Annotated in this window: 53 protein-coding genes, 1 other RNA gene and 2 pseudogenes (1 of these 56 running past the window's edge); 38 read left to right on the plus strand and 18 right to left on the minus strand. The window is 50.0% G+C overall.

All coding sequences use genetic code 11. From position 1 onward, the window contains the following. Positions 1–289 precede the first annotated feature (289 nt). Positions 290–772: a hypothetical protein gene (locus BLP64_RS03265; protein WP_092591727.1), complete on the plus strand. Its 483-nt coding sequence runs from the start codon at positions 290–292 to the stop codon at positions 770–772. 379 nt (positions 773–1,151) lie between these two features. Here BLP64_RS03265 and tnpB read toward each other — a convergent pair whose 3' ends face one another. From tnpB to BLP64_RS03290, 5 genes and pseudogenes are all read right to left on the minus strand, one after another. Beyond that, positions 1,152–1,439, minus strand: a complete 288-nt coding sequence (gene tnpB, locus BLP64_RS03270) for an IS66 family insertion sequence element accessory protein TnpB (RefSeq protein ID WP_143001064.1) — start codon at positions 1,437–1,439, stop codon at positions 1,152–1,154. Between the two features lie 118 nt (positions 1,440–1,557). Then, positions 1,558–1,845, minus strand: a pseudogene (locus BLP64_RS10995) (transposase); the annotation flags it as partial. A gap of 69 nt (positions 1,846–1,914) precedes the next feature. After that, positions 1,915–2,778: a hypothetical protein gene (locus tag BLP64_RS03280; protein ID WP_143001065.1), complete on the minus strand. Its 864-nt coding sequence runs from the start codon at positions 2,776–2,778 to the stop codon at positions 1,915–1,917. 118 nt (positions 2,779–2,896) lie between these two features. After that, the gene (locus BLP64_RS11000; protein ID WP_199286036.1) at positions 2,897–3,043 is read right to left on the minus strand and encodes an RHS repeat-associated core domain-containing protein; all 147 of its coding nucleotides are present in this window, start codon (positions 3,041–3,043) and stop codon (positions 2,897–2,899) included. 108 nt (positions 3,044–3,151) lie between these two features. Next, positions 3,152–3,619, minus strand: coding sequence for a hypothetical protein (locus BLP64_RS03290; protein ID WP_092591731.1), 468 nt, complete (start codon positions 3,617–3,619; stop codon positions 3,152–3,154). A 59-nt stretch (positions 3,620–3,678) separates the two neighbouring features. On the opposite strand from BLP64_RS03290, the gene BLP64_RS10775 reads away from it, so the two are divergent. From BLP64_RS10775 to BLP64_RS03315, 6 genes are all read left to right on the plus strand, one after another. Then, positions 3,679–3,975 (plus strand): hypothetical protein, encoded by a 297-nt coding sequence (locus BLP64_RS10775; protein WP_176754900.1) that lies wholly within the window; start codon positions 3,679–3,681, stop codon positions 3,973–3,975. A 214-nt stretch (positions 3,976–4,189) separates the two neighbouring features. After that, positions 4,190–4,780, plus strand: a complete 591-nt coding sequence (gene petA / locus BLP64_RS03295) for a ubiquinol-cytochrome c reductase iron-sulfur subunit (RefSeq protein ID WP_092591733.1) — start codon at positions 4,190–4,192, stop codon at positions 4,778–4,780. After that, complete coding sequence (locus BLP64_RS03300; protein WP_092591735.1) at positions 4,780–6,042, plus strand: cytochrome b; 1,263 nt, start codon at positions 4,780–4,782, stop codon at positions 6,040–6,042. Before petA ends, BLP64_RS03300 begins: the two co-directional genes overlap by 1 nt. Next, positions 6,042–6,788, plus strand: coding sequence for a cytochrome c1 (locus BLP64_RS03305; protein ID WP_092591737.1), 747 nt, complete (start codon positions 6,042–6,044; stop codon positions 6,786–6,788). Before BLP64_RS03300 ends, BLP64_RS03305 begins: the two co-directional genes overlap by 1 nt. A 16-nt stretch (positions 6,789–6,804) precedes the next feature. After that, entirely contained in the window at positions 6,805–7,434 is a 630-nt protein-coding gene (sspA, locus tag BLP64_RS03310) for a stringent starvation protein SspA (RefSeq protein WP_092591739.1), read from the plus strand. After that, positions 7,431–7,865 carry a ClpXP protease specificity-enhancing factor gene (locus BLP64_RS03315; protein ID WP_267888206.1) on the plus strand — a complete coding sequence of 145 codons (435 nt, stop codon included), beginning with the start codon at positions 7,431–7,433 and terminating at the stop codon, positions 7,863–7,865. The genes sspA and BLP64_RS03315 overlap by 4 nt, the downstream gene beginning before the upstream one ends. A 7-nt stretch (positions 7,866–7,872) precedes the next feature. On the opposite strand, the gene dolP is transcribed toward BLP64_RS03315, so the two are convergent. From dolP to BLP64_RS03335, 4 genes are read right to left on the minus strand one after another with little or no spacing between them, the layout of a single operon-like run. Next, a complete protein-coding gene (dolP, locus tag BLP64_RS03320) occupies positions 7,873–8,460 on the minus strand; it encodes a division/outer membrane stress-associated lipid-binding lipoprotein (protein WP_176754901.1) in 588 nt (195 codons plus the stop codon). Continuing rightward, positions 8,457–9,026, minus strand: a complete 570-nt coding sequence (locus BLP64_RS03325; protein WP_176754902.1) for a D-sedoheptulose-7-phosphate isomerase — start codon at positions 9,024–9,026, stop codon at positions 8,457–8,459. The genes dolP and BLP64_RS03325 overlap by 4 nt, the downstream gene beginning before the upstream one ends. Before the next feature lie 8 nt (positions 9,027–9,034). Continuing rightward, the gene (locus BLP64_RS03330; RefSeq protein ID WP_092591745.1) at positions 9,035–9,385 is read right to left on the minus strand and encodes a YraN family protein; all 351 of its coding nucleotides are present in this window, start codon (positions 9,383–9,385) and stop codon (positions 9,035–9,037) included. 20 nt (positions 9,386–9,405) lie between these two features. After that, entirely contained in the window at positions 9,406–11,250 is a 1,845-nt protein-coding gene (locus tag BLP64_RS03335) for a penicillin-binding protein activator (RefSeq protein WP_092591747.1), read from the minus strand. 94 nt (positions 11,251–11,344) lie between these two features. Here BLP64_RS03335 and rsmI point away from each other — a divergent pair, with 94 nt between their 5' ends. Then, entirely contained in the window at positions 11,345–12,196 is an 852-nt protein-coding gene (gene rsmI, locus BLP64_RS03340; protein WP_092591749.1) for a 16S rRNA (cytidine(1402)-2'-O)-methyltransferase, read from the plus strand. A gap of 10 nt (positions 12,197–12,206) precedes the next feature. After that, an RNA gene (gene rnpB, locus BLP64_RS03345) (RNase P RNA component class A) lies at positions 12,207–12,564 on the plus strand. A 6-nt stretch (positions 12,565–12,570) separates the two neighbouring features. Here the strand turns inward: rnpB and BLP64_RS03350 are convergent. Continuing rightward, positions 12,571–14,814: a putative bifunctional diguanylate cyclase/phosphodiesterase gene (locus BLP64_RS03350; RefSeq protein WP_092591751.1), complete on the minus strand. Its 2,244-nt coding sequence runs from the start codon at positions 14,812–14,814 to the stop codon at positions 12,571–12,573. Between the two features lie 187 nt (positions 14,815–15,001). Here BLP64_RS03350 and mraZ point away from each other — a divergent pair, with 187 nt between their 5' ends. The 16 genes from mraZ to lpxC all read left to right on the plus strand — a co-directional run bounded on the left by mraZ (position 15,002) and on the right by lpxC (position 32,888). Continuing rightward, on the plus strand, positions 15,002–15,460 hold the full coding sequence (gene mraZ / locus BLP64_RS03355; protein ID WP_092591753.1) for a division/cell wall cluster transcriptional repressor MraZ: 459 nt from the start codon (positions 15,002–15,004) through the stop codon (positions 15,458–15,460). After that, positions 15,460–16,404, plus strand: coding sequence for a 16S rRNA (cytosine(1402)-N(4))-methyltransferase RsmH (rsmH, locus tag BLP64_RS03360; RefSeq protein WP_092591755.1), 945 nt, complete (start codon positions 15,460–15,462; stop codon positions 16,402–16,404). The genes mraZ and rsmH overlap by 1 nt, the downstream gene beginning before the upstream one ends. Next, positions 16,401–16,718, plus strand: a complete 318-nt coding sequence (gene ftsL / locus BLP64_RS03365; RefSeq protein ID WP_092591757.1) for a cell division protein FtsL — start codon at positions 16,401–16,403, stop codon at positions 16,716–16,718. Before rsmH ends, ftsL begins: the two co-directional genes overlap by 4 nt. Next, positions 16,709–18,448 carry a peptidoglycan D,D-transpeptidase FtsI family protein gene (locus tag BLP64_RS03370; protein ID WP_092591759.1) on the plus strand — a complete coding sequence of 580 codons (1,740 nt, stop codon included), beginning with the start codon at positions 16,709–16,711 and terminating at the stop codon, positions 18,446–18,448. Before ftsL ends, BLP64_RS03370 begins: the two co-directional genes overlap by 10 nt. A 1-nt stretch (position 18,449) precedes the next feature. Continuing rightward, complete coding sequence (gene murE / locus BLP64_RS03375; RefSeq protein ID WP_233340091.1) at positions 18,450–19,937, plus strand: UDP-N-acetylmuramoyl-L-alanyl-D-glutamate--2,6-diaminopimelate ligase; 1,488 nt, start codon at positions 18,450–18,452, stop codon at positions 19,935–19,937. Then, entirely contained in the window at positions 19,934–21,379 is a 1,446-nt protein-coding gene (locus BLP64_RS03380) for a UDP-N-acetylmuramoyl-tripeptide--D-alanyl-D-alanine ligase (protein WP_092591761.1), read from the plus strand. Before murE ends, BLP64_RS03380 begins: the two co-directional genes overlap by 4 nt. Beyond that, a complete protein-coding gene (gene mraY, locus BLP64_RS03385) occupies positions 21,373–22,455 on the plus strand; it encodes a phospho-N-acetylmuramoyl-pentapeptide-transferase (RefSeq protein ID WP_092591763.1) in 1,083 nt (360 codons plus the stop codon). Before BLP64_RS03380 ends, mraY begins: the two co-directional genes overlap by 7 nt. A gap of 3 nt (positions 22,456–22,458) precedes the next feature. Continuing rightward, the gene (gene murD, locus BLP64_RS03390; protein WP_092591765.1) at positions 22,459–23,823 is read left to right on the plus strand and encodes a UDP-N-acetylmuramoyl-L-alanine--D-glutamate ligase; all 1,365 of its coding nucleotides are present in this window, start codon (positions 22,459–22,461) and stop codon (positions 23,821–23,823) included. Beyond that, a complete protein-coding gene (gene ftsW, locus BLP64_RS03395; RefSeq protein ID WP_092591767.1) occupies positions 23,804–25,087 on the plus strand; it encodes a cell division protein FtsW in 1,284 nt (427 codons plus the stop codon). Before murD ends, ftsW begins: the two co-directional genes overlap by 20 nt. Beyond that, positions 25,084–26,184: an undecaprenyldiphospho-muramoylpentapeptide beta-N-acetylglucosaminyltransferase gene (gene murG, locus BLP64_RS03400; RefSeq protein WP_092591769.1), complete on the plus strand. Its 1,101-nt coding sequence runs from the start codon at positions 25,084–25,086 to the stop codon at positions 26,182–26,184. The genes ftsW and murG overlap by 4 nt, the downstream gene beginning before the upstream one ends. A gap of 2 nt (positions 26,185–26,186) precedes the next feature. Then, a complete protein-coding gene (gene murC, locus BLP64_RS03405) occupies positions 26,187–27,680 on the plus strand; it encodes a UDP-N-acetylmuramate--L-alanine ligase (RefSeq protein WP_092591771.1) in 1,494 nt (497 codons plus the stop codon). After that, positions 27,680–28,600 (plus strand): D-alanine--D-alanine ligase, encoded by a 921-nt coding sequence (locus BLP64_RS03410; protein ID WP_092591773.1) that lies wholly within the window; start codon positions 27,680–27,682, stop codon positions 28,598–28,600. Before murC ends, BLP64_RS03410 begins: the two co-directional genes overlap by 1 nt. Position 28,601: 1 nt before the next feature. Further along, positions 28,602–29,336, plus strand: coding sequence for a cell division protein FtsQ/DivIB (locus BLP64_RS03415; protein WP_233340092.1), 735 nt, complete (start codon positions 28,602–28,604; stop codon positions 29,334–29,336). A 3-nt stretch (positions 29,337–29,339) separates the two neighbouring features. Next, a complete protein-coding gene (ftsA, locus tag BLP64_RS03420; RefSeq protein ID WP_092591775.1) occupies positions 29,340–30,572 on the plus strand; it encodes a cell division protein FtsA in 1,233 nt (410 codons plus the stop codon). A gap of 64 nt (positions 30,573–30,636) precedes the next feature. Further along, the gene (ftsZ, locus tag BLP64_RS03425) at positions 30,637–31,872 is read left to right on the plus strand and encodes a cell division protein FtsZ (protein WP_092591777.1); all 1,236 of its coding nucleotides are present in this window, start codon (positions 30,637–30,639) and stop codon (positions 31,870–31,872) included. Positions 31,873–31,973: 101 nt separating this feature from the next. After that, complete coding sequence (lpxC, locus tag BLP64_RS03430; RefSeq protein WP_092591779.1) at positions 31,974–32,888, plus strand: UDP-3-O-acyl-N-acetylglucosamine deacetylase; 915 nt, start codon at positions 31,974–31,976, stop codon at positions 32,886–32,888. Positions 32,889–32,919: 31 nt separating this feature from the next. On the opposite strand, the gene BLP64_RS03435 is transcribed toward lpxC, so the two are convergent. Further along, on the minus strand, positions 32,920–33,396 hold the full coding sequence (locus BLP64_RS03435; RefSeq protein ID WP_092591781.1) for a DciA family protein: 477 nt from the start codon (positions 33,394–33,396) through the stop codon (positions 32,920–32,922). A 42-nt stretch (positions 33,397–33,438) separates the two neighbouring features. Here BLP64_RS03435 and BLP64_RS03440 point away from each other — a divergent pair, with 42 nt between their 5' ends. The 3 genes from BLP64_RS03440 to mutT are packed head-to-tail and all read left to right on the plus strand — an operon-like array spanning position 33,439 to position 37,520. Next, positions 33,439–34,371: a M23 family metallopeptidase gene (locus BLP64_RS03440; protein ID WP_092591783.1), complete on the plus strand. Its 933-nt coding sequence runs from the start codon at positions 33,439–33,441 to the stop codon at positions 34,369–34,371. Between the two features lie 37 nt (positions 34,372–34,408). After that, complete coding sequence (gene secA, locus BLP64_RS03445; RefSeq protein WP_092591785.1) at positions 34,409–37,111, plus strand: preprotein translocase subunit SecA; 2,703 nt, start codon at positions 34,409–34,411, stop codon at positions 37,109–37,111. Then, a complete protein-coding gene (gene mutT / locus BLP64_RS03450) occupies positions 37,098–37,520 on the plus strand; it encodes an 8-oxo-dGTP diphosphatase MutT (RefSeq protein WP_092591787.1) in 423 nt (140 codons plus the stop codon). The genes secA and mutT overlap by 14 nt, the downstream gene beginning before the upstream one ends. Here mutT and zapD read toward each other — a convergent pair. The 7 genes from zapD to nadC all read right to left on the minus strand — a co-directional run bounded on the left by zapD (position 37,503) and on the right by nadC (position 43,497). Next, positions 37,503–38,267: a cell division protein ZapD gene (zapD, locus tag BLP64_RS03455; RefSeq protein WP_176754903.1), complete on the minus strand. Its 765-nt coding sequence runs from the start codon at positions 38,265–38,267 to the stop codon at positions 37,503–37,505. The genes mutT and zapD overlap by 18 nt on opposite strands. 24 nt (positions 38,268–38,291) lie before the next feature. Then, positions 38,292–38,909, minus strand: a complete 618-nt coding sequence (gene coaE / locus BLP64_RS03460; protein ID WP_092591791.1) for a dephospho-CoA kinase — start codon at positions 38,907–38,909, stop codon at positions 38,292–38,294. Continuing rightward, positions 38,909–39,775 (minus strand): prepilin peptidase, encoded by an 867-nt coding sequence (locus BLP64_RS03465; protein ID WP_092591793.1) that lies wholly within the window; start codon positions 39,773–39,775, stop codon positions 38,909–38,911. The genes coaE and BLP64_RS03465 overlap by 1 nt, the downstream gene beginning before the upstream one ends. Next, the gene (locus BLP64_RS03470; protein WP_092591795.1) at positions 39,776–40,855 is read right to left on the minus strand and encodes a type II secretion system F family protein; all 1,080 of its coding nucleotides are present in this window, start codon (positions 40,853–40,855) and stop codon (positions 39,776–39,778) included. It lies immediately after the preceding gene. After that, positions 40,852–42,036: a GspE/PulE family protein gene (locus BLP64_RS03475; RefSeq protein ID WP_176754904.1), complete on the minus strand. Its 1,185-nt coding sequence runs from the start codon at positions 42,034–42,036 to the stop codon at positions 40,852–40,854. Before BLP64_RS03475 ends, BLP64_RS03470 begins: the two co-directional genes overlap by 4 nt. Positions 42,037–42,049: 13 nt before the next feature. Next, positions 42,050–42,553, minus strand: a complete 504-nt coding sequence (locus tag BLP64_RS10980; protein ID WP_092591799.1) for a pilin — start codon at positions 42,551–42,553, stop codon at positions 42,050–42,052. Between the two features lie 83 nt (positions 42,554–42,636). Continuing rightward, complete coding sequence (nadC, locus tag BLP64_RS03485) at positions 42,637–43,497, minus strand: carboxylating nicotinate-nucleotide diphosphorylase (RefSeq protein WP_092591801.1); 861 nt, start codon at positions 43,495–43,497, stop codon at positions 42,637–42,639. 146 nt (positions 43,498–43,643) lie between these two features. Between nadC and ampD the strand changes: the two genes are divergently transcribed. The 10 genes and pseudogenes from ampD to BLP64_RS03535 form a co-directional block, all read left to right on the plus strand. Then, a complete protein-coding gene (ampD, locus tag BLP64_RS03490) occupies positions 43,644–44,231 on the plus strand; it encodes a 1,6-anhydro-N-acetylmuramyl-L-alanine amidase AmpD (RefSeq protein ID WP_233340093.1) in 588 nt (195 codons plus the stop codon). Further along, a complete protein-coding gene (gene ampE, locus BLP64_RS03495) occupies positions 44,219–45,001 on the plus strand; it encodes a regulatory signaling modulator protein AmpE (RefSeq protein WP_092591803.1) in 783 nt (260 codons plus the stop codon). The genes ampD and ampE overlap by 13 nt, the downstream gene beginning before the upstream one ends. Positions 45,002–45,099: 98 nt before the next feature. Continuing rightward, positions 45,100–45,855 (plus strand): pyruvate dehydrogenase complex transcriptional repressor PdhR, encoded by a 756-nt coding sequence (gene pdhR / locus BLP64_RS03500; protein ID WP_092591805.1) that lies wholly within the window; start codon positions 45,100–45,102, stop codon positions 45,853–45,855. Between the two features lie 10 nt (positions 45,856–45,865). Next, positions 45,866–48,535 (plus strand): pyruvate dehydrogenase (acetyl-transferring), homodimeric type, encoded by a 2,670-nt coding sequence (aceE, locus tag BLP64_RS03505; protein WP_092591806.1) that lies wholly within the window; start codon positions 45,866–45,868, stop codon positions 48,533–48,535. A 6-nt stretch (positions 48,536–48,541) separates the two neighbouring features. Further along, positions 48,542–50,236: pseudogene (gene aceF, locus BLP64_RS03510) on the plus strand (dihydrolipoyllysine-residue acetyltransferase); the annotation flags it as partial. Between the two features lie 69 nt (positions 50,237–50,305). After that, positions 50,306–51,739 (plus strand): dihydrolipoyl dehydrogenase, encoded by a 1,434-nt coding sequence (lpdA, locus tag BLP64_RS03515; protein ID WP_092591810.1) that lies wholly within the window; start codon positions 50,306–50,308, stop codon positions 51,737–51,739. Between the two features lie 186 nt (positions 51,740–51,925). Next, positions 51,926–53,992, plus strand: coding sequence for a M13 family metallopeptidase (locus tag BLP64_RS03520; protein ID WP_092591812.1), 2,067 nt, complete (start codon positions 51,926–51,928; stop codon positions 53,990–53,992). Between the two features lie 82 nt (positions 53,993–54,074). Continuing rightward, the gene (locus tag BLP64_RS03525) at positions 54,075–54,425 is read left to right on the plus strand and encodes a hypothetical protein (RefSeq protein ID WP_092591814.1); all 351 of its coding nucleotides are present in this window, start codon (positions 54,075–54,077) and stop codon (positions 54,423–54,425) included. Between the two features lie 71 nt (positions 54,426–54,496). Next, positions 54,497–55,723, plus strand: a complete 1,227-nt coding sequence (locus BLP64_RS03530) for an efflux RND transporter periplasmic adaptor subunit (protein ID WP_092591816.1) — start codon at positions 54,497–54,499, stop codon at positions 55,721–55,723. Next, on the plus strand, positions 55,704–57,671 hold the 5' portion of the coding sequence (locus BLP64_RS03535) for an efflux RND transporter permease subunit (RefSeq protein ID WP_092591818.1). It continues 1,155 nt past the right edge of the window; 1,968 of the gene's 3,123 nt are visible here — the first part of the coding sequence; the start codon lies at positions 55,704–55,706; its stop codon lies off the right edge, out of view. The genes BLP64_RS03530 and BLP64_RS03535 overlap by 20 nt, the downstream gene beginning before the upstream one ends.

Here is a 57,671-nt window from a genome sequence, read left to right on the forward strand (position 1 = left end):
GAAGTTGAAGACTTTCTTTAGAAGAACCACATCCAGTCACCAGTCCAAGCACCCCTAGTAATAATAAGAAGAGTTTTATTTTGCCCATGGCGCACTTGACCCTGTTGCTGGTTGTGATGGTGTTTGGAATGTAAATCCATTAGCGACACCTGAATTCAATATCGCATTCCCTACAGAAACGGGCAGAATACTGTTGCCGATATTGACACAATCACAGATCTAGAGCAAGAATAAAAGATTAAAAAAGGGGGAGACAAATTTCCCCCTTAAACCAATTAGGTATACCTGCATGTTAAGTAAAAAAAGCACCCTGTTTTTGTACGCTTTACCTTTTATTATTAGTTTACTCTCTTACTTTTTTCAGTTCAGATTCATAAATGAAGTTACTGGAAATAACGGAATAGGGTTGACAGTAACAGGCATCTTATCACTGTATTTTATCGTCATAACGTTACTCGCTTTTAGTTTAAAAGAAGCCGTCATCCCATTACTTTCGTTAGCTATACTAGCGCTGATTTTTTTACCTGTTAGACAAAATATTTCTGTCGTCAGCACTTTAAAATCAGATTCCAAAATCTATTGGATAGAACGCTCGTATTTCACGAGCTTTTTGAGTGTTCATGAAGCCAATAATGAAATTATAATGAAGCCTGAAAGAATCCGTCTAATAGAAAATGTTGTTTACGAGGCTCAGCTTAAAACCATTGAAGGGGAAGTTTACTTAGTCTACAAAGAAAACGAGGATGGCCCTGACATCTCAGAAAAAATCTAAAAATGACTACATTACAGGTTCGAATTCTTGAGACATTGAAATTTAAGTAAGCGTCACATAAACCACACAACCGGCCAAGATAATTGTCGCTGAGATGATTTTGGTGCCACCCAATCACGCGTTTCGGTTTAATCCGATCACAGATTTCGGTCTATCCGAATAGTCCGTGGTGGGTCAGTTTTGTTGACCGTTTTTGTCGGCGTTGATTTGCCAAGGCAGCAATCGGTCGAGGTCATCATCGTTGTTGAGCAGCGGCAGTTGTTAGCCGTCCACCTGCAATGGACCGCAATAGTCAGCTAAAAACGCAGCGGGGTGGACGCCACCGCGCCCGTCCTGATAATCATACAACACGATGTTCGGTGATTTATCCGGCCTCGGTTTATCGGTGCCACAGCCGTAGCCATTTAAACTTATTCTTTTCCAGGCGTTTATACCAAAGGCAAAAAGCGGTTTTGTTCCAGTAAAGCGCTCGGACTTTATCGCGCTGACGATTGCAGAATACGAACACTGCACCGCTGAACGGTGAGCGATCCATCTCGGCTTCGACAATAGCGCTGAGGCCATTGATGCTCTTGCGAAAATTGAACGGCTGTTTATATAAATAAATCGCCGGGGGCTCAACAAACATCTTCATACGGCGAGTGACTTCACTAATTGAGCCAGCCATTGCGGCTCAACATCCGGAGGCAAGGAGAGCTCTAGGCCACCATAATTTAGCGTCAGCGAATGATGGTTAGTCTGCATCACTTGTTGCGCTTCATTTCGGTTTTGAATGCTCCCTCGGCAAACAGTACCTTGGCTCGTAGCGCCTCAAAGCTGTATCCGCGCCCCAGTCTGTTCATTACGCGGATCAGGTTGTTTAGGCTCTCGGTATAGGCGTTGGTGACCGGATGGTTGAAGTAGTTGCAGATATACGGCTCCCAGTTCTGCCACGCTCTAGCCAGATCATTGAAGGCTTCGCGGATCTCCGGTGTCAGATTGTGAAGCCAAGCATTGAATAACGCCTTGGCCTCTACAGGGGATTTGGCATCATAGATCGTGATATGGCCGAGTACAAATACTGGATTAACTATAAACCGGTGGCCAGTTTTTCTTGACCTCTACAATCGTAATCCCGAAAGTAGTTGTACCAGTTGTATTTATCAGTCTTCTGTGTAACTACCGTAACAATCAAGATCGATGGCAAAATTCAGTGATGAAAGGGAGTTCATTAACTCAGGTGAAAATTTCCAAAAAGCATGGTCATCTGCAAAAATTCCAAATAAAAATCTACATCGACCGCCCGTTGCAATAAATTCATTCATAAACGCTTTATCAAACCCATCCAGAGCATCTAACAAGAACTCTGACATACCTTCAAAGTTTGTTATTGCTTTATCATGCATCCTGAAACCAACATAAGTTACTGGCCATACCCCCTTCATATCTAGTCCGGCTTTACTTTTTCTAGGCATTCCTACAGAACATTTTCGATGTGCCGGATAGCTGAAATGTTCGTCTATTTCATCAGCTGACAGGCTGGGATGTTCAGTTCTCAAACTAACTCTAAAACTAGGGTCTGAGTTCCCATGCAACCCCCCCCCGTAAAAATCAAAATAGACAGCGGCGCCCAAAGATGAAAGCGCGTGTATTAATTTATCTGATAGTTCAAGAAAAACATTTTCATTTTTAGAAGCCTCAATTAAAAATGCACACCGACCACCCGTTGCAACAAGTTTTTGTAGAAACTCCTTATTAAAACCTTCTAAATCATCGAGCAAAATCTCCGATATATCTTCATAACTATGCATATCTTCACAACTTGTTATCTCTTTATCATGCAGCTCGAAACGAATCGCTGTTTCCAGTGATATCTCGCCCAAACTCAGCCCATTCTTATTCTGTTGAGGCATTCCAACCGAGTTTTTATATAGTATCGGATAGTTAAAATGCCCAATGATTTCATCTGCTGAAATGATTGGGTGGGTGATTTGTAAGCTAACTCTCAAACGTGAATCTGAATTCATAATAAGTCTGTCCAATGGCCTTGAGGACTCCACTGTCCTCCTTCATTAATACCCACAGTTATGCTTTTTTACGATTTCAGCGAGGCTAGTAGAATCATTCCTCACCTCCCATACTAAACTAAACATGGCAGAATCTCCTCTGACCTATTGGGTCGCTCTGCAAATACCGTCCGATGGTGGCATCGTAATCCCGAAAGTAGTTGTACCAACTTTGTTTCTCGCTATCACAGTACTGCCCCGGGAAACCAATGTTAAACGCCCCGATGCCGCCGCCAACTACAAAACAATAAAAACCTCACTCAGCCAATAATTGTCCAGTTAGGTATATAAATAGCCATGAATATACCTAACTAAATAAGTCCTTGATTTTCGATCAACCATAGTCTTCAGCCCAAGGCGAATGTCTGAAGAAAAAAAATGGTGTTGCCTCGAAATGCCATTTCCCATTTATTTTTTTGATTGTCAGTGCTGCATAATTTTTTAACCATTCATCACCAATATCATGCCAATTAATAGCTATTGGTCTTTCCACTACCCCTTCCTTGTAAAAAACTATAATTACAAAATCATCTTCAACATGAAAAGCCACATATTTAATGTCATCACCTTTCATAAAATCAACAAGCTCGCTATCGTCCTCTTCAACACCAAAGTAATAAGCATATTCATCTTCATTTGGTATGAATTTAACGTTCGAGAAAAATGATTCAAACTTCAACCTGTCTTTTGAAGTAATAACAGTCTTTACGTTTGAAATAAAATAATTAAGCTCACAATTGCTTGCAAAAGCACTGTAATTAACCAGAAAAACTAAAATTAGCATTAACAATTTTGCTTTCATATAATTCCCTACGGGCACTTGCCATTAAGAATCTCTATTGGATCATAGAGGCTGCGGGCATGCAGATCGATTCCACAATAGTGTTTATGGGTGCTATTGTAAAAGTTCATTGGATCTTCTCCTTTTGGGTTTGGTTGCCTTCCAGTTTAGCCAAGCTGGCTAAACTGGGGAGAAGGCTCAATGAGTATCAAACGCATGTTGTCGGACTGGTTTTCCGCTGCGTTCCAAACCAGCCGCAAATGCGGGCGATACGCCAATCGAATTTAAGTGAGCTTATGAAGACATGGCTTGATGAAGTTAGCGCGTCTCTTGATGAAGCCCATGTCGTTATCTTCAGCGTCGTACTGCAGATCTGATCGACGCTGACTTAAAGATGCTTGCCGCCTTATGCAGCGTGATCTTCCGCAAGTGTTTATGTCATTATCCTTGTAAACAGGAGGGCATTTCTTTATCATTTGGAGGCATTTTATATTGCCGCTCACCCAGCTTCTCTTGGGTGGGCCTATCGCAGCAGCTAATTACTGACTCCGCAAGATGTTTTGCGGAGCGTCCAAACTGGAGAGTAAGTGGATGAGCAATGCGCCTGTAGATAAAGGCCGCCGTCGTTTCCTGACTGTCGCGACATCTGTCGTTGGAGCAGCCGGTGCGGTGGGTGTTGCCGTTCCTTTCATTGCATCGTGGAACCCGAGTGAAAAAGCGAAAAACGCGGGTGCCCCAGTGGAAGTGAACATTGGAAAAACTGAACCGGGTCAATTGATTCGTGTTGAATGGCGTGGTCAACCGGTCTGGGTTGTTCGACGTACCCCTGAGATGCTGGCTTCATTAGAAACTTTGAATGATAAGCTTCGTGATCCAAATTCTGACGAACCACAACAACCAGAATACGCGAAAAACCTTCATCGCTCACGCAAAGAAGAGTATTTCATTGCGGTCGGTATCTGTACCCACCTAGGCTGTTCACCACAGTATTTAGAAAATACTATGGGTGAGTTGGTCGAGGGAGCGCAGGGTGGTTTCTTCTGTCCTTGTCACGGATCAACGTTTGATATTGCGGGTCGTGTGTTCCAAGGTGTTCCAGCACCTTATAACTTAGTGATCCCACCTCACTACTACATCAACGATACGACCATTTTGGTTGGTGAAGATGGGGAGCAAGCCTAATGAACAAACTCATTGCTTGGTTTGACGAACGAATTCCGATGACCAAAACGTGGAATATCCACTTAGCTCAATATCCAGCCCCCAAAAACTTTAACTTTTGGTACATTTTTGGTGTTCTTGCAACCTTAGTATTGGTCAATCAGATTGTGACCGGTATTTGGTTAACCATGAACTATGTTCCAACCGGCGAAGGCGCATTCGCATCGGTTGAGTTCATCATGCGAGACATCGAATACGGTTGGTTACTTCGCTACATGCACTCAACCGGTGCGTCAGCCTTCTTTGTCGTGGTCTATTTACACATGTTCCGCGGCATGATGTATGGCTCTTATCAAAAGCCGCGCGAGCTGCTGTGGATTTTTGGTATGTTAATTTTCCTCGTGCTGATGGCAGAAGCCTTTATGGGTTATCTGTTACCGTGGGGCCAAATGTCTTACTGGGGTGCACAGGTTATTATTTCATTGTTCGGGGCGATTCCAATTATTGGTGACGACCTGACCCAGTGGATCCGTGGTGACTATGTTATCTCGGGCGCAACGTTAAACCGCTTCTTTGCGTTACACGTTATTGCTTTACCACTGGTGCTTGTTATTCTTGTGTTTTTACACATTATTGCGTTGCATGAAGTGGGCTCTAACAACCCTGAAGGTATTTCAATTAAGAAGCCAAAAGGTTCTGTACCAGAGTCTGAAAAGCCGAAGTTCAAGTTCCATGAGCGCTTTACGAACAAGTATGACATTGTTGATGCATTCCCATTCTTCCCGTATTACATCGTGAAGGATCTCGTGGGTATTGCGATTTTCTTGTTCTTCTTCTGTTATGTGATTTTCTTCGCACCAGCAATGGGTGGCATGTTCCTCGAGCCGCCAAACTTTGAAGCTGCGAACCCGTTGAAGACACCTGAGCATATTGCACCGGTATGGTATTTCACTCCGTTCTACGCAATTCTGCGTGCGGTACCGAATAAGCTGCTTGGCGTTATTTTGATGTTTGGCGCGATTGTTGCCCTGTTTGTCCTACCTTGGTTAGACCGCGGTAAGGTACGCTCAGTTCGCTATCGTAGCACCTTGCATAAAATCAACTTAACGGTCTTTGCGATTAGCTTTATCGTGCTCGGATATCTTGGCTTAAAGCCAGCGACAGATGTGTACACATTCTTCGCACGAGTGTTCACTTTCTTGTACTTCGCATTCTTCGTGTTGTTGTTCTTCTACAGTAAGAATGAGAAGTGTAAGCCAGTTCCAGAGAGGATTACTAAGTGATGAAAAAGTTAATCAAAAGCACTCTGCTGGTCGCGGCATCATTGTGGTCAGTTGCTACTTTAGCAGCTGGCCCAACAGTACCGTTGGACAAAGCGAAGATCGATTTGCATGACAAAGCCTCATTACAACGAGGCGCACAACTGTTCATGAACTACTGCTTAGGTTGTCACTCCATGCAGTACCAACGTTATAACCGGACCTTCAAAGACTTGGAGATTCCGGAAGACTTGGGAATGGAAAACCTGCAGTTTTCAGGTGAAAAAGTAGGTGACTTGATCACCAATGCCATGGATAGCACGGATGCCAGCAAATGGTTTGGTACTCCTGCACCTGACCTCACGCTAGTCGCGCGAGTTCGTGGTGCAGACTGGATTTACACTTACTTGCGTTCGTTCTACGCTGATGAGTCACGTCCTTTTGGCGTGAACAACGCGGTATTCCCGAACGTGGGGATGCCACACGTTTTAGAAGAATTACAAGGGATTCCACGACAAACAACTGAGCAGCGCTTGGTTGATGGCGAAATGAAAGACGTCTACGTGGGAATCAAAACCGATGGCTCAGGAATGCTGACCACTGAAGAATATGACAAGGCAGTCAACGATTTGACCAACTTCTTGGTTTACACCGGTGAGCCAATGATGTTGGAGCAACGTCGTATCGGTTGGTATGTCTTCGGTTTCCTTATTGTATTCTTAGTGTTCTCAGTATTACTGAAACGCGAATTCTTTAAGGACGTGAAATAGATATATGGAGATAAACATGTCGGTTGCGGCAAACAAGCGGTCAGTCATGACCTTGTATTCGAGCGTGAATGACTTACGTAGCCATCAAACGCGGATTGTGATTGCGGAAAAAGGCGTCGGTGTTGAAATTGTATTTGTGGAGCCGGATAGCTTACCGGAAGATCTCATGCAACTGAACCCGTACCCTGACGCACTCCCAACGCTGGTGGATCGTGAGTTGGTACTATACAACGCTCATATCATCATGGAATACCTTGATGAGCGTTTCCCGCATCCGCCATTGATGCCTGTCTACCCAGTCGCTCGTGGTACGAGTCGATTGATGATGTATCGCATTCAACGCGACTGGTACGCATTAGCGGATAAAATCTTAGCGGGCGGGAAAGGTGTTGAAGCAGCGCGACAAGAACTCCGTGAAGGAATCTTAGCGTTGGCTCCATTATTTGCCGATACACCGTTCTTTATGAGCGAAGAGTTTAGCTTAGTCGACTGCTATTTAGCTCCTTTATTGTGGCGTTTACCTATCTATGGCATTCAGCTTGAAGGGAACGGCGCGAAAGAAGTGAAAGCCTATATGGTTCGTATTTTTGAGCGCGAATCATTCCAGCAGTCACTCACTGAGCTTGAACGAGATATCGTCCGGTGAGTGAGCGTGTCTTAACTCCACGTCGCCCGTACATGTTACGGGCGATGTACGATTGGATGGTTGATAATCAGCTAACTCCCCATTTGTTGGTTGATGCCGAATACCCCGGCTGTGATGTTCCTCGAGACTTCGTTAACGACGGCCAAATTATCCTTAATATTTCTCCCACTGCAGTCAGTAAACTTCTGATGAACGGCGATGCCGTACAATTTGGTGCGCGTTTTGCAAATGCGCCGATGCAGGTGTTTATTCCGATGGGAGCGGTTGTTGCCCTATACGCCAGAGAAAATGGAGTGGGGACGGTGTTTGAGCCAGAAGCATATTACGATGAACTGGCCAGTCAATTACCGGACAGCGGCAATCAGGAAGCAGAAAAAACAGAAAAGCCGAAGAAAAAATCCTCCGGCTCTCATCTACGCGTCGTTAAATAGTGGCTATTTAACGACGTATTTCAAATGCGTCAATGACTCGTTTAACGTCATTGGTGTTGCGGGTGATTTCGATAGCGTGATCAGCCACTTCACGAGTGACAATCCCCATCAGAGCAACTTCCGCATTCTCGGTCACAACTTTGATTTCTGCGGCTTTCACCGTTTCATCCGTGACAAACTTCGCCTTTACCTTACTGGTAATGTAGGTGTCCTTGCTAATTTGGCCAAAAGAAATAACGGGTGCGACCTGTAATTCGTTATGAACGCGCTGAACGCCTTCCACATTGCGGACCAAATGAGTGGCTAAATCGCGCATCGAACTGTCGCTGACTTGCCCTAATAATAAAATGGAACGGTTAAAGGAAGTGACTTTAATCCGTGAATTCTCCAGACGACTTTCCCCTTTGAGGGCCGTAATTGTACGAATTTCGATGGTTTGGTCGTCCAATTGAGTCCCTACGCTACGCGTGTCGGTTGCGGCCGAAATGCCAACCGCAGTAGCCCCCACTAACGCTGCTGCACAACCACTTAACCCAAGCACAATTGCGGAACTAAGCACCGCGCTTAAAATAAACTTCCGAGAATGTGTCATCATTCTGTCTCCTGTGGAAATATTTGGTGTTCGGCCACGCTGCATAGCATATTGGCAATTTGCAATAAGTGCTCGCTAGCGCGGGCTGTGTTGTAGGTGGGGATGCGTATTTCAACGTCATCCGGGCCCAGTAATCCTGCAATATCTTCGTCACTACTTTGTGTGATTGCAATAATTAACATATTGCGACCGAGTGCGGCTTCCATGGCACGACTGACTCTAGGGGCGCGAGCTGACGCATTAAACACCACGAGCAAGTCATTGGCTTGGCCAACGGCTTGAATTTGCTGGGCAAACATGCGGTCGTAATCGAGCGCACCGTAATCGGCGTGCAATGATGTGACAGGAAAGGGCGGGCGCTCAAAGCTCAGCCCGGTTAGCATAATGTGGGCAAAATGACGGGATGTCGCATGGGCGAGGCCTTCGCCACAGCAATAAACCCGACGCCCTTGTAATAATGAATCGACGAGCAAACCACAAGCGGCTTCAATGGGCTCATGCAACATGTCTGCCGCCGCAATTTGGGTTTGGATACATTCCGTAAATAAGGTTTTAATTGGGTCTTGCATACTACCTCTTAAAATGCGTCCTGCAGCCATTGAGCTTGCTGGGTACTGTTGACCACGGTGACTACATCGAAACGAAGCGCTGTGGTATGCTCATTCAGCTGATGTTCCATCAAAAAGAACTGCGCGCAGCGCCGAATTCTTTGACATTGCGCTGCGGTGATCTGTTCCAATATATGTGCAAATACTTCATTGTCGCGACTTTTTACTTCCACAAACACCCAATGGTGGTGGTCGCGCATGATTAAATCAATTTCACCGAGATCACATCGGTAATTACTTTGAACATGTTGTAAGCCATGTTGTTCTAACAAACGCCGCGCTGCTTGCTCGCCTGCGTTTCCTGTTGTTTTCCGTGACATTCCATGTCTCCGTCAATGGATCAACGACTGACAACCTCGTGGCCTTGGTAACGCCCCCATTGTAGTTGTCGGACAATTTGCTGCTGCTGGACCGTTAGTTGGCCTGTTAAGCCTGGCGCGGAAAGTCCGGGCATGGTTTGCAGTAACGGCAGGTACTGGCTCAATAGCAGGGCATCATGGCCAAAGGCCGCTAGCCGAGCGCTGTTGTAGTTCCAGTGATTGCGCAGCGTCAATAGTTGTTCAAACTCGGCTCTTTCTGAGTGCCCGGGAAGCAACCAGGGAGCATCGGTAAATCGCACATCATCCAAGTCATTTTCACTTAAATTATTTTGCAAAATATGGTTGCTTGAGTTGGCGTAAACTGGCAACGGGTTCATGAAAGCCGAAATATTGACATCGATAAAGGGTTTGAGAAGACGGGTTTGTTCAATCCCTCCCACCAAGTATACGGCATCAATATCGGCCCGACTGCGCGCGACCGCATCGACAATAATTTTTCCCGCAGCTATTTTTACTTGGTAAATGCGAGTTTCACTATCGGTAATACCAAGTTGCTCTTGCACGGCGGTTTTCATTTCTTCCGTGGTACCATAAACCCCAACCGAAAATGACGAGTGGTCAGCAAACTGTGCCTGCCAAGCTTGTTGAAATACATTGGTTAACTGCTGCCCACGATTGGAGGCGGGGGCAAAAATAAGGGGGTGACGATGCCCTTGCTCAGCCATAAATGCCGCTGCTTGGCGAATTTCAGTTTCCGTATCTAACGCAAAAAAGTGCTGGTGTGGCAGCACGGTTTGTAGTTCGCCGCTCGGCTCATTTAAGGTGAGCCAAGGGAGTTCTGGTGGCAATTGACTGGCATCGATTTGCGCGAGGTTTGGCTTTAGTAATGGGCCAATCAAAACATCCGCTTGTCGCTGCTGCAACACCTCTGGCAAGGTTGCGAAATCGAACTGGTTGGTATCAACGAACATGGCTTGCACTTGGGGCAGCTTGCTTAGCCCTTTCACCAGTCCATCCTGTACCGCCAACCCTTGCTCCGCGTATTGCCCTGTCAGTGGGAGCAATACCAGCACGCGCTGCCGTGGTTGTGCGGTGAGCGCTAATAACTCGTTGGTCACAAAGTGCGCCGGATGTTGTGGGAAATCATGCTGCCAGCGGCTGATAAAGTCAGTCAGCTGCGCTGGTTGATGGCGGGCGCGATGCATTTGAGTCAACAAACTCACCCACCCGGCGAGCTCACGAGTACGAAGACTCACGGGCGGCAGGCTTAGCTCGCTTGGGTTACGCACCATTTTGAGGACGTCCCAGATTTGCTCAGGCGTGCGAGCCTCAGGCGCATCGTTTAGCCAAGCCAGTTGGTAAGTGGCAGCTAACTCCCATTGCCCTTGAGCCGAGGCGGCACGAATTAATAGCTCCAGCGTTTGCTGTGGAAAATATGGCGTAAGCTGATTCTCAACTAAGGGGTTGAGCAGCCGTTGGACGTAGGGCCAACGATTATCTTGAGCCGCAAAGCGTGCTTCCAGCAAGGCTAACAGGTGTTGCTGCTCAAGCGTCAATCGGGTGGCAGGGAAGTAACGTTCAAGTTGCCCTAAAATAGCAGCACTTTGCTGCCATTGTTCCGCTCGTTGGAAGGTGACGGCGGCTTGCAGCAGGGCATCAACTTGCGCGCTTCCACTTAATTGCTCTGCATCGTTTAGCCATTCGTGCGCGGTGCGTGACCGCTGCGGTGACGGCACGTCAACTAATTGCTCTTGCTGATTCACGGGGGGACTGGAAGTATCCGAACGCGGCGAGCTCGCGCACGCTGTTAAACCAAGAATAATCATGCACAGCAATAATTTCTTTGGCACAATAGCAACCGACATCTTCTATTCACCCGTCTATGTAGCAATGGGTGATACTATAAACTGTACGGTCGAACGACACAACGACACCATCTTGTTCTTACCTGGGGTTAACATGACAACTGCAACCACGGGGTGCCTTTATCTGGTTCCCACACCTATCGGTAACCTTGCTGATATCACTGAGCGAGCCATTACGGTGTTACAGCAATGTGATGCGATTGCGGCAGAAGATACCCGCCATAGCGGACAGCTGTTGCAACACTTTGGGATTCAAACACCGATGTTTGCGTTGCATGAGCATAATGAGCGCCAACGCGTCGGTCAGGTGATTGAACGTTTGCAACAGGGGCAGCAAATTGCCTTGATTTCAGATGCGGGCATGCCTTTGATCAGCGACCCTGGCTATGTGTTGGTCACGCAATGTCGTCAACTGGGTATTCCGGTATCGGCATTACCGGGTGCATGTGCCGTAGTGACAGCACTCGCTGGCTCGGGGTTACCCACCGACCGTTTCACCTTCGAAGGGTTCCTGCCAGCGAAGCCGCAGCAACGTCGCAAGCGATTGCAAGAGTTGGTGAATGAACCCCGTACCCTCATCTTTTATGAGTCACCTCACCGTATTCTGGATACCTTGGCAGATGTTGTAAGCGTGTTCGGTGTCTCGCGGCCATGCGTGCTTGCCCGTGAATTGTCGAAGCAATTTGAAACTTACCTGAGTGGCAGCGCTGAAGAAATTCAGCAGCAGGTGGCAGCAGATTCCAACCAGCAGCGTGGGGAAATTGTGTTGATGTTGGGCGGTGCACCGGCCGATGATACCGACGAAGCAACGAGTGCTGCATTACAGACTGTGGCAGTTTTACGGCGGGAGTTACCGCTCAAGAAAGCCGCGGCCTTGGCTGCTGAGATTCACGGTGTACGTAAAAATGCCCTCTATCAGCTAGCGCTGGCGTCAGATAACCAGTAGAATGCGCTCGGGAGTCAGCCAGGCAATCGCTGTCTATGAGTGATCATAGAGGGAGGAAAGTCCGGGCTCCACAGGGCAGAGTGCCAGATAACATCTGGGCGGCGCAAGCCGACGACTAGTGCAACAGAGAGCAAACCGCCGATGGCTTGGTAACAAGCTCAGGTAAGGGTGAAAGGGTGCGGTAAGAGCGCACCGCACGGCTGGTAACAGTGCGTGGCACGGTAAACTCCACTCGGAGCAAGGTCAAATAGGGGTTCATTGGCGTGGCCCGCGTTGAACCCGGGTAGACTGCTTGAACACTAAAGCGATTTAGTGGCTAGATGAATGATTGTCCACGACAGAACCCGGCTTATCGGCTGGCTCCCACCTTTCTTTTAGTTCTGGTCCTGACTGGCCAAAACCTCGCGATTATATTTCTGGGCGAAGCGAATAAACTCGCTTAATGGCATGGCACGTCCGTAGAAGAAACCTTGCTGGTAGTGACACTTTTGTTCCTGTAAGAAACTCACTTGTTGGGCGTGTTCAACCCCCTCAGCTACTACTTTCATATTGAGGGTGTGGGCAATCCGAATAAGTACTTCCACCAAGGCCGTTTGTTGGCTCTGATGGGGGACGTTGTGCAGGAAGCTGCGGTCAATTTTAATGACATCGATGGGGTAAGAGCGTAAATAGTTCAAGCTTGAATAACCGGTTCCAAAGTCGTCGATGGCTAAGCTAATTCCCGCATCACGCAGTTTGCGTAAGTTTGCGAATTGGCGTTCTTTATTCCGCATGAGCATGGATTCGGTAATTTCAAACATGAGTCGGTCGGTGGGAACTTCCGCTGCCGCAATGACATTAAGCCAGTGTGTGGCTGCTTGTCGGTCGTTAAATTCACGAGCAGAACGATTTAACGCAACGGATAAATCCAAACCACAATCCGCCATTTTCTTCCAGTCGAGTAGCACTTGGCGGAGGACAAAATCACCCAACCCGATAATTGCGCCGGTTTTCTCAGCGATTGGAATGAACTCTGCCGGAGAAATGGCGCCACGTTGGGGGTGAGTCCAACGAATCAGAGCTTCACAGCGCGTTAACAAACCAGTTTCTGTGTCAATCACCGGTTGATAATGCACTTCAAACTGTTCGGCTTCGAGGCCTTTGATAATTTGGTGGTGCAGGTTAATGTCGCGTTCCGTACTCTTACGGAGCTGTTCATCAAAGAAGTGAACACTCATGGCACCTTGGGCTTTGGCGGCATACATGGCGAGTTCAGCATGTTTCAGCAGCTGTTGTACCTCTTGGCCGTCATGGGGGAACATGGCAATGCCGGTACTGGCCGTCATATTGATATGGTTGTGTTCAATGTCCAAGGTATGCAATAAATCATTCATGATCGCTTTGGCACGAATTTCTGCTTCGCTGGGATCATTTAAATCACAAAGTACAATTGCAAACTCATCCCCGCCAATACGAGCGAGTAAATCATCTTCGCGGATACTGGTGCGAATTCGTTCCGCCACCCGTTGTAATAATGCATCGCCAACTTCATGCCCCAACACGTCGTTGATTTCGCGTAAATGGTCTAAGTCCAATACCAACAATGCGAATTTCTGCTGGTTGCGAATGGCATGGCGGATATGTACTTCAAGTTGTTCTGAGAAGTAGTTGCGGTTGGGTAAATCGGTTAGGCCATCATAGTGCGCTTGATAAGCGATGGTCGAAATAGCACCGCGCAAACGATGCTGAGTAAAAATCAGCATTAAGAAAGCCGATAAAATAACCGCGGTTAAACCAATCCCGATGGCCCAATGTAACCAAAAGTCGGCGGTGGATGCGACCCAGTGACCATTCCGTGGATAAATGGCCAGCTCCCAGCGACCATAAGGGAATTTCACATCGGTGACTAACGAATCTGTTTCAAAGAGGTGATCGATTCCTGCAAAGACCACAGGTGCTGGCGTGGTGGCGTTCGGTGCTTCACGCAGCGCAAAGGAGTAGCTGGAATGTTGATAAAACTGCACCCCATCAAGCAAATGGATGTGGTCGATAACCAGTGACGCGACGCCCCATAAAGTACGGTCATCGCGGAATACCGGCATGCGAGCGATCAGGGCGGTGGGGCCTTGGTTTAATTGAATTGGGCCAGTCAGCACGACATCTTTGACGGCGATGGCGCGTAGAATGCCGGCATACTGCTCACTGTCGAGACGGTAGTTGAATCCAATCAGCGATTGGTTGCCTTCAACAGGATAAACAAACTTCACTACCAAATCTGGGGCTAAAGCAACATGCTTGATATCGAGATTGGAACCGAGGAATTCATCCATAATGTGCTGAAGACGGACCCGATCTGGCGTATCCTGCCACAAAATTTCAGGGCGTAGCGCACGTAAGGCGAGGGTGTTTAGCTGCAGGCGTTGTTCAATTTGCCCGCGCATGGCACTGAGATGTTCGCTGGCTCGTCGCTTTTCGATTTCAAGCTTCTGTTGACGTTCGCCGTCTACCACAAGATAAACTGCGTACAGCAATGCGGATGCAATAAATAGTGCAACCACTAAGTAGCTGAGTAACCGCCAGCGTTCTGAACGTTTACCTTTATGATCAGGAATAGTTACCACGTCGTTATTTAGCTTCATCAAATGCGAACAAGCTTGTTGTTAGAATTATATGCTATCTGCCATCACTTTAGCATCATCCTTTACCAATCTTTCTCCGTCAAGCACTGTTAACTGTCGAATTCCTTTCAATTTCCCTTGACAGGTGGAAAGAACGCCACCTAGACTGTCATGTGTGGGGAAAAGTGGGTAATAGTGGATCAAAACAATGTTTCGTGGTGCAACGGCAGTCAGTCTCGATGAAAAAGGTCGACTTGCGATACCAGCAAAGTATCGCAAGAGCTTGCTGCTGGATTGCGATGGCCAAATGGTCTGCACAATCGATATTAAGCAGCCTTGCTTGTTGTTGTACCCGTTGCCACAGTGGCAAATCATTGAACAAAAACTCACTACCTTATCCAGTATGAACCCCGCAGAGCGTCGCCTGCAGCGATTACTGTTAGGTCATGCCGAAGATTGCCAAATGGACAAAAGCGGCCGTATTTTGATTGCACCAACGTTGCGTCAGCATGCGGATTTGAGCAAAAAAATCATGATGATTGGTCAGCTCAACAAATTTGAACTTTGGTCAGAAACGGCATGGCATGAGCAAATCGCAGCTGATATGGCTGCGGAGCAAGCAGACGACATGGCCCTAAGTGAACGCTTACAAGATTTCTCAATATAATGGCAACAGACGCGCAACCCCACGTCTCGGTCTTGTTGCAAGAGTCATTGACGGCACTTGCGATCAAACCAGACGGAATTTATTTAGATGCAACCTTCGGTCGAGGGGGGCATTCGCGTGCCATTTTATCGCAACTCAATGCGGCAGGGCGTTTATACGCTCTGGATCGTGACCCCACTGCGATTGCTGCCGCTGCTGAGTTTCAGCACGACCCACGCTTTACCATTATCCACACCCCATTTTCTCGGTTGGCCGATGTCTTAGAGCAACATCAACTGCATGGCCAACTCGATGGCATTCTGTTTGACCTTGGCGTGTCTTCCCCACAATTAGACGATGCCGAGCGAGGCTTTAGTTTCATGCGCGACGGTCCCCTTGATATGCGCATGGACACCACCACAGGGCTTACTGCCGCCGATTTTCTGAATACCGCCAGTGCCGATGACATTGCGTTTGCGCTGCGCGAATACGGTGAAGAGCGATTCGCTTGGCGCATTGCCCAGGCGATTGTGAAACGGCGGGAACAGCAACTGTTCCACACCACCCGTGAGTTGGCCGAGCTGATTGCTGCAACGGTGCCATTTAAAGATAAGCACAAGCATCCGGCGACTCGTAGTTTTCAAGGAATTCGAATTCATATTAACGGCGAGCTGGATGAGATAGAGCAAGCGCTGGCTGCCGCTGTGCAAGGGCTTAAGCCGGAAGGGCGCTTAGCCGTTATTAGTTTCCATAGTCTGGAAGACCGCTTGGTTAAACGCTTTATGCGCAAGCAAGCGCAAGGCCGAGCCATTCCACCGGGGCTGCCAATTCGCGATGTTGATTTCGACCGCGAACAAACCCTGCAATTGATCGGTAAAGCGATCAAACCCTCGGCACAGGAAATTCAACTGAACCCTCGGGCCCGCAGTTCGGTGCTGAGGGTGGCTGCGAGGTTACCGTCATGAAGAGCCGACGCGTTCCCGCTTTAATCAGTGTGCTTTGGGATGATTTGCGCCAACACTTTGTGTTGGTGTTGCTGTTTTTAATGGTTATCGCCAGCGCCATGGCGGTGATCTATGTTTCTCATAGTCATCGGTTATTGACCATCGAGCGCGATCAGTTGTTATCCCAGCGGGACGACATCGATATTGAATGGCGTCATTTGCAGATAGAGCAGAACACGCTGACGGAACATAACCGCGTGGAGCGTATTGCCCAGCAGCGGCTAGGCATGGTACGTCCAGAGCCTGAACAGGAGGTGCTGATCCCATGGCAATAAAACCTCCAGCGATGCGCCGCCGCAGCAAAAAAAATCCGCCGCATCTAAGCAAGGGCCGCTACGTTTTTGCCATGCTCATTGTGGCCGCAGTGTTTGGGTCGTTGGTGGCGCGTGCCGCCTATATCCAATTGATTGAACCGGAACGGCTGATTTATGAAGGCGACCGCCGCTCATTGCGAGCTGATACCACCACGGTTCAGCGGGGCAGCATTGTTGATCGAAACGGCCGTGAATTGGCGGTGAGTGTACCGGTGCAAACGGTTTGGGCCGACCCGAAGCGGGTGCATGAGGGGCAAGGGCTGGAAAATCGTGAGCGCTGGCTAGCGTTAGCCGAAGTGTTTCGGACCGATGTGAATGAATTATTAAATAAAGTGGGCGATCCAAGTCGCCGCTTCGTCTATTTGGATCGCAAGGTGACTCCCGGAGTGGCGGAGTTTGTACGCCAACTGAATATTCCTGGGGTCTATCTGAAAACTGAATCGCGTCGCTTTTATCCAGCAGGTGAAATTGCTGCCCATGTGGTGGGGTTCACCAACATCGATGGGGTGGGCATTGAAGGCTTAGAAGCGATTTATAACCAAGTATTAACCGGCATACCAGGGGAGCGGGTTTATCGCAAGGATGCGGCAGGACGGGTTGTTGAGGAAATTCGCATTACGGAACCACAACAACCACAACAATTAACATTGAGCATTGATCAACGCTTGCAGGCAGTAGCATACACTGAGGTCAAGAAAGCCGTGCGTTATCACCAAGCGACCTCAGGTTCTGCTGTGATTCTTGATGTTAAAACGGGCGAAGTATTGGCGATGGTCAACAGCCCGTCCTACAACCCGAACAACCGCAGTGACTTGCAGCCACATAAATTGCGTAATCGCGCGATTACCGACACCTACGAACCGGGCTCAACCATCAAACCGCTGGCAGTGATTGCAGGCCTTGAGGCAGGGGTGATTCAGCCCCAAGATGTGATCAATACCAGCCCAGGCTGGATGCGTTTAGGGGGGCGACGAGTCAGCGATCCGATCAATCGCGGCGAATTAACCATTACCCAGATTTTAGAGAATTCCAGCAACGTGGGAACCGCGAAAATTGCGTTAGCAACAGGCATTGAAGCGATGTTAGAAACCTATGCCGCGGTCGGGTTCGGTAATGATACCGGCGTTGCCATGCTCGGTGAGAGCTTTGGGGTGCTGCAACACCGCCAACGTTGGTCAGATTTTGAAATCGCGACCTTGTCCTATGGTTACGGGATGTCCGCAACCACCTTACAGCTGGCGCAAATGTACGCCATTATCGCCAATGGCGGCAAACGTCTACCCTTGACCATTCAACGTCGAGAAGGGGTTCCGGAGGGGCGGCAAGTGATCTCCAAAGAAACCGCTGACACGGTTTTAGCGATGCTAGAAAGCGTGGTCGCCAATGGCTCCGGACGGCGGGCGCAAGTGCGTGGCTATCGCGTGGCCGGTAAAACAGGAACCTCGCGCAAAGCCATTGCGGGGGGCTATGGGGACGAATATGTGACCTTGTTCGCCGGCATCGCACCGGTCAGTAACCCACGCATTGCGGTGGTCGTGACCATCAACGAACCTGGTGGTGATGAGTATTATGGTAGTGAAGTGTCAGCACCGGTGTTTGCTGAAATTGTGAGTAATGCTTTACGGGTGATGAATGTGCCGCCTGATAATTTAGCGGATGCGCAGCTCAAAGCTGCTGGGTTTGGAGGTTAACATGATGGATTTAATTGCTCTGTTACCTGATTACCCGCTTCCTTTACCCGCGGTCAAAGTAGGCGGCGTAAAGCTTGATAGCCGTCAGGTTGCGGCCAATGATTTGTTTGTGGCGGTACCCGGATACCAGGTGGATGGTCGCCAATTTATTGACGCGGCTATTGCCGCCGGTGCGGCGGTGGTGTTGGCGGAAGCTGAAACCGTTGGCATCGAACAGCGGGAAGGAACTTGGTTGGTGCATGTGCCGCAGTTGAAAAATCAACTGTCGCATATTGCTGGGCGATTTTTTCATGAACCTTCTCAGCATTTAACGGTGATTGGGGTTACGGGCACCAATGGCAAAACCTCAGTGACCTATATTGTGGCCCAGCTATTAACTGCGCTTGGAACTCGCTGTGGCGTGATTGGAACCACCGGCAGTGGGTTCCCCGGGCAATTATTGGCAGAAACTCATACCACACCCGATGCCGTTGCGGTTCAACACCGGTTGCATGTGCTGCACAGTGAAGGGGCGCAAGCGGTGGCAATGGAGGTTTCATCCCACGCGCTGGTTCAACGGCGTGTCGAAGCCATCCACTTCGCGGTGGGAGTTGCGACGAACATTAGCCGTGAACACCTCGACTACCATGGCACCATGGCCCACTACGCAGGTGCGAAACGCCGTTTATTGACTGAATTAAATACTGAGCGCAGCGTGCTCAATGCGGATGATGCAGCCATTGCCGCTTGGTTGCCGGATCGTCCCGAAAGCTGGCGTTTTAGTCTGATTCCACAAAGCGCAAGTCGCAGTGTGTGGGCAGAAAATATTCAGTATGCATCCGAGGGCACAGAATTTACCCTACGGGTTCAACAACATGCCGGAGATAGCACGGATTATCACGTATATTCTCCATTATTAGGCGGCTTCAACGTGTATAATCTGCTGGCTGCAATCGCCAGTTTGTTGAACTTGGGGTATGACCCCGCTGCGATTGTGACTGCCTGTCGTCAGCTCCATGCGGTGCCAGGTCGGATGGAAGCTTTTAGCGGTACGAATAAACCTCTCGTCATTGTTGATTACGCGCATACTCCAGATGCTTTACAACAGGTGCTCACCGCACTGCGCCGACATTGCCACGGAACCTTGTGGTGTGTGTTCGGCTGTGGGGGTGATCGTGACCGTGGTAAGCGTCCCCAAATGGGAGCCGTCGCTGCGGAACTCGCTGATCGCGTGGTGGTGACCGATGACAATCCACGGACCGAAGATCCGCAACAAATTGTGCGAGATATTTTGGCGGGCATGCCGCGGCAGCGTAATGTTCAGGTGATAATGGGACGGGAACATGCCGTCCAACAAGTGATTGCTCAAGCGCAACCCAATGACGTGGTGTTATTAGCAGGCAAAGGGCACGAAGACTATCAAATTATTGGCCAGCAACGAACGGATTATAACGAACGAGCATGGGTGGCAGAAATTATGGCAGCAGCAAGCGCGGAGAGTGAAGCATGATTCGCGTTGATTTGCAGTGGGTGACAGCCGCCGTGGCAGGGCAACTACAGGGCGCGAATTGCTCCATTGCCCAAGTCAGCACGGATTCTCGTCAGATTCCGGCGGAGTGCTTATTTATTGCCTTGGTTGGCGACAATCATGACGCCCATGACTTTGCGCCGCAAGCCGTGCAAGCAGGGGCGACGGCACTGCTGGTCGAGCGTCCTTTAACCGACGCCATTTGTGCCAAGGTGCCCCAGGTGATCGTGGAGAATAGCCGCTATGCTTTGGGATTATTGGGCGCTGCGGTGAAGGCCGAAGTGGCTCCTAAAACTATTGCCATTACCGGCAGTAGCGGTAAAACCACCGTGAAGGAAATGATTGCCGCCATTTTGCGTCAGCGCGGTGACGTGTTAGCAACGGCTGGCAATTTCAATAATGATATTGGCGTGCCGCTCACCTTGTTGCGGTTGGAGCCGCACCATCAGTATGCAGTGATTGAGCTGGGGGCGAATCATTTAGGTGAAATTGCGTATACCACCAAGCTTACCCGACCTGATGTAGCCATTATTAACAATGTTGCCCCAGCTCATGTAGAAGGCTTTGGTGATATTCACGGCATTTACCGAGCTAAATCAGAGATCTTTCGCGGGTTGGCGGCGGGTGGTCTCGCGCTGACGCCGCATCATTCGATGTTCGCATCATGCTGGGCCACGTTGCTCGAACAGCAGCAACACGAAACCTTTGGGCGAGTTCTTGAGCAGGACGAAGGCTCCCTCCCTGATATTCGCGCGTATCACGTTGAGTTGAATGCGCACGGATGTGCTGAATTTGAGGTGGAAATTAGCGGACCAGAGCCACAACGCGGAAAAATTAGCCTGAATTTGCCAGGTTTACACAATGTTGACAACGCGCTGGTAGCCATTCGGGCGGCACTTGCGGTAGGTTGTGCGCTGGCTGATGCGCAGGTGGCACTAGCAGAGCTGAAGCCTGTTGCTGGGCGCCTTCATGTGATGCCGCTAACTCCTCAAATTCGACTGATTGATGACGCTTACAATGCGAATGTGGGCTCGGTTAAGGCCGCACTCGATATGTTGGCCGTTTACCCAGGCTATCGCATGTTGATTTTTGGCGATATGGGCGAATTAGGAACCCGTGCGCGTGAGTACCATGAAGAAATCGGTTCTTATGCCAAAGCCGTTGGTATCGATAACTTGTTCACCCTTGGTGTGCTTAGCCAAAGTGCGAGTACGGTGTTTAACGGCTGTGGTGGGCGGCACTTTTCACAGTTACCAGCGTTGGTTGATGCCATCATCGCAACAGTGCAGCAGGCGCCTGCACCCGTAACAATTTTAGTCAAAGGTTCCCGCAGTATGCGTATGGAACGTGTCGTGGATGCCTTAACAACAAGACAGGAAGAATTAACGCCGATGACTTCTATAGAAGGAACCCCTGCATGTTAGTGTGGCTGGCAGAATACTTAACCCCTTATGCCTCAGTGTTTAACGTATTTTCGTACCTGACGATGCGGGCGATTTTGAGTGTGCTGACCGCACTGTTGATTTCGCTGTGGTTAGGGCCGGCGCTGATTAAGTATTTGCAACGACTCCAAGTCGGCCAGGCGATTCGTGATGATGGTCCGCAGAGTCATTTAGCCAAAGCGGGCACCCCGACCATGGGGGGGATTTTGATCATCGCCTCCATTGTGCTGTCGACCTTGTTGTGGGCCAATTTAAGCAACCATTACGTGCAAGTAGTACTCGCGGTGGTATTGGGCTTTGGCTTGGTGGGCTTTGTCGATGATTATCGAAAAGTGGTGCAAAAGAACCCGCGCGGCTTACCTGCGCGTTGGAAATATTTCTGGCAATCCCTGATTGCGACGTTGGCTGCGGTGTATTTATACGGCAATGCTACCGTTGGCGCAGAAACCCAGTTGTTGGTGCCGTTCTTTAAAGACGTGATGCCACAACTAGGTTTGTTCTACATTTTGCTGGCTTATTTCGTCATTGTGGGAACCAGTAACGCGGTGAATTTAACCGATGGCCTAGATGGCTTGGCGATTGTGCCTACCATTATGGTGGCTGGTGCGCTGGGGGTCTTCGCCTATGCCTCAGGGCACGCGAATTTTGCCCAGTATTTAAATATTCCTTATTTGCCGCTTTCGGGTGAATTGCTCATTGTTTGTACCGCCATTTTTGGTGCCGGGCTGGGCTTTTTATGGTTCAACACCTACCCAGCCATGGTGTTTATGGGGGATGTCGGCTCACTGACCTTGGGTGCCGCGCTAGGGGTGATCGCGGTGATGGTACGACAAGAATTAGTGTTGCTCATTATGGGGGGCGTGTTTGTGATGGAAACCGTCAGTGTCATGTTGCAAGTTGGTTCCTATAAACTGCGTGGTAAACGCGTGTTTCGAATGGCGCCCATTCATCACCATTATGAACTCAAAGGTTGGCCAGAGCCGCGGGTGATTGTGCGGTTTTGGATTTTAAGTTTGGTTTTTGTACTGATTGGCTTAGCAACGTTAAAGCTGAGATAAACGATGAAACTATTGGCACTCGAACAGTATGAATCGATTGGCGTGATCGGTCTTGGACAGACCGGGCTGTCGTGTGTCCGTTATCTCCTTGCGCGTGATATCCAGCCCGTGGTGTTCGATACGCGGTTGCAGCCTCCTGGGGTAGCTGACTTACAGGCGCTTGCGGCCGATTTGGAAATCCATACCGGGCCGTTGGAGTTGGAACATCTCTTGGCCATGGATTTGCTCATTGTGAGCCCAGGGGTTGATCTGCGGACACCTGTCCTGCAAATGGCTCGTGATGCGGCTATCCCAGTGATTGGTGATATGGATTTGTTCGCTCAGCATGCCAATAAGCCTGTGCTTGGCGTCACTGGGTCGAATGGCAAATCGACGGTCACCCGATTGGTTGCTGAGCTACTTGAAGCGGCAGGGCTGCGGGTTGCGATGGGTGGCAATATTGGCGTGCCGGTGTTGGAGTTGGTCGGACAGCCCGCTGATGTGTTTGTGATTGAGTTATCCAGTTTCCAACTAGAGTTGCTGCACAATTTGCATTTCCGTGCCGCGACGATTCTGAATATCAGTGACGACCATCTCGATCGCTATAACGATAGTCGCGACTATGCCAACGCCAAACATCGAATTTATTTGCATACCGATATTGCCGTTTGGAACCGCGATCAAGAAACCACAGCGCCGGCGTTAGTGCCTGAAAATCAGCAGCTGACCTTTGGGCTCAGCCCCACTCATGAGCAAGGGCCACATTGCTACGGCTTGGTGGAAGAAGCGGACGATTGGGTGATTACTGCGCATGGTAAGCCCGTACTTCGCGCCAGTGAACTGCAGCTCACTGGGGTGCATAACTTGCTAAACATCCAAGCGGCATTAGCGCTGGTGAGTGCTTGCGGGGTTGCTCCGGAGCACGTAGTAGCAACCATTCGCCAATTTAAAGGACTGCCCCATCGTTGTGAGCGGATCGGGGAGTTTCAGCAGGTGACCTGGGTCAATGATTCAAAAGCAACCAACATTGGCGCGGCCGAAGCGGCCATTGTCGGGTTACGACCGCTGGTGCGAGGGCAATTGATTGTCATTGCCGGAGGTGACGGCAAAGGAGCTGACTTCAGCTATTTTCGTACCGCTTTGCAGCAGGTCGATGTGTTAATTGTGCTCGGGAAAGATGGGGAGCGGATTGCAAATCAGGTGAAGCATGCCATTACGGTGACTTCACTTGAAGAAGCTGTGCAAGTGGCAGCTGAAATTGCGACCGCACACAGCATGGTGTTGTTATCGCCAGCATGTGCCAGTTGGGACATGTTTAAGAGCTATGAGGAACGTGGCGCGAAATTCCGCGCTGCAGTGGAGGCTTATTATGGTCGCGCGGGCGCGTAAAGCGCAGCTTTCACCACCAGCCGAAGAACAGTTGGAATTAACCATTCCAGCTGCGCTTGATAGTGCTGCCACGCCAATATGGCAACGCTGGTATGACTGGTGGGTACCGCGTGAACACGGCGTGTTGTTTGATCGGGTCATTTTGTGGGCGTCACTGGCGTTAATCGCGATTGGGTTAGTGATGGTGACTTCGGCTTCGTTTCCTGCGGCCGAACGGTTAACGGGGAATCCATTCTATTTTATGACACGCCATGTCATGTACGTGGTGTTGGGGCTGGGATTGTTGTTTGTGGTGATGCAGGTTCCGGTGCAATGGTGGCTGGCGGGTAGTGGAACTCTATTATTGAGTTCCTTATTGCTGCTGTCGGTGGTGTTAGTGATTGGACATGAAGTAAACGGTGCCAAGCGGTGGATTAAAATCGGCCCCATGACCTTGCAGGTGGCAGAAGTCGCCAAACTGTTTTTTGTCATCTATTTATCCAGTTATTTGACGCGGCGTGTTGGTGAGGTTCAGGAAAACATCAAGGGTTTTATTAAGCCTCTGATTGTATTGTTCTTTTTTGCTCTGCTGCTGTTGTTGCAGCCTGATTTTGGTTCCCTTGTGGTGATGTCCTGTATCGCCGTTGGAATGTTGTTTTTAGCGGGTGCGCGGCTGTGGCAGTTTTTTGCGGTGATGGTGACCTTTGCCTTCGTGATTGTGCTGTTGATTGTGAAGGAACCGTATCGGATGCGGCGCGTCGTGTCATTTTTAGACCCGTGGGAAGACCCATTCGGGAGCGGTTATCAGTTGACCCAATCACTGATGGCATTTGGCCGTGGCGATTGGTTTGGGCAAGGGCTAGGAAACAGCATTCAGAAGCTCCAGTACCTGCCCGAGGCACACACCGACTTCATTATGGCAGTGGTGGGCGAAGAATTAGGATTCTTTGGTATTTTGGTGGTGTTGCTGCTGACGTTCGCGTTGGTGGTGCGAACCATGCAACTCGGGCGTAATGCATTGCAGGCAGGGCATCAATACGGTGGGTTTGTGGCCTACGGTATTGGCATTTGGTTCGCGTTCCAAGCCATGGTCAACATTGGTGCGGCGGCTGGTTTGTTGCCGACCAAAGGGCTGACGCTGCCGTTAGTGAGTTACGGTGGCACCAGCTTATTAATTAACTGCATTGCGGTCGGTTTATTGTTACGCATTGATTATGAAATGCGTGTGAGTCAGGTCCAAGTCGCGTTACGCCGCGGCCCCACAAAATCCGGAGGCGCCACATGAAACGGGTGATGATTGCTGCCGCCGGAACTGGCGGTCATGTGTTTCCTGCCTTAGCGGTGGCGGAGCAGCTACGCCAATCGGGGTGGTACGTGGTGTGGTTAGGTACGACCGAGCAACGGCTAGAAAGCAAGGTGGTTCCGCAAGCGGGCTTTCCGTTGGAGCTAATTGCAATGCAAGGTGTCCGCGGATACGGCTGGTGGCGCAAGCTAACGAGCCCTTGGCGATTGCTCAAGGCGTTGTTACAAAGCCGAAAGCTTTTACAACACCATCAAGTACAGCTGTTGGTCACCTTTGGTGGCTATGTTTGCGGTCCGGCAGGGCTTGCGGCGCGGACGCTGGGAATTCCCGTGTTGGTCCATGAACAAAATGCTGTGGCGGGGCTCACGAACAAGTTATTAGCCCGGGTGGCGCAGCATGTCATGGTGGGCTTCGCTGCTGCCCAAGAGCAATTACCGCAGGCCGAGGTGGTGGGGAATCCGTTACGAGCTGAATGGTCGCAAACACCAGTAAAAACTAACGAACGTGGCACGTTACGGTTATTAGTGGTAGGTGGCAGCTTGGGTGCGCAAGCATTGAACGGTGCGGTTCCTGCAGCATTACAGCAGTTGGAACCGAGCCTGAAAGCTCAGTTGCAGGTGCAACACCAGTGTGGGCAAGGCAGTCGAGAACAAGTGCTTCAGGCCTACGCAGAAGTGCCGCTGGCGCAGTTGGAAGTGAGTGAATTTATTGATGATATGCATGCCGCTTATAGTGCTGCAGATGTGGTCATCTGTCGTGCCGGAGCACTTACGGTGGCAGAATTAGCAGTGATCGGGACGCCGGCAATATTTGTGCCTTTGCCCCATGCGGTGGATGACCATCAAACGGCGAATGCAAAGGAGTTGGTACGGGTGGGGGCAGCACGGTTATTACCCCAAACCGAATTGCAGCAAGTGACTCCGTTGGTTGCCTTGTTGCACGAGTTATTCATGCAACCAGAAGTGCGCCAGAAAATGCGCCAACACGCAGCTCAAGCTGCGTATCCGAACGCCACTGAAACCGTGGTGAGTCGTTGTGAACAATGGGCCAAAGTAGTGCCCGTGAAAGTAGGCAAATAGTTATGAAGCATGAGAAATCCACTCCATTTACTGTGATCAGCGTGCCGGAGATGCGTCGCGTACGTCGCATCCATTTTGTCGGCATTGGTGGCGCAGGGATGGGTGGTATCGCCGAGGTGCTGTTGAACCAAGGGTACACCATTAGTGGTTCAGACCTGGCAGAAAATGCGAATACTCAACGGTTGCGTCGCTTTGGTGCCGAGATTTTTATTGGCCACCACGCGGATAACGTTTTAAATGCGGATGTGATTGTGGTGTCATCGGCAATTCGCGCGGATAACCCGGAGTTAGTTGCGGCAGAAGAGCGAATGATTCCGCAGGTACGGCGGGCTGAAATGTTGGCTGAGTTGATGCGTTTTCGGCATGGCATTGCCATTGCTGGAACCCATGGTAAAACCACAACCACCAGCTTAATTGCCAGTATTTTTGCAGAAGCAGCGCTGGATCCCACCTTTGTGATTGGAGGCTTATTAAATAGCGCTGGCACCAATGCACGGTTGGGAACAAGCAAATATCTGATTGCGGAAGCAGATGAATCGGATGCGTCGTTTTTGCACTTACAGCCCATGGTATCGGTGGTGACCAATATTGAACCAGATCATATGGACACCTACGGGGGCGATTTTAGTAAAATGCTCGATACCTACCTCGACTTCCTTCACAACTTGCCGTTCTACGGGTTGGCAGTGATGTGTGTGGATGATCCCGTGGTTCGAGAGCTACTGCCCAGACTCGGCCGGCACTCCATTACATACGGATTTAGTGCCGATGCTGAAGTGCGTGGTTCAGATTATCAGCAGCACGCAGGGAAGTGTTCGTTTATGGTTCATCGCAATGGCCATGAACCCTTAGCAGTGACGTTAAATTTACCCGGTAAGCATAATGCATTGAATGCGCTTGCTGCGATTGCCGTCGCCACCGATGAGGGGGTTGACGATGATGCCATCACTCGTGCCTTGAGTAAGTTCGGGGGCATTGGCCGTCGTTTTGAGCCGTTGGGGGAGTTTCCTATCGCGCAGGCAGGTGAAACCGGTGATGTGATGTTAGTGGACGACTATGGACACCATCCGTCGGAAGTGGCGGCCACCGTTGCAGCAGCACGAGCAGGTTGGCCTGAGCGGCGGTTGGTGATGATTTTTCAGCCGCACCGATTTTCCCGCACGCGGGATTTGTTTGACGACTTTGTCAATGTGCTGGGAGCCGTTGACGTGTTGCTGTTAATTGATGTGTATAGTGCGGGAGAGGCCCCTGTGCCGGGCGCTGATAGTCGAGCGCTGGCGCGCGCCATTCGATTGCGCGGCCAATTGGAACCAATTTATGTCGGCGATCGGCCGACCTTGTATAAAGTATTAGCGGATGTGTTACAGCCCCAAGATTTGGTAATCGCCCAAGGGGCGGGCAATATCGGGGCCATTGCTCGCGATTTAGTCGCAGCTCAGTTGCTCCCCGCTCAGCTACGCGAAAAGGCAGAAATATTGCAAGGAGAACCACAGTAATGGCAGCCACCAAGTTTGGCAAAGTTGCCGTCCTCTACGGCGGACATTCAGCAGAGCGAGACGTTTCTTTACGCTCTGGGCAAGCAGTATTGGCAGCCTTGCAAGCACAAGGAGTGGATGCGCATGGCATTGATCCTGCGAACGTTCCTGTGACTGAATTGGTTCAGCAGCAATTTACTCGTGCGTTTATTGTGCTGCACGGGCGTGGCGGAGAAGACGGCACCATTCAAGGGGCGTTGAACACCATGGGCCTTCCTTACACGGGGAGTGGCGTGCTCGGTTGTGCGCTAGCCATGGATAAAGTCCGCACCAAACAAGTCTGGCAAGCTGCCGGCTTGCCGGTGGCGGCAAGCGTGGTGGTACGGCGTCACGAAACCCATGACTGGGCAGCCATTCTGACCCAACTGGGGGGCAAGGTCATGGTTAAGCCTGCGCAAGAAGGCAGCAGCATTGGTATGAGTTCGGCTGCAACCAGCGAGGAGTTAGCTGCCGCTGTTGCTCAAGCTCACAACTACGATCACGAAGTATTGATTGAAGCTTGGTTAAGCGGCCCCGAATACACGGTGAGTATTTTGGGGGATCAAGCACTCCCGGTGATTCGGGTGCAAGCAGCCCATGAGTTTTATGACTATGCGGCGAAATATCAGGCGACGACCACGCAGTATCATTGCCCTGCAGGGTTAGATAAAGCGCGTGAAACAGAATTACAAGAGCTCGCACAACAAGCATTCCGTGCTGTGGGCGGGCGTGGCTGGGGGCGAATTGATGCCATGTGTGATGCGGCAGGTAACTTTTATCTGTTGGAAGCCAACATGGTGCCAGGGATGACGTCAAAAAGTTTAGTGCCGATGGCAGCGAAAGCGGTAGGCATCAGTTTTGAACAGTTAGTATGGCGCATCCTCGAGCTTAGCGAGGTGTAATGTGGCGGCACTCCGCTGGCAGTTTTGGCTGGGATTTAGCTTTTTTCTCAGTGTCGTCATCGGAGCGATTGCAGGGGCGGTGTGGTTGTATTACGTCGCCATGGATGCCAATGAAGTGCCATTGCGGCGATTGGTAGTACAGGGGGAGCTGACCTATTTAACTCCCCCACAAGTGCGCGAAGCGTTAGCCGGAGAATCCTTAGGCAGTTTTTTTTCGGCAGAGGTCAATCAGGTGCAAGCACTGTTAGAAGCGCAGCCCTGGGTTGAGCAAGCATCGGTACGCAAAGAATGGCCTGATATTTTGAAAGTGTTCATTGTTGAACGGCGGCCATTAGGGCATTGGAACCCAGCGACTCGTCCTGATGCACTGGTAAGTGTGAATGGGGATGTATTTGAGGTTGATAAAGCAGTACTGACGGAGTTCTTGCCTGCATTATCGGGACCAGAACATGCGGTGAAAGAAACCGTCGAGCATTATCAGCGAGTGACCGAGTTGTTACATATGAATGGGCATCAAGTGGTAGCCCTGACGCTCACAGAGCGTTTTGCGGTGGATGTGGAGTTGTTATCCGGCATCCGCCTGCGCTTAGGCCGAGAAGGGCTGTTAGAGCGGGTACAACGATTTATCGATTTGTTCCCAACGCTCATACGGCAACGAACTCAGCCGATTGATTACGTAGATTTACGCTATGACACCGGCGTTGCGGTGGCTTGGAAAGAAGAGCAAGAGAGATAGAACATGTCGAAAGCAGCAGAACGTAACATGGTTGTTGGCCTGGATATCGGCACCAGTAAGGTCGTGACCTTAATTGGTGAAGTGATGCCTGACGGTGATATTAGCGTCATCGGTGTGGGTGCAGCGGCTGCGCGAGGCATGGATAAAGGCGGGGTGAATGATTTGAATTTGGTGGTGCAATCCATTCAACGCGCGATAGAAGAAGCAGAGTTGATGGCGGATTGCAGGATCGCCTCGGTGTATCTGAATATCTCTGGGCGGCATATTGCCTGTCAAAACGAGTCCGGCATGGTACCGATTAACGAAGCAGAAGTAACGCAAGACGACGTGGATAGCGTGATTCATGCAGCAAAATCGGTCCCGATTGCACAAGAACGTCGTATTTTGCATGTATTGCCGCAGGAATACATTATTGATTCCCAAGAAAGCATTAAAAGCCCCATTGGTATGTCAGGGGTGCGGATGGAAGCTCGGGTTCATATCATTACCTGTGCCAATGACATGGCCAAGAATATCGAAAAAGCTGTTGAACGCTGCGGACTGAAGGTGGAGCGCCTGATTTTCTCAGCCCTAGCGTCCAGCTATGCGGTTCTGACAGAAGATGAAAAAGATTTAGGCGTGGCCTTGGTGGACATGGGCGCTGGCACCATCGATATCAACATTCATACCGGGGGTGTGTTGCGTCATACGGCGGTGATTCCAGCCGCGGGTAACCAAGTGACCAGTGATATCGCCAAAATTTTCCGGACACCGTTGAATCATGCGGAAGAAATTAAGACGAAGTATGCCTGTGCACTACGAGAGTTAGTCGGGAAAGATGACCACATTGAGGTGCCTTCGGTGGGCGGACGCCCTTCCCGCAGCATGGCGCGCCATATTTTGGCTGAAGTAGTAGAGCCGCGCTACCAAGAATTGTTTGAACTCGTACGTGACGAAATTATTCAAAGTGGTTTGGAAGATCAAATCGCCGCCGGCATTGTTTTGACCGGAGGCTGTGGCCGCATGGAAGGTGCGGTTGAATTTGCGGAAGAGATTTTCCAAATGCCAGTCCGGTTAGGGGAACCGATTGGCATGCACGGCTTAAGCGATTACGTGCAGGATCCGACCTATGCGACAGCGGTCGGGTTATTACGTTATGCGCAGCAAGATGTTCAAAACCGCCAACGCGAGGACAGCTCAACCAATGTGATTGGATTAAGTAAACGTATATTGAGCTGGTTTAAAGGCGAATTTTAAGTAAAACAAAGTTTTGGATATGAAATTTGGGGTAGTACAATAAGCAGGTTAAAGGAGAAACAACATGTCTGAAGAAGTATTCGAAGTACTCAACAACTTTGATACGGACGCAGTGATTAAAGTCATTGGCGTCGGTGGGGGCGGTGGTAACGCCGTGAAACACATGATCAGTGAGTCCATCGAAGGCGTTCAGTTTTTGATTGCCAACACCGATGCACAAGCACTGCGTAACCATGGGGCGCATGTCACCATTCAGTTGGGCCAGGAAATTACCAAAGGTCTTGGTGCTGGCGCTAACCCTGAAATTGGACGTCAAGCGGCTGAAGAAGCACGGGATGAAATTCGCAAGCAATTGCAGGGTGCGGATATGATTTTCATCGCGGCTGGCATGGGTGGCGGTACCGGGACCGGAGCGGCACCAGTGGTGGCTGAAGTGGCTCGTGAGCTGGGTATTCTGACCGTGGCAGTGGTCACGAAACCTTTCCCGTTTGAAGGACAACGGCGGATGGCAGCGGCCAATGAAGGCATCGCCCAGCTGGGACGCCATGTGGACTCGTTAATTACCATTCCGAACGAGAAACTTTTGAAAGTTTTAGGTAAAGGTACCAGCTTGTTGGATGCTTTTGCTAAGGCAAACGACGTATTATTAGGGGCTGTTCAAGGCATCTCCGACTTAATCACCCGTGACGGTTTAATCAACGTGGACTTTGCTGACGTGCGTGCAGTGATGCGTGAAATGGGCACTGCCATGATGGGAACCGGCGTTGCTCGAGGTGAAGACCGTGCGCAAGAAGCGGCAGAAATGGCCATCAATAGCCCATTACTGGAAGACATCGATCTTTCTGGTGCGCGGGGCGTGTTGCTGAACATTACCGCAGGCATGGACTTGAGCATGGAAGAATTCGAGATTGTCGGTAATGTGGTGAAAGGCTTTGTGTCTGAAAATGCGACAGTGATTGTCGGAACCGTTATTGATACCGATATGTCAGAAGAACTGCGGGTAACTGTGGTGGCAACTGGCTTAGGCGGTGAGCGGAAACCGGATATTGCTCTCGTTAATCGCCGTGAGCCAGCGCCGAGTTATGCCAATAGCCGTAGCAGTGCGCATCCAAGTCACGCAGCACCAACCAGTGGTTACGGCAGTGTTGCAACTGCTCGTCAGCTGGAAGCTGAGTTTGATGATGAGCCAATGGATGAGCCGATGCCAGCGACGAAACCGACGACGAAGCCACAGCCGAGTCAAGGAAAAGACATGGACTATTTAGATATTCCAGCGTTTTTGCGACGCCAAGTCGATTAATTCGACGATTTTATTGCGGAATACAAGATAGTTCGGTAAACTATTTCGCCTTTTGCTGGTCAAAGGGTTAGAGACTTCTTCGCAAGAATGAGAAGGCAGACATGATTAAACAACGTACCATCAAACAGCCGATTGCAACCACAGGTGTGGGTTTGCATAAAGGCAACAAGGTTCAGCTTACGCTGCGTCCGGCACCTGTGAATACAGGTCTGGTCTTTCGCCGTGTCGATTTGAACCCAGCGGTTGATATTCCTGCGAACGCTGAGTTCGTGCGGGATACGCGTATGTGTACGTGTCTGATTAATGACGACAACGTACGTGTATCTACCGTTGAACACTTGTTGGCAGCGCTTGCTGCGATGGGAATTGATAACCTCATTATTGAAGTCGATAGCCACGAAATCCCGATCATGGATGGGAGCTCTCACCCCTTTATTTACCTGCTACAGAGCGCGGGAATTGAAGAGCAGAAGGCCGCAAAAAAGTTTATTAAGATCAAACAACCAGTACGTGTTGAAGAAGGTGACAAGTGGGCGGAACTCCTACCCCATGACGGGTTCCGCATCGACTTTGCCATCGATTTTGATCATCCGGCTATCGCCAACACCGGGCAGCAGCTATCGATTAATTTTAGCAGCAACAATTTCGTCAAAGAAATCAGCCGTGCTCGTACGTTTGGTTTTATGAAAGACATTGAGATGTTGCGCGCAAACAATTTGGCCTTGGGCGGTAGTTTTGACAACGCCGTGGTGCTGGATGAATTCCGCATTTTAAATACTGAAGGCTTGCGCTACGACGACGAGTTTGTCAAACACAAGGTACTCGACGCCATTGGTGACTTATATATGGGCGGACATACGATTTTAGGCCATTTACGTGCTTTTAAATCGGGCCATGCCTTAAATAATCAATTACTACGTGCGGTGTTACAACAGCAAGAAGCGTGGGAATTCGTTACCTTTGAAGATGATGCCGAAGTGGCACCAATTGTATTCAGTACCCCGGTATTAGCCTAATACCGGGGGCTTTCCAGTCGTCTTTTCTCTCTTATTCCTGTTCGTATTTATCTGCTAAAGCAAGTAGTTGTGAGCGTAAAGGCTCTTCACAACGTGCCGCCTGTTCGCGTAATTGAGTCACCACACTAACCTCCTCTGCAGGGACTTTCGGCGGGGGTGTTTTGCTGGCTGACACCGCTTGTTCACTCGCTTCAATTGGGCTCGGGCGGATACGAACTTCCAGTTGGGTGATTTGCCCCGTAGATTCATCTTGAAAATGCGTTATAATGCGCTGTTGTTGAAGTTTTAAACGGTTCGCCATAGCAGCGGAAGGAACTTCAATAATCAGGGTGTGTGCGCGAACTGACACCACCGTACAATGCTGGCTTAACGGCGCAAGCCCTAACGCAGCAAGACATTGTTGTAATTGCTGTTGCCAGTGTTGATATTGGTGGGTAAAGTCAGTAAAACGCTGAAAGCGCTGACTGCTAAAAAGTTGTTGGATATTACGTGGTCTTTTTCGGGCCATGGTAGCGTGCCATTTAAATTATAATAAGCAGCGAGAGATTGCATGAGTCTATCAGTCTTCTACCGAGGCACCAAAGTTAAATTCGGTTTAAAACTCAGTCGACGGCGTTTATTGTCGTTTATGGGAATAGCTGCGCTTGGTGTGTTGGCCGTATCAAAGCCTTGGGAATATCAAGGGCTTGCTCCTCAAATTGTCCAGGCAAAAATTGATGAGGAAAAAGTCGCTGTTGCTGCTCAGCAGCAAGTGATTCGCGACTTAAAAGATGAAACAGAGAAAAAACTTGCCGCGATGACCATCTATATTGGGGAAATGCAATCCCAATTGCGCCGCTTGGACGCGCTGGGTCGACGTTTAGCGACGGTGGCAGAGTTAGATAATGGTGAGTTTGCATTCGAGCAGCCCTTAGGAGAGATTATGGGCGGCCCAGAAGCGTCGATTGCGGACGCTCCGCGAGTTGATGGGCGTGATGTCATTGACCAGATCGAACGTTTAATGGGTGAGCTTTCCAATAAACAAAAACAATTGTCTCTCCTTGAGTCGGTGATGATGAGTCACCATATCTCTGCCGAGAGTTATATTGCGGGTCGTCCAATTAAGTCGGGTTGGTTGTCCTCGCAATATGGCATTCGCAAAGATCCGTTCAATGGCCGTCCTTCCATGCATAAAGGGCTCGATTTTGCGAGTCTCGAAGAAGGTGCTGGAGTCTATGCAACTGGGGCTGGCGTGGTAACATGGGCCGGAGATCGTTCAGGCTACGGCTTACTCATAGAAATTGATCATGGCGGTGGTTTAAAAACCCGCTATGGACATAGCAAGGAATTATTGGTGAAAGAAGGGGATGTGGTAACCCGCGGGCAAAAAATTGCTCTGATTGGTAGTACGGGACGTTCCACAGGCCCGCACGTACACTATGAAGTATTGCGTAATAATCGCCAAATCGACCCTTATAAATACGTTTATCGCACAGCTGAATAGTGACAGCGTGCTCGTGACAACAGGAAAATAAATTCACATGTTAGGTAGTCTGTTTCGTAAGCTGTTTGGTAGTCGCAATGACCGTATTTTGAAAGGTCTGCAGAAAAAAGTGGTTCTGATTAATAATCTTGAGCCGCAATTTGAAGCCCTTACTGATGAAGAACTGAAGCAAAAAACCGCTGAGTTTAAGCAACGCCTTGCTGATGGAGCCTCCCTGGACGACTTGCTTGTAGAAGCATTTGCGACCGTACGCGAGGCATCGAAGCGGGTGTTTGGTATGCGTCACTTTGATGTGCAGTTGATTGGTGGGATGATCTTAAACGACAACCGGATTGCAGAAATGCGGACGGGGGAAGGGAAAACCTTAACCGCCACGTTGCCCGCCTATTTGAATGCCCTCACGGGGAAAGGGGTGCATATTGTTACGGTGAACGATTACTTAGCACGCCGTGACGCCGAGACCAACCGCCCGCTGTTTGAATTCTTGGGAATGACCGTTGCCTTCAATATCCCGGGCATGAATCCAATTGATAAGCGCGCTGCCTACACTGCAGATATCACCTACGGCACCAACAATGAATTTGGGTTTGATTACCTGCGCGATAACATGGCTTTCAGCCCTCAAGAACGCGTCCAGAAAAGCCTGAACTACGCCATTGTGGATGAGGTTGACTCCATTTTAATCGACGAAGCTCGTACCCCATTAATTATTTCGGGTGCTGCCGAAGACAGCTCTGAGCTCTATATTAAAATGAATGACATCGTGCCTTTGTTGAAGCGACAAGAGCATGAAGATACTGAAGAAAAGCGCGGCGATGGCGACTTTACCATTGACGAAAAATCCAAACAGGTTCATTTGACCGAACATGGTCAAGAGCGTGTCGAAGAGCTGTTAAAGCAGCGCGGCATGTTAGGTGCTGAAGAATCACTTTTCTCGGCTGCCAACATTACCTTATTACACCACGTAAATGCAGCATTGCGCGCACATCATCTGTTCCAACGTGACGTTGATTACATCATTAAAGACGGTCAAGTGGTTATTGTTGATGAGCACACGGGGCGGACCATGGAAGGCCGTCGTTGGTCTGAAGGTTTGCACCAAGCCGTGGAAGCCAAAGAAGGGGTGAACATTCAAAGTGAAAACCAAACATTGGCATCCATTACCTTCCAGAATTACTTCCGACTTTATAACAAGCTGGCGGGGATGACCGGAACCGCCGATACTGAGGCATTTGAGTTCCAGCATATTTACGGTTTGGAAACCGTGGTTATCCCAACCAACCGTCCGATGATTCGTGACGACCGTGCCGACTTGATTTTCCTGACCGCGGAAGAGAAATACGAAGCCATTGTGAAAGATATCGAAACTTGCCGTGAACAAAAACGGCCAGTCTTGGTGGGAACCATTTCGATCGAAAGCTCGGAGTTACTGTCGAACTTATTGAACAAGCGAAAAATTCCTCATAGTGTCTTGAACGCTAAATTCCACGCACAAGAAGCCGAAATTGTTGCTCATGCTGGTTTACCAGGTGCTGTCACCATTGCAACAAACATGGCGGGACGGGGAACGGACATTGTTTTAGGTGGTAATTTGCAAGCCGAATTGGCGCAATTAACCGATGCTACCGCCGAGCAAATCGAGCAGGTGAAAGCCGAATGGCAGCAACGCCATGATGCGGTGATTGCAGCGGGTGGATTGCATATTATCGGGACAGAGCGTCATGAATCACGCCGGATTGATAATCAGTTGCGTGGCCGTGCGGGCCGTCAAGGTGACCCAGGTTCGTCACGCTTCTATCTCTCATTAGAAGATGCCTTAATGCGGATGTTTGCTTCTGATCGGATGGCCGGCATGATGAAGCGTTTAGGCATGAAACCCGGTGAAGCAATTGAGCACCCATGGGTTAGCCGTGCGATTGAGAACGCCCAACGTAAAGTTGAAGCACGTAACTTCGATATTCGGAAACAGTTGCTTGAGTTTGATGATGTGGCCAACGACCAACGTCGAGTGGTCTATGAGCAACGGAACGCCTTGTTGGATGAGGGCGATATTTCAGAAACCATCGAAGTCATCCGCGAAGACGTGGTCGAGCAAGTGGTTGCTGAGTATATTCCACCTCAGTCATTGGTTGAAATGTGGAATGTCGCAGGGTTAGAAGACCGCTTACGTGCTGACTTTGCGATTGAATTACCGATTCAACAATGGCTCGAAGAAGAAAGCAGCATGGATGACGTGCTGATCCGCGAGCGGGTTCTTGCTGCGTTACTGGAAGAGTATCAGCAGAAAGAGCAAGTCGTTGGCGCGCAGGTGCTCCGTCAATTTGAGAAAACCATCATGTTGCAAAGCTTGGACATGCACTGGAAGGATCACTTAGCAGCCATGGACCACTTGCGTCAAGGAATTCACTTGCGTGGCTATGCGCAGAAAAACCCGAAGCAAGAGTATAAGCGAGAAGCCTTTGAGCTCTTTGCTGATATGTTGGAAGCCTTGAAGCTCGAAGTCATTAGTATTCTGAGCAAAGTTCAAGTTCGTGCGCAAGAAGAAGTGGACGCGATTGAAGAAAAACGTCGTGCTGCCGATGCCGCACAAACGAAAGAGTTCCAACACGAAAGCTCACCCACCAGTGGTGCAGAACCATCTCCACAACAAGCTCGAGCGGCAACGGCGCAAGTCGGTCGTAATGAGCCATGTCCATGCGGTTCAGGGAAAAAATACAAGCACTGTCATGGTCGCATCTAAACGCACACATGTGGCTGTCGGGGTGATTCTGAACCCCGACGGTCAAGTGTTTATTAGCCGTCGTCACGCTCATTTGCATCAAGGAAATAAATGGGAATTTCCTGGTGGCAAGGTTGAGGCGGGGGAAGACGTCTACCAAGCCTTATGTCGAGAGCTGCTAGAAGAGTGCAATATTCAAGTTAAAACAGCAGCTCCGTTCACCCTGATTAGCCATGATTATCCGGATAAGCAAGTGTTATTGGATGTGTGGTTGGTCACGGCATTTAGCGGACAGCCGCAGCAACAAGAAGGCCAAGAGTGGCGTTGGGTCGCGCGGCATGAATTGACGGCTTATCCCTTTCCTGTGGCGAATGAAATCATTATTGAACGACTCCAAGACGCGCCTGAAATGTTAGGGGCAAAGGGCTAATTCAATTTCAATGTCTTCGTCCAATGACGCTTTACCGAGAATTGGTTCATAGCGTAAAAAGCGAATACTAAAGCGTTGTTTATGACCGGAGATAACCGGGTAGGCAGGCACCGTGGTCGGAATACGAATCCGTAAGAGACTGAGGGGCTCGATGGATTCTTGGATCAGGCCATTTTTCGCAATCACGGGACGGAAGTGTGCTTGACTGCGCATCAACTCTAATTCCAACGCCATGCCATGAGCTAAAACAGTCAGCTCTGACCACCATTGTTGGGTGTCGGCATCGCGTAGTGCTTGCGGCTGATGCAACCAGTAATGCAACTGCGGCACATCAAAGTTACAGGTTCCCCCAGGCATACCAAAACGCTGGCGCAAGGTGCTCAGCAGGCGATGCTGTTTCAATGAACTGCCCACGCGACTCATGGGTTGAATGGCGGCTAAGGCCTCACAGACTCGCGTTTGTGTTTGCTGTAGCTGCTCCAGATTAACGTCAGGATGTTGTGCCCATAGCTTGAGTTGGGTTTTACGACGCTCAAGATCTTTTTGTACATCGGTGCGGACGTCACTGCGTTCGCATAATTCAACGATATCAAACAGCGCGCTAAAATAACGGGTGTAGTTGTACTGATCGACCGGGATCGACGGCTGTAAGGCCTGTAAAATATGTTCCAAGCGCAAATAGGTGCGTACCCGCTCAAGCAGAGGGTACTCATAGATAATCGTCGGTTGTACGTGTTCTTGTGTCATCCGCTCTATCATAACCCCTTAACACTAAGATTCAATCATTGACGGCGTTGACTGTGCTAAGTGTAAGTAAAGTTCATGTAACCGTTCGACCTGTGGAATCAGATTTTGTTCAGTTGTATTGTTATCAATGATGTCGTGTGCTGCTGCAAGTCGGTCAGCGCGGCTAGCTTGAGCCGCCATAATGGCATTGACTTGCTCTAGAGGCACGCTGTCTCGCCGCTGGGTACGCTCGCGTTGCAATGCTGGGCTCACATCAACTACTGCAACCCGATCGCAAAGGGCGGTTAACCCGTTTTCCACCAACAAAGGCGCGGATAAAATCACATAAGGTGATTGGGCGCGATGAAGGGCGGCCAGTAGCTCTTGTCGGATAAGCGGATGGGTAAGCTGATTGAGCCAGGCTTTATCTTCAGGGTGAGAAAAAACCCGTTCTCGCAACCAGGCACGATTCAATTCGCCATTCTGCTGCAGCGCATCGTTGCCAAAACGCTGGGCAATTGCAGTGAGCGCTTCCCCGCCAACGTGCATGATTCCACGAGCAATGACGTCGGCATCCACCACGGTGATGCCGTATTTTTCAAAGAGCCGAGTGACTGTGGATTTGCCACTGCCAATGCCCCCAGTGATCCCAACAATAAACATTACCGCATCACCCAGTTAAGATACATGCTCAGGAGCGGGTGGCCCCATAGCAAGGCGATGGTTCCCCCAAGAATTAAAAACGGCCCGAACGGAATTGGCTGCCCCTGCCGTTGTTGAACTCGTTGCCAAATCATTCCAATCACGGCGCCCGTGACCGCGGCGGCAATCACGGTCACGGGCAACAGTTGGGCGCCATGCCAAGCGCCAAAGGCTGCCAGCAATTTAAAGTCACCGTAGCCCATGCCGTCTTTGCCAGTGAGCAATTTAAATGCCCAGAACACTGCCCATAAGGATAAGTAACCGAGCATGGCGCCGAGCACTGCATCAGCAAGTGGAATAGAGCCACCGTACCAGGCCCACGCCAGCCCTGACCATAATACCAAGTAGGTGAGTTGATCAGGCAGTAGCATGTGGTCCAAATCGATGAAGAATAAGGCGATAAGCAAACAAGCTAACCACGCATACACCAAGCTCGTTAAACTGACCCCAAAATACCAAGCAATGATGGCAAAAATAATCCCGGTAGCTAATTCAATGAGCGGATAACGAGCGGCAATTGGCGTGTGACAATGGCGGCATTTGGCCTTGAGCATCAACCAACTGAGCACCGGAATATTGTCATACCAAGCAATGAGAGTGTGGCACTGTGGGCATTGTGAACGGGGAACTGCCAGATTAAAGCGGGCACTTTCTTGAATTCCGGTACTCCCCTGTAATGCGGCACATTCGTGTGCCCATTGGCGTTGTAACATGACTGGTAAACGTGCAATCACGACATTTAAGAAGCTGCCAATGATCACGCCTAAGACCAATCCAGTGGTCGCGACCCAGAGATTATGAGTGGGGAGGGAGATTATCCAATCCATTTAGCCAATCACCTTGTTTAATGAAAAAATAGGAAGATACATTGCCACAATCAAGCTGCCGACTAAACCCCCAATCACCACCATAAAAAGTGGTTCTAGCATGCGCGTCAACTGACTGATGAGTTCTTGTGCTTCGCGTTCATAGATGGCTGCCATTTTATTAAGCATAGCATCCAAACTACCTGATTCCTCACCAATAAAAATCATTTGTATCAGTAAATCAGGAAATATTTCTTGATGTTGTAAAGCGGCATGCAGCTGAATGCCTTGGGCAACTTGATAATGCACTTGCGCCAACTGGTGTTGATAGTATTGATTGCCGCACGCATTGGCGCTTGACTGCAGGGCGGATAACATCGGTACACCAGCGTGCAGGGTGATGGCCAAGGTGCGGGTAAAGCGCGCTAAAATCATGCGCTGTATGAGCGGCCCGAGCCAGGGTAAGCGTAGTACCAGCGTGTCCCATCGTCGTTGTTGCTGGCGGTGACGCCGATAATGACGACGGGCCAACAAGATACTAAGGACACTCCCGCCTAGCAGCAGTGCCCCATAACGTTGCACCCACGCAGACAACTGCAATACCTGTTGAGTGAGCCAAGGTAAAGGCGCCCCAAAATCTGCAAACACCGCTGCGAATTGTGGGACCACATACACCAGCAACAGGCTGGTCACCAACACAGCAAAGATCAAAATAGCAACGGGATACCAGCACGCCTGCCGAACTTGCCGACGAGCCTGCGCTACTTGCTCGCGGTAATCGGCCACTTGGCTGAAGAGTTGTTCCAGTTGGCCTGTTTGCTCCCCACAGGCGATTAAATCGCAATACAGCGCATCAAAATGAATCGGGTGTTGACGCAATGCTTGGGTCAAGGTCGCCCCCATTTTAACGGCCGCCGCCAATTGCTGTAGGAGTTGTTGCACGCCGTGATGGCGATGCCCCTGAGCCATTAACTCCAAGGCGTTGACCACTGGAATGCCGGCCCCCAGTAAGGTGGCCAGTTGGCGCGTCAACGCGAGGATATCACTTGGGCGAATGGGTTCCTGACGCTGCCGGCGGCGGGGTGGGGTGAGTGTGGTCATGGTGTGCCAGCGGCCGCTGCTGAGGTTATGCCATGGCCAACCACTCGATTTGCTTCGGCCAAACTCATGACGCCTGCCGCAACGTGCATGAGCGCCGCGGTTCGCAAGTGAATAAAGCCCGCTTCGGCGGCGTAGGTTTGAATGGCTGTGGCACTGGCTTGCTGCAAAATAAGATCCCGTAATACAGGTGTCATGGGGAGCACTTCAAAGATGCCAATGCGGGCGCGGTATCCATCCGTGCAATGGTCGCAACCGACGGCTTGGTACAAGTTAAGGGGCGGCAAATCTGGGTGGTTGAGCCCTTGACGAGTCAGCTCTGCTGCAGGGAGTAACTCGGGCGCTTTGCATGCCTGACACAAACACCGAGCGAGGCGTTGGGCGATAATAAATTGCAATGAGCTGGCTAAGTTGTAGGCCGCTAACCCCATTTGCTGCAATCGGATTACTGCTTCTGCGGCTGAATTGGTATGCAGGGTGGATAATACCAGGTGCCCCGTTTGCGCTGCTTTGACGGCGATTTCGGCGGTATCCTGATCACGGATCTCGCCCACCATAATCACGTCAGGGTCTTGGCGTAAAAACGCCCGCAAAGCGTGGCTGAAGGTTAGCCCGGTTTTTACGTGAATGGCGACTTGGTTCACCCCCGGCACGCTCATTTCTACGGGGTCTTCGGCGGTGGCGATATTGCGGCTGCTGGTATTCAGTAGAGCTAATCCGGCATATAAGGTTAAGGTTTTACCGGAACCGGTAGGGCCGGTCACTAAAATCATCCCTTGGGGTTGATGCAAGGCTTGTCGGTAGAGGGTTTGCTGGGACTCCGTTAAACCCAATTGCTCTAAACCGGGAATGGCAGTTGCTTGCTGTTGCACCCGCAACACAATTTTTTCTCCATGCTGAGTCGGTAGCGTGCTGATTCGGAAGTCAACAGAGCCATGCTGCGGAGAACTCAATTGCAAGCGCCCGTCTTGAGGCAAGCGGCGTTCGGCAATATCGAGTTGGGCCATGACTTTAAGACGGGCAGCTATTTGACTCGCTTGTTGCAACGGGGGGCGAGCGACCTCATACAAGATACCATCAATCCGAAAACGGATTCGATAATGCTCGGCGTAGGGTTCAAAGTGCAGATCCGAAGCGCCGCGTTGAATGGCTTGCTGCAGGAGCTCATCGAGGTAATGAATCATTCGCTTAGCCCCTTTAATAGCTGGGCGCGGTTGGGCGATGCCCCAGCGAATTACGACAGCCGTCAACGCGCGATTCATGGTGTTGTGGATCCCAATCTGAGCAGTTCAAATGCCAACTCATGCCAATGCCAGCAAGGGGAATTGGAATGAGCTCAACCTGCAGGAAAGCGCCGGTGGCCGCAACGGCATCAAGGGTGGCTTGCACAACATAAGCGCTGCCGAGGGTCCATTGTTGGGGAATAACCACCTGCTGTAACCCTTGTACTTGCTGGGCTTGGGTAATCGCTGGGGGAATACCTGCCTGCCCAGCCACACAGCGTTGCCAGCTGCCATGGGTTTGATAGCACATGGTTAACGCGGTTTTATAGGAGGCCAAGGCAACGAGCCCTGTCGCTGCTTTAGCGCGTTGGGTATAGTCACTGTACATGGGAATTGCAACTGCGGCTAAGATGCCAATGATGGCAACCACAATCATTAATTCAATGAGGGTAAATCCGTGAAGGCGATAGCTGCTCATGCCAAACTCCTAAATCCATTTGGGAGGTGCGGGTGGACGGCAACCACCTTACCACCCGCTGAGCAGCCGTCAAATGCTGGGAGCTATTGCAAACGTAACGACAGGTCGATTGCTTGAATGTTTTTCGTAATGGCGCCTGACGAAATAAAGTCCACGCCGGTGGCTGCTAATTCTTGCAAACGAGCGTCGGTAATATTGCCTGATACTTCTAACTTGGTGTGCCCGGTGCGTTGCTCCACCGCCGTGTAGATATCGGCTAGCGTGAAGTTGTCGAGCATAATAATGTCGGCCCCAGCAGCTAACGCAGCTTGATATTCCGTGAGGTTTTCAACTTCCACTTCCACGGCTTTTCCGGGGTTTAATTCACGCGCTTTTTGAATGGCTTGTGCGATTCCACCACATGCCATAATGTGATTTTCCTTAATCAAATAGGCGTCATATAAACCAACACGATGGTTATCGCCGCCGCCACAAGTGACTGCATACTTTAATGCCGTGCGTAAACCGGGAATGGTTTTACGCGTATCGAGTAGGCGTGTTGTTGAACCCTGTAGATGTTTGACGTAATGGGCGGTGGTGGTAGCAACCCCTGATAAGGTTTGCAAAAAATTCAGTGCGGTACGCTCGCCAGTGAGAATAACTTGGGTCGGTCCACTGAGTTGACAGAGCACGCTGTTGGCACTCACGTGATCGCCATCTTTCACCTGCCATTGCACGGTGACGCTCCCACCCAATTGTCGGTATACTTCATTCACCCACTCAATGCCGCTGATAACGGCATCTTCACGAGTGATAACGGTTGCGGTAGCCGTGTCATCGGTAGCAATGAGCTGGGCGGTGATATCGAGCTCGGCTTGTAAACCATTTAAATCTTCAAGCAAGGCACGCTGAACCATGTGCTCTCGGTCAGCGGCAAGTAAGGTGGGATCAACTCGGGTCGTCATAGGTGTGGCTATCCATTGGTGTTACTAAATTGTGGCATGGTTCCTATTGTAGGGCGGTGATGAACGGTACACAAGAACCGCTTGCATTACTTTGTGAAGAAGAAAGTTGACAGGCAGGGTTCTGATCGGGTTAATGGAGAACCTAAATGGCGAAACAGAAATCAGAATCTATGCTTAATAATGGCTGGTTAACAGATGCGGTGCAGCGGCCATCCCCTCACGCCGACGAGCGACCTGATCCCCATGATATTAGTTTGTTGGTCGTGCATGGGATTAGCCTTCCGGCCGGTGAGTTTGGGGGGCCTTATGTGGATGACTTGTTTATGGGAACCTTGGATCCTCAAGCACATCCCGACTTTGCTCCCTTAGCAGGGCTGCGAGTATCGGCCCATTGTTTTATTCGGCGTGACGGTGAACTCGTGCAATATGTGCCTTTTCATCGGCGCGCGTGGCACGCAGGACGCTCGCATTATTGTGGACGGCGGCGGTGTAACGATTTTAGTATAGGCATTGAGCTGGAAGGAACGGACCATACGCCTTATACCGAGGCTCAATATCAGCGTTTGGCTGACGTTGCTGCATTACTGATTCAGCACTATCCTGCTTTAACGCGGCATCGTATTGTGGGGCATCAACATATTGCCCCAGTGCGTAAAACAGACCCAGGTCCCGCGTTTGAATGGGCGCATTTTTATCACTTGGTGAACAAAAAGGTAGCATCATGTACTTGTTAACAATCTTGCTGGCGTATTCGTTGGAACGAACCTTTAGGTTTACCCGAAACCTGCATTGGCGACGGATTATTTTACGTTGGCAACATTGGCAAATTAGCCATACCAAGCTCGAAAATTGGCGCCAGCACGAATTAGGATATGTGCTGTGGGCGCTGATTCCTGCGTTAGGAATCGGGTTCCTGTTACTGCTGTTCAATCATACCTTGTTGACGTTTATCGTGAGTGTGGCGGGCATGTTAAGTGCCATTCAAGCACCTACCGCACGGCACGCGTACCAGCGCTACCTTGCCGCAACAGCGGACGATGATGAGGACGAACAAGAACGTCAGTATCAACGCTTACGGCAAGCCTCGGGTCGGCATGAGTCAGCGCCGGTGGAACATTATCTATTATGGATTCATTTGCGGCATTATTTTGCCGTGATGATTTATTTTATGCTGTTCGGCGTGACCGGAGCGTTGGTTTATGCCACGTTGCGCGATATGCGCCATAGCCGCCATCCCCATTGGCAGACCGTGAACCAAGTGATTGATTGGTTGCCGACACGGTTAATGACGCTGGGCATGTTGTTGGTGGGGAACTTCTCTGCCGCGGCGGCGAGTTGGTTAAATTCAATTGGCAATAAGCCCCAGAATAACTTTATTGCGCTCACAAAAGTTGCAGAAAAAGCCGAATCATTGACTGCTCTGACCACTGTGGCACTCATAAAACGTAATTTCTTGTTGTATATCGTATTTGCCGCACTTTTAACCATCGGTGGATGGCTTTAGTCGCATTCTAGTTGGCTTTTTCTGAGGTCTGATCTACAATTGCTGGTATATTGGTATGACCAATGGCTAAAGTAGCATCGTTAGATCTCAGGAAAGCTATGACATTTCAGCGCATACAACCGACCAAATTGTCTGACGTCATCATGGAACGGATTGAGGCCATGATTGTGGACGGCACTTTGAAAGCGGGCACGCGGTTGCCTTCTGAGCGTGATCTTGCCGCGCAGTTTTCGGTCTCTCGACCCAGCCTGCGCGAAGCCATTCAAAAATTGGAAGCGCGGGGACTGGTAGAACGTCGCCAAGGAGGGGGAACCTTCGTTAGCGATAATCTGCAAGAACGTGTCGCGGAACCTTTATTAGAGCTGTTATTGCAGCATCCTGAATCACAGTTCGACTTACTTGAATTTCGCCACGCACTGGAAGGAATTTCTTCCTATTATGCAGCGCTACGAGGCACGCCGCCTGACATCGAAGCCATTCATGGCGCCTTCGCGAAGTTAAAAAAAGAATCCGGCCAAGATCCGGCTGAACAAGCACAGACTTTGATGGATTTTAACCTGCGCATTACCGAGGCCTCCCACAATGTGGTGTTGCTGCACTTAGTGCGTAGTATGCAGGGAATTTTGCAGCGCAATATTCAACAAAACTTGCAGGACCTTGCACATAAAGCAGGGGTGATGCAGCAACTTCATGAACACCGCCGCCACATCGTGGCCGCTATTGCGGCGGGTGAACCTGAGCAGGCGCGAGAGGCGTGCCATCAGTTACTCGCTTACATTGAACATGCGTTGTTAGCCTCGAATCGAGAGCAATCTCGTATTCAACGCTCACTACGCCGAACTCAGCAAGGGTAAGGACAGAAGTATGACCGACCATTTGAACGTAGATATTGATCCGCAAGAAACCCGCGAGTGGTTAGAAGCCCTCGAAGTTGTGTTAGAGGAAGATGGCCCGGAACGAGGTCATTTTCTATTAGAAAACCTGATTGATAAGGCGCGTCGCAGTGGTGCCTACTTACCCTTTACTGCGACCACCGCTTATTTAAATACCATTCCGGCCAGCCAAGAGCCGACCATGCCGGGTAACCGCACCATTGAAGCGCGCATTCGTGCTGCCATTCGTTGGAACGCGTTAGCGATGGTATTACGTGCCTCACAAAAGGAATTGGAATTAGGCGGGCACATTTCCAGCTTTTCGTCATCGGCGATGTTATACGATGTGGGCTTTAACCACTTTTTCCGCGCGGCGACAGAAGAAGGCGGCGGTGACTTTTTATTCATCCAAGGGCACGTTAGCCCAGGAATTTATGCGCGCGCTTTCTTAGAAGGTCGCCTTACGGAAGAGCAGCTGATTAACTTCCGTCAAGAAGTGGGCGGCAATGGCCTGTCATCCTACCCGCATCCTCATTTAATGCCGGAGTTTTGGCAATTCCCAACGGTATCGATGGGCTTAGGACCGATTCAAGCCATTTATCAAGCACGTTACCTGAAATACCTCACGGATCGCGGCATTAAAGATTGCTCGAATCAGCGGGTGTATTGCTTCCTGGGTGATGGTGAAGTGGACGAGCCAGAAAGCTTGGGTGCGATTGGTTTGGCAAGCCGTGAAGGCCTCGACAACCTGACCTTTATTGTCAACTGTAACTTGCAGCGCTTGGATGGCCCAGTGCGCGGCAATGGCAAGATCATTCAAGAACTGGAAGGCACCTTCCGTGGAGCGGGTTGGGAAGTCATCAAGGTGATTTGGGGCCGCTACTGGGATCCGTTATTACACCGTGACACCGACGGCGCCCTTGCTGAGATCATGCAAGAAACCGTTGATGGTGAGTATCAGAACTACAAAGCCAAAGGCGGTGCTTATACACGTGAACACTTCTTTGGTAAGAGCGAAGCCACCAAAGCGATGGTTGCGAACCTCACCGATGAAGACATTTGGCGCCTCAACCGCGGTGGTCACGACCCAATGAAGGTGTATGCAGCGTACGATCGTGCGGTGAACACCAAGGGCCGTCCAACCGTGATTCTAGCCAAAACCGTAAAAGGTTACGGCATGGGTGAAGCGGGTGAAGGGAAAAACATTGCGCACCAAGTGAAGAAAATGGACTTGGATGCGATTAAGCACTTCCGTGATCGTTTTAATATTCCGATCAAAGACGAAGAATTGGCATCGATTCCATTCTATCGCTTCCCAGAAGATAGCGAAGAAATGCAATACATCCGTGAGCGCCGCGAAGCGCTTGGTGGTTACTTGCCAAAACGCCGCAAACAAACCAGTGTTGAGTTGGAAATTCCGTCATTAAAAGCATTCGAAGCCATTACTAAAGGTTCGGGCGAGCGTGAAATTTCTAGCACCATGGCGTTTGTTCGCGTGCTGAATGCGCTGCTTAAAGATAAAAATATTGGGAAGCGAATTGTTCCGATTATTCCTGATGAAGCACGGACATTTGGGATGGAAGGTTTATTCCGCCAAGTAGGAATTTACTCCAGCCAAGGCCAGAAATATGTGCCTCAAGATGCGGACCAAGTTGCCTATTATCGTGAAGATAAGAAAGGCCAGGTGTTGCAAGAAGGGATTAACGAACTCGGTGCAATGGCATCGTGGGTCGCGGCTGCAACAAGTTATTCCACCAACAACGAGCCGATGATTCCATTCTATATTTACTACTCGATGTTCGGTTTCCAGCGCGTAGGCGATTTGGTGTGGGCAGCGGGTGATAGTCATGCACGCGGGTTCTTAGTGGGGGGTACGGCAGGTCGTACAACGTTAAACGGCGAAGGGTTACAGCACCAAGATGGCAGCAGCCATATCCTATTTAACACAGTCCCTAACTGTATTACCTATGATCCGACCTATGGCTACGAAGTGGCCGTGATCGTACAAGATGGTCTCCGTCGCATGTATGGTGACCAAGAGAACGTGTTCTATTACCTCACCGTGATGAACGAAAACTACGTTCAACCGGCGATGCCTGAAGGGGTTGAAGAAGGCATCTTGAAAGGCTTGTACTTGCTTGAAACCCAAACAGCGAAAAATGCTCAAGGCGAAGTACAGTTGTTAGGCTCAGGCACGATTCTGCAACAAGTCCGTAAAGCGGCCACCCTACTCGCCAATGACTTTGGCATTAACGCCAAAGTTTATAGCGCAACGTCATTCAATGAGCTGGCGCGTGATGGCTATGATGTGGAGCGCTACAACATGTTGCATCCTGATGAACAGCCTAAGCAAGCGTACATCACGCAAGTACTAAGCGATGCAAAAGGGCCGACCGTTGCGGCAACCGATTACATGAAGCAATACGCGGACCAAGTTCGTGCATGGGTCCCAACACCTTATAAAGTGTTAGGTACCGATGGGTATGGTCGTTCTGATAGCCGTGAGAATTTGCGCCGTCACTTCGAGGTGAGTGCTGAATACGTGGTCGTTGCTGCGCTCAGCGAGTTGGCCAAAGCAGGCACCATCGATAGCAAAGTGGTCGCGAAAGCGATTGCGGATTACGGCATCGATACCAACAAAATCAACCCATTGTATGCGTAAGCAAGGGCTGCGGAGGTAACCATGGCAGAATTACATGAAGTGAAAGCCCCAGATGTGGGTGGTGATGAAGTTGAAATCATCGAAGTCTTAGTGAGTCAAGGCGACGAAGTGGCCGTTGAGGACTCATTAATCACGGTTGAAACCGATAAAGCAACAATGGATATTCCAGCACCGATCAGTGGTGTGGTTGCTGAATTGAAGGTGAAAGTAGGTGATAAAATTAAAGAGGGCGACTTGATCGCTCTCTTTGAAGCGGCTGCACCAGCAGAGGAAGCAGCTCCTGCAGCGCCTGCAGCGAGTGAGGAACCAGCTCCAGCTCCAGCTGAAGCCGAGGCCGAACCAGAAACAGCAGCGCCAGCTACAGACGTTGCCGCAGCACCCGCAGCAACCGTGAGTGAAACCATTGAAGTGACAGTGCCTGATATCGGCACTGATAGCGAAGTGGATGTCATCGAAGTGTTGGTGAGCGTGGGCGACGAAATCGAGGCCGAAGCAGGTTTAATTACGCTTGAAACGGATAAGGCAACGATGGACGTGCCAAGTCCAGCGGCGGGTGTGGTTGAATCGGTTGCTGTTAAAGTGGGTGATAAAGTTGGCCAAGGGGCGTTGGTGATTACCTTAACCACGCAAGCGACGGCTCCAGCTGCTGCTACAGCGCCTGCGCCGGCAGCTTCCACAGAAACCAACACGGTGAGCGAACCAGCTCCGGTTGAAGCACCACGCAAACCACCGGTTCCTGACCATCCATTGGATAAGAAGGAAAAAGTCGATGGGTTGGCGTATGCATCTCCTGCGGTTCGTCGATTAGCCAATGAGTTTGGGGTCGACTTATTGCAAGTTACCGGAACCGGGCGTAAACAGCGTATTCTTAAGGAAGACGTGCAAGAGTACGTGAAATACGAATTATCGCGTCCGAAAGCCACTGCTGCAGCGGGTGTTGCACAAGGCGCGGGTGGCTTGCAAGTGATTGCCCAACCCAAAGTTGATTTCAGCAAATTTGGGGAAGTGGAAGAAGTTGCCCTCACGCGCATCCAAAAAATCTCAGGTCCTAACTTGCATCGCAACTGGGTCACCATTCCTCATGTGACACAATTTGACGAAGCCGACATCACTGAGATGGAAGCATTCCGCAAGCAAGAAAATGAGTTGCAAGCGAAGAAAAAAGACGGTGTTAAAATCACCCCATTGGTGTTCATTATGAAGGCGGCCGCCAAAGCACTGCGTGAATTCCCAGTGTTTAACTCCTCATTGTCTGAGGATGGCGAACATCTCATTATGAAGAAATATGTTCATATCGGGATTGCGGTCGACACCCCTAACGGTCTCGTGGTTCCGGTGATTCGTGATGTGGACACCAAAGGCATTTATGAGTTATCCGAAGAGTTGGTCGAAATCAGTACCAAAGCTCGTGATGGGAAACTGAAAGCCACCGATATGCAGGGCGGATGTTTCTCTATTTCAAGTCTAGGTGGTATAGGTGGAACGGCATTTACACCGATTGTGAACGCTCCTGAAGTGGCCATCTTAGGCGTTTCGCGGAGTGAAATGAAACCACAATGGAACGGCAGCGAGTTTGTTCCTCGGTTAATGTTGCCATTAAGCTTAAGCTACGACCATCGTGTGATTGACGGCGCGTTGGCGGCACGGTTTAGTGTGTACTTAAGCGCAGTACTCTCAGATATTCGTAAATTGATTCTATAAGTTCAACAAATCGTCGCGGGGCTGTTATAATCAGCCCCAACGTTTTTACCGAATCCAAACGAGGTTGATATGAGCAAAGAAGTGAAGGCCCAAGTTGTCGTTCTTGGTGGCGGCCCAGGTGGTTACTCCGCAGCATTCCGCGCTGCCGATCTAGGTTTAGAGACCGTAATTGTAGAGCGTTATAGCACGTTAGGTGGGGTGTGCTTAAACGTTGGCTGTATCCCTTCCAAAGCATTGTTGCACTTGGCCAAGCATATTGAAGACGCGAAACACACAGGTGCGCAAGGAATTGATTTCGGTGCTCCTAAAATTGACCTCGACAAAATTCGTCAGCACAAAGAAAACGTGATTGGCCAATTAACCGGCGGCTTGTCGCAAATGTCTAAACTGCGCAAAGTGAAAGTGGTCACCGGTGTGGGTGAGTTTGCCAGTGATAAGCAGCTCAAAGTTACCGATAACGATGGTCAAGTGACCGTCGTGAATTTCGAGCACGCAATTATTGCTGCAGGCTCGCAATCAATTAAACTGCCATTTGTGCCACATGATGACGAGCGCGTTTGGGATTCTACCGCAGCTCTTGAACTACGCTATATTCCAGAGCGTATGTTGATTCTAGGTGGCGGTATTATTGGTTTGGAAATGGGCTGTGTTTACAGTGCCTTAGGGGCGAAAGTTGATGTCGTAGAAATGACTGAACAACTGATCCCACCTGCTGATAAAGACATTATTAAAGCTTTCACTAAGTCAATTTCGAAGAAGTTCGACAACATTATGTTGAACACGAAAGCGGCGAAAGTTGAAGCGAAAAAAGATGGCATTTATGTCACTTTTGAAGGCGACAAAGCGCCAGAGAAGCCAGTTAAGTATGATGCCGTTCTCGTGGCGGTAGGTCGTGCACCAAACGGTAACAAAATTGGTGCCGAAAATGCAGGGATTAAGGTATCTGACCGTGGCTTTATTGAAGTGGATAAGCAACAGCGTACCAACGTTAGCAATATCTTCGCCATCGGCGATATTGTTGGCCAACCCATGTTAGCGCACAAAGCTGCTCACGAAGGTCACGTTGCCGCTGAGGTGATTGCGGGTAAGAAGCACTACTTCGATCCAAAATTAATTCCATCCATCGCTTACACAGATCCAGAAGTTGCGTGGGCGGGCTTAACCGAGAAAGAAGCCAAAGCACAAGGCATTGAATACGAAGCAGCGGTATTCCCATGGGCAGCCTCTGGCCGCGCCATCGCACAAGGTGCAACCGACGGTTTCACCAAGCTATTGTTTGACAAAAACAATCGGATTATCGGTGGCGCCATTGTTGGTTCCAATGCCGGTGAATTGTTGGGTGAAATCTGTTTAGCGATTGAAATGGGTTGTGATGCAGAAGACATCGCGTTAACCGTTCATGCGCACCCAACATTGCACGAGTCAATTGGCATGGCTGCGCAAATTTTTGAAGGCAGTATTACCGACCTGCCAAATAAAAAGGCCAACAAAAAGGCGAAGTAATTCAGCCACAAGCCTTAATTTGATGCATCCGTTGATGCATAAAAGCCCAACCTTAGTGTTGGGCTTTTGTTTTTGCGATAAAGAAATAAGCCCATGCGATACATCGCAAAGCTTTTCAGTTGTACCAAGGCGTTACTTGGCTTAAGGTAAGCAAGTGATTATTTCAATGAACAACGGGGAACCCCAATGACTAAATTAAGTACCATAGCCTTGAGCGTTGCGCTGGCCTTAGGTGTCGCTGCTTGCTCACCACAGCAAACTGAACAACAGCAAACGTCAGCCGCTGCTCAGCAAGAGCAACAGCAATTGACTTCAGGATTACGCTTAGACGCCTTTAACACCAATGTTCGCCCACAGGATAACCTGTTCCAATATGTGAATGGCACTTGGTATGACAACACTGAAATGCCTGCGGATAAGTCCCGTATTGGTTCATTCCTTGAATTGCGCGAACTTAACCAGGAGCGCTTACGTGGCTTGATTGAAAAAGCCTCTGCGCAAAATGCTGCGGCAGGCACGAATGAACAAAAAATTGGTGACTTTTTTAACAGCTATATGGACGTTGAGACACTGAATGAGCTGGGGTATCAGCCAATCGCTGACGATTTAGCTGCTATTGCGGCAATTGAAACCCATGACGATGTCGTTGAACGGTTTGCAGAGTTAACCAAAATGGGTGTTGGCGGTCCGTTTGGTTTCTATGTCTACGGCGATAAGAAAAATCCAACCCACAACGGCTTGTACATGTCGCAGTCAGGCTTGAACTTACCTGACCGTGATTATTACTTGAAAGATGATGAAAAGTCGGTCGAAATTCGTGCGGCCTACAAAGCCTACATCCAAGATGTTCTTGACTTAGTTGATTATGCAGACGCAGCCGCCGCTGCCGATGCGGTGTTAGCCCTTGAGACCCAAATTGCTGAGGTGCAGTGGAGCCGCGTTGAAAGTCGTAACGCAGATAAAACTTATAACCCGCAGTCACGGGAAGACATGCGCCAACTGCTGAACACCTTTGATTTCGACCGTTATGCGGAAATTACGGGCATTGATGCAGCCGATGAATACATCGTGTCACAATTGAGCTACTTCGAGAAATTCGGCGAAATGTTCACCGATATTGATGTTGAAACTTGGAAGCATTACCTGACGTTACGTACGGTGAACCGCTACGCGTCACTCCTGAGTGAAGAAATCAGCGATCGTCGCTTCGAGTTCTATGGCAAAGTTCTGAATGGTACACCAGAGCAAGAACCACGCTGGAAGCGCGGGGTTGATGCAACCAACGGTGCGCTGGGTGAAGTTTTAGGCCAAATGTATGTTGAGAAATACTTCCCGCCGGCAGCTAAAAAGCGCATGGAAGAATTGGTCGCGAACTTAATTGAAGCGTACGGCGAATCCATTCAAGAATTGGAGTGGATGTCTCCCGAAACGAAAGAAAAAGCGCTGGAAAAATTAGGCAAGTTCAAGCCGTACGTTGGTTATCCAAGCGAATGGCGCGATTACTCAAAGTTGTCCGTTGATAACAACCTCCTTGACAACGTCAAACGTTCATACGCGTTTGAATACGCCGAGCAAATCGCAGAAATTGGCCAACCAGTGAAAGAAGAAGACTGGGGCATGACACCGCAAACTGTGAATGCGTATTACAGCCCAGTGCGTAATGAAATCGTGTTCCCTGCGGGTATTTTGCAGCCGCCATTCTTTGATATGGAAGCCGAAGATGCGGTGAACTACGGTGGTATCGGTGCAGTGATTGGCCACGAGTTGGGTCATGGATTTGATGACCAGGGTTCAAAATACGATGGTGATGGCAACCTGAATAGCTGGTGGACAGAATCAGACCGTGTTGCATTTGATGAGCGTGGTGCGAAGTTAGCAGCGCAATACTCCAGCTACGAAGTCATTCCAGATGTCTTCATCAACGGCAAGTTAACCTTAGGTGAAAACATTGGTGACTTAGCCGGCTTAACCATCGCGTATCGCGCGTATATTAACTCATTAGACGGTAAACCATCGCCAGTAATGGATGGCTTCACTGGTGAGCAACGCGTGTTCCTTGGTTGGGCACAAGTATGGAAAAACAAATCACGTGATGAGTTTGTCCGTAACCAAGTGTTGAGCGATCCACACTCACCTGCGGACTTCCGTGTGAACGGTACCGTGGTGAACATCCCAGCTTTCTATGAAGCCTTTGATGTGAAGCCAGGCGATAAGTTGTACTTAGCACCGGAAGAGCGCGTGACCATCTGGTAATTCGCACTCGGTGATGACGTAACAAACCCACTGCTAGCGTTTTGTTGGTAGTGGGTTTATACTTTGTGCCATGCGAATACTGATGCTCGTTTGGTTGATGATTGGACTGATGCTGGCGCCGATGGCGATACCGGCCAGTGCCGATGTGCATGATTCACCAACGCTGCAGACGTTACCTACCTTTGACCACCACGAACTTCAATCCAGCCATGATTGCTGTCCGGAAGATGCTCCAGGCATCACCTCTCAGTCGGACCATCAATGCGAACAAGACTGTCTGGATTGCCCCCATTTATGTCATGTCACAGGAAGTGCACTGGTGCGTCATCCAACACCCTTGCTGAACTTATCCCAGACCCTTGCAAGATTGGGGGATAGCGGGAAGCCGGGCAATCATCCTGACGATCAATTACGCCCTCCAATGCTGCTGTAACTTCATGCTAGTAATACGCATCGCGTGATCGCGATGTTCTTTATATTGTCTAGAAGAAACAGGGGTTTACCATGTCAGCAAGAAAGTGGAGTGGTGCCTTATTGGCATTGCTTTTCATAGGGGTGCCAACAACGGTCACTAGCCAACAGCACTCGCACCATCATCAGCCTCAGCATCAGCACGAGCAAACGCAATATATGTGCCCCATGCACCCACAAATTGTGAGTGAGCAGCCTGGAACCTGCCCGATTTGTGGGATGGATCTTGAGTTACAGGGCGGCACCCAACACCAACAAGAAGTTTGGGTGAGCGGTGCGATGCAACAGAATCTCGCTATCCAAACCGAGCCAGTACAAATTGAAACCTTAAGGCCCCAATTAACCAGTGTTGCGCAAATCCAATGGAATGGTAATAGTGCCCATCATATCCACAGTCGCGCCGCAGGATGGATTGAGAAGCTTCATGTGCGCAGTGAAGGAACCCAAGTGACTCTTGGTCAACCTTTGTATGAAATTTATAGCCGTGAATTGGTGGTGGCGCAGCAGGACTTGCTGCAGGCAATACGGAGTAACGCTAGTCAAACGCTGATTCATGATGCCAAGCTACGCTTGCAGTTGTTGGGCTTTGCACCGCAATTAATTGCTGCCTTAGAGCGAGATCAGACCATACGGTATCGGGTGCCAGTCTATGCCAATCATGCGGGTGTCGTTACCGCTATGAATATTGCCCAAGGGATGTATGTCGAGCCTGGGGTTGCCATCATGTCGATTAATGAAATCGATCCCTATTGGGTCATTGCGGATGTTCCTGAACAATATGCAGATTGGTTCTTGAGTGGTGCTCCGGTTCAGCTTGATTTACCGGCAGCTGGGGTTCACCAATACGATACCGTCATCGATTATATCTATCCGCAGCTCGATCCACAGGCACGGACCCAACGGGTACGCATCTTGCTCCCTCATCCCCAAGGGAATTCACAGGTGTTGGTGGGCATGCAAGTGCAAGCAACCTTGTTTGGCGCTCCTCGCGAGCAGGTACTGACAGTGCCGCGCAGTAGTTTGTTGATCACGGGGCATGAGAATCGAGTGATTGTGAAAACAGCGGCGGAGACCTTCGCACAACGTCAAGTTCAGGTCGGCCATATCGTCGGGGAGCGAGCGGAAATTTTGCAGGGGCTTCATCCTGGCGAACAGGTTGTGGTAGCGGGACAGTTTTTGTTGGATTCCGAAGCCACTTTGCTACAAGCACGGTTTGGCTCAACAGCGCAGGAGGCTCCCCATGCTCACGCCCATCATTGAAGGCTCTATTCGCAATCGCGTGGTGGTCCTGATTGCTGCCATCATTGTTGCTTGGCTCGGTTGGCGAGCAATGGTAACAACTCCGTTAGATGCGATTCCTGATTTGTCGGATGTGCAGGTCATTGTCAAAACCAGCTACCCAGGGCAAGCGCCACAGCTGGTAGAAGAGCAAGTGACCTGGCCGCTGGCGAATGTCATGCTGGCCGTTCCTGGGGCAACCGAAGTGAGGGGTTACTCCTTCTTTGGTGATTCCTATCTGTACATTTTATTCGATGATGGGACGGATATTTATTGGGCGCGTAGCCGTGTGTTGGAGTACTTAAATCAGGCGCAGCAGCGGTTACCAGCAGGCGTCACGCCAACCTTAGGCCCTGATGCCAGTGGGGTGGGCTGGATTTATCAATATGTGCTAACGGATCCTACGGGGCAACATGACTTAGGGGCGTTAACAAGTTTGCAGAATTGGTTTCTCAAACAAGAGTTACAAAGCGTGCCCGGAGTTGCTGAAGTTGCCACGGTAGGTGGGATGATTCAAGCGTACCAAGTGGTTGTTGAGCCAGCCCGTTTAAATGCCTATGGGTTAACGCTTAGCCAGATTCGTGATGCGATTCAAACTGCCAACCAAGAAGTTGGGGGCGGTATTGTAGAAATGGCAGAAGCGGAATATATGGTGCGGGGTACCGGTTACCTCCAATCGCTCAATGATCTACGGCAATTGCCGTTGCCGGTCCGCAGTGCGGCAGGGAGCGCTATCACGCTCGAGGACGTCGCAACCATTCGCCGAGGACCAATGAGCCGCCGTGGGATGGCAGAACTCAATGGTGAAGGGGAAGTGGTTGGTGGCATTGTGGTGATGCGCCATGGCGAGAATGCGTTGGCGACTATTGAACGGGTTCAAGCAAAACTTGCTGTTTTGCAACAAGGGCTGCCAGATGGCGTGACGCTAACCACCGTCTATGATCGGTCCCAACTGATTGAGCGCGCAGTGGAAAATCTAGAACAGCAACTCATGAAAGAGATGCTATGGGTTGCAGGCGTTTGTGTGCTCTTTTTATTGCATTTGCGTTCTTCGTTGGTGGCCGTCATAACCTTGCCGTTGGCGGTGTTGATGAGCTTTTTAGTCATGCGCTGGTTAGGTATTAACGCCAATATTATGAGTTTAGGTGGCATTGCGATTGCTATCGGAGCTCTTGTGGATGCTGCCATCGTGATGGTGGAGAACGCCCACAAACACCTTGAGCGCTATGAGCAGCAACATCAGCAACGCCCCCAAGGTGAGGAACATTGGCGGGTTATCCGTGCTGCGGCGAGCGAGGTAGGCCCAACCTTATTCTTATCCTTGCTGATTATTACGTTAAGTTTTTTACCGATTTTCGCGTTTGATCAGCAAGAAGGACGTTTGTTCTCCCCCTTGGCTTATACCAAGACATTTGCGATGGCCGCAGCCGCCTTGTTAGCTGTGACCCTCGTTCCCGTGTTAATGGGATATTGTGTGCGTGGTCGTCTTGTTAGCGAGCAACGAAATCCGTTAACGCGCATGTTGATCACGCTTTACCGCCCGCTGTTGTTGGTGGTATTGCGTTGGCCCAAGCTGACTTTGGTGCTCGCTTTATTTGCTGTGGTGAGCGCTTACTACCCTTGGAGCAAGCTCGGTACCGAGCTGATGCCGACCATGCAAGAAGGGGATTTGTTGTATATGCCCTCAACGCTACCGGGGATAAGTCCTGCGGCTGCGGTGACCTTATTGCAACAAACCGATCGCCTCATCAAGCAAGTTCCGGAAGTGGCGACTGTATTCGGTAAAGTAGGTCGTGCTGACACTGCCACTGATCCGGCGCCATTAACGATGTTAGAAACAACCATTCAATTCAAGCCGAAGTCGCAATGGCGGCCAGCAATGACCATGGAAAAGATCATTGCTGAATTGGATGCGGTGGTCCAAATGCCC

The sequence above is a fragment of the Pseudidiomarina indica genome (assembly GCF_900104245.1).
GTDB lineage: Bacteria > Pseudomonadota > Gammaproteobacteria > Enterobacterales > Alteromonadaceae > Pseudidiomarina > Pseudidiomarina indica.

What these genes read in the sequence shown, in the direction of transcription:
- zapD (WP_176754903.1), bottom strand. Translation starts at nt 38,267, where the DNA reads ATGACACAAGAACACGTACAACCGACGATTATCTATGAGTACCCTCTG.
- pdhR (WP_092591805.1), top strand. Translation starts at nt 45,100, where the DNA reads ATGACATTTCAGCGCATACAACCGACCAAATTGTCTGACGTCATCATG.
- BLP64_RS03350 (WP_092591751.1), bottom strand. Translation starts at nt 14,814, where the DNA reads ATGAAGCTAAATAACGACGTGGTAACTATTCCTGATCATAAAGGTAAA.
- tnpB (WP_143001064.1), bottom strand. Translation starts at nt 1,439, where the DNA reads ATGGCTGGCTCAATTAGTGAAGTCACTCGCCGTATGAAGATGTTTGTT.
- BLP64_RS03280 (WP_143001065.1), bottom strand. Translation starts at nt 2,778, where the DNA reads ATGAATTCAGATTCACGTTTGAGAGTTAGCTTACAAATCACCCACCCA.
- petA (WP_092591733.1), top strand. Translation starts at nt 4,190, where the DNA reads ATGAGCAATGCGCCTGTAGATAAAGGCCGCCGTCGTTTCCTGACTGTC.
- mraY (WP_092591763.1), top strand. Translation starts at nt 21,373, where the DNA reads ATGTTAGTGTGGCTGGCAGAATACTTAACCCCTTATGCCTCAGTGTTT.
- BLP64_RS03325 (WP_176754902.1), bottom strand. Translation starts at nt 9,026, where the DNA reads ATGCAAGACCCAATTAAAACCTTATTTACGGAATGTATCCAAACCCAA.
- ftsL (WP_092591757.1), top strand. Translation starts at nt 16,401, where the DNA reads ATGAAGAGCCGACGCGTTCCCGCTTTAATCAGTGTGCTTTGGGATGAT.
- ftsW (WP_092591767.1), top strand. Translation starts at nt 23,804, where the DNA reads ATGGTCGCGCGGGCGCGTAAAGCGCAGCTTTCACCACCAGCCGAAGAA.
- nadC (WP_092591801.1), bottom strand. Translation starts at nt 43,497, where the DNA reads ATGACGACCCGAGTTGATCCCACCTTACTTGCCGCTGACCGAGAGCAC.
- murE (WP_233340091.1), top strand. Translation starts at nt 18,450, where the DNA reads ATGATGGATTTAATTGCTCTGTTACCTGATTACCCGCTTCCTTTACCC.
- ampD (WP_233340093.1), top strand. Translation starts at nt 43,644, where the DNA reads ATGGCGAAACAGAAATCAGAATCTATGCTTAATAATGGCTGGTTAACA.
- ampE (WP_092591803.1), top strand. Translation starts at nt 44,219, where the DNA reads ATGTACTTGTTAACAATCTTGCTGGCGTATTCGTTGGAACGAACCTTT.
- dolP (WP_176754901.1), bottom strand. Translation starts at nt 8,460, where the DNA reads ATGATGACACATTCTCGGAAGTTTATTTTAAGCGCGGTGCTTAGTTCC.
- sspA (WP_092591739.1), top strand. Translation starts at nt 6,805, where the DNA reads ATGTCGGTTGCGGCAAACAAGCGGTCAGTCATGACCTTGTATTCGAGC.
- mraZ (WP_092591753.1), top strand. Translation starts at nt 15,002, where the DNA reads ATGTTTCGTGGTGCAACGGCAGTCAGTCTCGATGAAAAAGGTCGACTT.
- mutT (WP_092591787.1), top strand. Translation starts at nt 37,098, where the DNA reads ATGGTCGCATCTAAACGCACACATGTGGCTGTCGGGGTGATTCTGAAC.
- ftsA (WP_092591775.1), top strand. Translation starts at nt 29,340, where the DNA reads ATGTCGAAAGCAGCAGAACGTAACATGGTTGTTGGCCTGGATATCGGC.
- BLP64_RS03520 (WP_092591812.1), top strand. Translation starts at nt 51,926, where the DNA reads ATGACTAAATTAAGTACCATAGCCTTGAGCGTTGCGCTGGCCTTAGGT.
- rsmI (WP_092591749.1), top strand. Translation starts at nt 11,345, where the DNA reads ATGACAACTGCAACCACGGGGTGCCTTTATCTGGTTCCCACACCTATC.
- BLP64_RS03440 (WP_092591783.1), top strand. Translation starts at nt 33,439, where the DNA reads ATGAGTCTATCAGTCTTCTACCGAGGCACCAAAGTTAAATTCGGTTTA.
- secA (WP_092591785.1), top strand. Translation starts at nt 34,409, where the DNA reads ATGTTAGGTAGTCTGTTTCGTAAGCTGTTTGGTAGTCGCAATGACCGT.
- BLP64_RS03380 (WP_092591761.1), top strand. Translation starts at nt 19,934, where the DNA reads ATGATTCGCGTTGATTTGCAGTGGGTGACAGCCGCCGTGGCAGGGCAA.
- coaE (WP_092591791.1), bottom strand. Translation starts at nt 38,909, where the DNA reads ATGTTTATTGTTGGGATCACTGGGGGCATTGGCAGTGGCAAATCCACA.
- lpxC (WP_092591779.1), top strand. Translation starts at nt 31,974, where the DNA reads ATGATTAAACAACGTACCATCAAACAGCCGATTGCAACCACAGGTGTG.
- BLP64_RS03330 (WP_092591745.1), bottom strand. Translation starts at nt 9,385, where the DNA reads ATGTCACGGAAAACAACAGGAAACGCAGGCGAGCAAGCAGCGCGGCGT.
- BLP64_RS03435 (WP_092591781.1), bottom strand. Translation starts at nt 33,396, where the DNA reads ATGGCCCGAAAAAGACCACGTAATATCCAACAACTTTTTAGCAGTCAG.
- BLP64_RS03530 (WP_092591816.1), top strand. Translation starts at nt 54,497, where the DNA reads ATGTCAGCAAGAAAGTGGAGTGGTGCCTTATTGGCATTGCTTTTCATA.
- murG (WP_092591769.1), top strand. Translation starts at nt 25,084, where the DNA reads ATGAAACGGGTGATGATTGCTGCCGCCGGAACTGGCGGTCATGTGTTT.
- murC (WP_092591771.1), top strand. Translation starts at nt 26,187, where the DNA reads ATGAAGCATGAGAAATCCACTCCATTTACTGTGATCAGCGTGCCGGAG.
- BLP64_RS03475 (WP_176754904.1), bottom strand. Translation starts at nt 42,036, where the DNA reads ATGATTCATTACCTCGATGAGCTCCTGCAGCAAGCCATTCAACGCGGC.
- BLP64_RS03410 (WP_092591773.1), top strand. Translation starts at nt 27,680, where the DNA reads ATGGCAGCCACCAAGTTTGGCAAAGTTGCCGTCCTCTACGGCGGACAT.
- BLP64_RS03305 (WP_092591737.1), top strand. Translation starts at nt 6,042, where the DNA reads ATGAAAAAGTTAATCAAAAGCACTCTGCTGGTCGCGGCATCATTGTGG.
- BLP64_RS03470 (WP_092591795.1), bottom strand. Translation starts at nt 40,855, where the DNA reads ATGACCACACTCACCCCACCCCGCCGCCGGCAGCGTCAGGAACCCATT.
- BLP64_RS03265 (WP_092591727.1), top strand. Translation starts at nt 290, where the DNA reads ATGTTAAGTAAAAAAAGCACCCTGTTTTTGTACGCTTTACCTTTTATT.
- ftsZ (WP_092591777.1), top strand. Translation starts at nt 30,637, where the DNA reads ATGTCTGAAGAAGTATTCGAAGTACTCAACAACTTTGATACGGACGCA.
- murD (WP_092591765.1), top strand. Translation starts at nt 22,459, where the DNA reads ATGAAACTATTGGCACTCGAACAGTATGAATCGATTGGCGTGATCGGT.
- BLP64_RS03300 (WP_092591735.1), top strand. Translation starts at nt 4,780, where the DNA reads ATGAACAAACTCATTGCTTGGTTTGACGAACGAATTCCGATGACCAAA.
- lpdA (WP_092591810.1), top strand. Translation starts at nt 50,306, where the DNA reads ATGAGCAAAGAAGTGAAGGCCCAAGTTGTCGTTCTTGGTGGCGGCCCA.
- BLP64_RS10980 (WP_092591799.1), bottom strand. Translation starts at nt 42,553, where the DNA reads ATGAGCAGCTATCGCCTTCACGGATTTACCCTCATTGAATTAATGATT.
- BLP64_RS10775 (WP_176754900.1), top strand. Translation starts at nt 3,679, where the DNA reads ATGCAGATCGATTCCACAATAGTGTTTATGGGTGCTATTGTAAAAGTT.
- BLP64_RS03370 (WP_092591759.1), top strand. Translation starts at nt 16,709, where the DNA reads ATGGCAATAAAACCTCCAGCGATGCGCCGCCGCAGCAAAAAAAATCCG.
- rsmH (WP_092591755.1), top strand. Translation starts at nt 15,460, where the DNA reads ATGGCAACAGACGCGCAACCCCACGTCTCGGTCTTGTTGCAAGAGTCA.
- BLP64_RS03290 (WP_092591731.1), bottom strand. Translation starts at nt 3,619, where the DNA reads ATGAAAGCAAAATTGTTAATGCTAATTTTAGTTTTTCTGGTTAATTAC.
- BLP64_RS03525 (WP_092591814.1), top strand. Translation starts at nt 54,075, where the DNA reads ATGCTCGTTTGGTTGATGATTGGACTGATGCTGGCGCCGATGGCGATA.
- aceE (WP_092591806.1), top strand. Translation starts at nt 45,866, where the DNA reads ATGACCGACCATTTGAACGTAGATATTGATCCGCAAGAAACCCGCGAG.
- BLP64_RS03465 (WP_092591793.1), bottom strand. Translation starts at nt 39,775, where the DNA reads ATGGATTGGATAATCTCCCTCCCCACTCATAATCTCTGGGTCGCGACC.
- BLP64_RS03335 (WP_092591747.1), bottom strand. Translation starts at nt 11,250, where the DNA reads ATGTCGGTTGCTATTGTGCCAAAGAAATTATTGCTGTGCATGATTATT.